This is a genomic window from Ruegeria sp. AL3 (assembly GCF_056536065.1).
Genome location: NZ_JBQFJG010000001.1, coordinates 114368 through 169641, shown reverse-complemented (window position 1 = coordinate 169641; position 55274 = coordinate 114368). Strand labels below are relative to the sequence as shown.

Here is a 55274-nt window from a genome sequence, read left to right as displayed (position 1 = left end):
ATAAAGCTCGCTGACCCGTTTGCCGATATGGGCGGATTCCGGGGGAACGGTCAGCTCGGCGATGTACTCGGCCAAGGTTTCCGATGTCTCGGCCTGCGGTCCGCGATTGGGGATCAGGCGCCAGCCTACCAGTGCGACAAAGGCAAGACCGGCGATCGCGGCCAGCCCACCGACCGGGGCAAAATCGAACATGTGAAACGGCTCGCCCAGTGTTTCGGCCCGGATCGACGCGATGATGATGTTCGGAGGTGTGCCGATCAGCGTCGCCATCCCCCCCAGAATGGTGGCAAAGCTCAGCGGCATCAGCGACAGGCCCACTGATCGTCCGGCCTTGCGTGCGGTCTGAATGTCCACGGGCATCAGCAGCGCCAGCGCCGCTACGTTGTTCATGAAGGCCGACAGAACCGCACCGATCCCACCCATCAGGGCGATATGCGCGCCCAGACCCCGCGAGGCATCCACCAGCGTGCGGGTGATCAGGAACACTGCTCCGGACCGGACCAGACCGGCAGAGACGACCAGAACCAGCGCCACGATGATGGTGGCCGGGTGGCCAAACCCGACAAAGGCGTCGTCCATTGGCACGACGCCCAGCACGACGCCGATCATCAGCGCGGCAAAGGCCACAAGGTCGTATCGAAACCGGCCCCACAGCAGCATTCCGAAGACGGTGATGAAAAGCGCAAAAAGAATGATCTGGTCTGTCGTCATGCCGTCACCATACTAGTCGGTGAAGCCGTCGCAAGCCGCTCTCTTGATCCTGCCCCCTGCAAACGTCTATATGAGCGCCGAACACGCAATCACGATGACGAGGACGCATTATGGCAGGCCACTCAAAATGGGCCAACATCCAGCACCGCAAGGGGCGTCAGGACGCCGCGCGGTCCAAACTGTTTTCCAAACTGTCGAAAGAGATCACCGTTGCCGCCAAGATGGGCGACCCCGATCCCGACAAGAACCCGCGCTTGCGTCTGGCCGTGAAAGAGGCCAAGTCGAACTCGGTTCCCAAGGATGTGATTGACCGCGCGATCAAAAAGTCCACCGCCGGTGAAGGCGACGATTACGAAGAAATCCGCTACGAGGGCTATGGCCCCAACGGCGTGGCCGTGATTGTTGAAACCATGACGGACAACCGCAACCGCACTGCGTCGACCGTGCGTTCGACCTTTTCCAAGAACGGCGGCAATCTGGGCGAGACGGGCTCGGTCGGGTTTATGTTTGAACGCAAGGGCGAAGTGATTTACCCGGCAACGGCGGGTGACGCAGACACCATTTTCGAAGCCGCCATCGAGGCCGGCGCGGAAGATGTCGAAAGTTCAGAGGATGGCCACATCATCTGGTGTGCGGATACGGATCTGAACGACGTTTCGAACGCGTTGGAAGCCGCGCTGGGTGAATCGGAATCCACCAAATTGGTCTGGAAGCCGACCACCACGACCGAGCTGGGTCTGGAAGACATGCAAAAGCTGATGAAGCTGGTGGACGCGCTGGAAGACGATGACGACGTGCAGCGTGTCACGACCAATTTCGAAGCCTCGGATGAGGTGATGGCACAGCTCTGAGTTGTTGCGGATCTTGACGGCGAAACCCGGCTCAACGGCCGGGTTTTTTCGTTTTCGGACAGTTTTGAAGAGTTGTTGGCTGAACCCTTCGAAACGCATAGGCTGGAAAAACTCGGAATTTCCGGGACAACACCACCGAAAGATCCGCGATGGATGCGACTGCTGAAAAGGCCAAGCGAAACGTGCCGGTTCTTGCTGGGCAGAGTATCGTGTCTCAGGTTGCGTGGACTCTGGGCAGCCCATCGGTGGTTTTGCCGTTTCTGGCCGTGTCATTCGAATTGCCGATGTTCGTGGCGGGCGCGCTGGTTTCGGTGCGAATGATTGGCAGCATGATTTCCGATTTCTTTCTGGCGCAATCCGTCGCGGCGAAATCGCAAAAGAAACGCGCCATTGCCCTGACCGAAGCGATCATCGGATCCTGTCTGGTTTTGGCGATGGTGGCCGCCTCGACCGGGATCGTTCCGTTGATCGCAGTGGTTTTCGTGGCGGTCTTTTTCGTGATCGGTCTTGTGGACGAGGTTCAGAACCTGATGTTCACCGATCTGCTGGGCGATCATGTCCACTCGCGTTCGCGCATGGTCCTGCATTACCTGCAACTTGGGGGCGGAGGCCTGTGTGCCATCGGTCTTGCCATGCTGGTGCATCAGATCACCAGGGAAAACCCACCTTTTTCCCGCCACTCAACCATGATCGGTGTATCGGTTGCGTTCTTCATGCTGTCAGGGCTTTTGATGCTGGCCATGACAGAGAATGCCCGCTCGGCGGAGTCGGCAAACAAGACCGGACCCACGGCAAAGCTGTCGTTCAAGGCCAATGCCCGGGGTATTCTGGGCATGTTCGAATACTCGTGGTTTCGGCGTTACATGGTCATGCGAATGCTCTTGGTGGCTGTTTCGCTCTCTGTCCCGTTCTTCGCGCTGATCGCGGCCGAGGCGCATCACAGCTCGGCCAAGGGACTGACCGCGATGATTGTTTCATCTGCTTCGGGCTATCTTGTGTCCGGGCCTTTGTGGCAGGTCGTGAACATGAAGTCTCATCGTGCCGTCATGGTGGTCGGGACACTGATGGTGGCCGCAACCGGTGGCGTTCTTCTGGCATTTCACGACTTGGGTATCGATCACGATGTGCATCTGCACGCGATCGCGCTGTTTGTCGTCACCGTTGCGGTGACCGGGATCAGCAGCGCGCGCAAGCTCTATTTCCTGGACGTCGCGCCCAAGGAACAGCGCGTTCAGGGATCAGCCGCGATCAAGTCTTTTACCCGTTTGTTGGCGGTGCTGCTTTCGGCGGCTCTGGCCGCGGTCGCCCATATGCACGAGGTTGCATTGGCCGTCGGGTTCATAGTCGCGGCCAGCCTGGTGGCCTGCGTGACATGCTATCTGACGATGTCGCCGGGCCGAAAGGACGCCTCTGGCACACAGGGCTGATGCGGCTCCGCCTAGAAAAAGGAAGAAATCTCGTCCAGGGGCTTTTTCAGCTTTGCAACGGACGGCACGGTCGCGGTTTCCGAGGGATGTCCAACTGCGATGATCATTGTCGGTTTCTCTGAAGCGGGCCGACCCAGCGCATCGGTCAGAAATCGCATCGGATTCGGGGTATGTGTCAATGTGCTGAGACCGGCGTGATGCAACGCCGCCAGCAGAAAGCCGGTGGCAATGTTCACACTTTCTGGCACATAGTAATTCTTGTACCGCGTCCCGTCTTCGAATTGCCCCCAGCGTTGGGCAAAGACCACGATCAGCCACGGGGCGATGGTCAGATGTTCCTTGACTGCGTTTGTCCCGATGGGTTCCAGAGCCTTGATCCATTCATCGCCCGCCGCTCCCGCGTAAAAGCGACGCTCTTCTTCCTCGGCTTCCTCGCGGATGCGCAGTTTCAGCTTGGGGTCCGAGATTGCAGCAAAATGCCAGGGCTGGTGGTTTGCACCTGACGGGGCTGTTCCCGCGGTGCGCAGGCAGGTTTCGATCACGTCACGAGCCACCGGGCGCGTGGAGAAGTCCCGAACGGTATGACGTCGCCGCATCTTTTCAAAAAAAGCCACTGCCGCGTCCTGCATGTCCGCATCACTGATCTCGCATCGGTCAGGCAGGGGAATGGGGTCATAACTGAGGGCGTCGCGCGAGAACATTGGTTCCTCCAATCGAATGAGTCTGACTATTTGCCTTGTGACGGTAGTAAAACCCGTTGCGCAGCATGCTGGACTGCCTGTGTAAGGGGTTTGAGCGCCGGGGCAAGAACCCGCCCGACCTGCCAGCTGAGCGCGATGTCCAGTGGCGCATCTGGAACGATCGGGCTCAGAAGTCCGCGCGCCATGGCGTCTTGCACAAGGGCTGCGGGGTTCATGCCCCAGCCAATTCCGGCGATTGCGGCATCAACGAACCCTTGCGAAGATGGCAGGAAGTGGAAAGGCGGTGACAGATGTTTGCCGGTGTGATGTGCGATCCACGCTTTTTGCAGACCGTCCTTCCTGTTGAAGACAAGGCAAGGCGCTTTGCTGAGGGTTTCCTCGGTCACGCCGTTCTTGAACCAGGTGTTGACAAATTCCGGGCTGGCGGTGGGCAGATACCTCAACACGCCCAGCTCAATCGCGTCGCAACCGCTCACGGTTTGTCCGCCGACAGTGACGGCGGCGCTGACCTCGCCGCGCCTCAGCCAGTCTGCAGAATGATCCTGATCGTCGATCACAAGGTCGAACAACAGATCGGGCACCCGCGCCATCGCGTCAATGAACCAGGTGGCCAGAATGTCGGCGGGTACCGCAACGCGAACCCTTGCGGACCCGGGTTCTTGTACCAGAGCCAATTCCCGTGCCAGCTGCGCCTCGAGCAGTCCGACATCTTCAGCGTAACGTGCGATGCGCTGCCCGGCTGGCGTTCCGGTGCAAGGGGTTCCCCGATGGATGAGCGAGGCGCCCACGCGATCCTCCAGCGCTTTTATCCGCTGGGATATCGCCGAAGGGGTTACAGCCAGTTCCGCCGCCGCCGCATCAAAGCTGCCATGGCGCAGAATGGCTGACAAGGCGGCCAATTGGTGAGGATCCAGCAGCATTAGCAAAACTTAACTGAGGGCAACATCTTTAATTTGATAGATCGCATCGCGGCCATTAGTCAACGCAAAGGCAACGCAGGAGGTACCATGCCTACATCCGTGATCGCCGGTTTCGCGCTGGGTTTCAGCCTGATCCTCGCCATCGGGGCGCAGAACGCCTTTGTTCTGAGGCAGGGCTTGCGACGCGAGCATGTGTTTTTTCTGTGCCTGACCTGCGCGGTGTCTGATGCCATCCTGATCGGAGCAGGCGTAGCAGGTTTTGGCACACTGGCACAGGCCGCACCCTGGTTCGAAACCGTGATGCGATACGGTGGGGCGGCATTCCTGACCTGGTATGGCTTGCGCAGTCTTCGGTCGTCCTGGCTGGGTGGTTCGGTGATGGAAATCGGCAATGGCAAGCGAACCAGCCTCAAGGCTGCGCTGCTGACGGTTTTCGCGTTCACCTGGCTGAATCCGCATGTATATCTGGATACGGTCGTGCTGATCGGCTCGATCTCGGCCCAATATGACGACCGGCTTGGTTTCGCCCTCGGCGCGATGACATCCAGCTTTGTATTCTTCTTTTCGCTTGGCTATGGGGCAAGCATCCTGTCGCCTGTTTTTGCGCGCCCCAGGGCGTGGCAGGTGCTGGACGCAGGGATTGGCGTGGTCATGTTGGGTATCGCGTTGAAACTTGTTACCATGTGAAGGGTTGTTCCCGGCCGGGTTTCGGTGTTCAACCTTGAACATGACTTCATCCACCGTATCGTCCCGTCCGCTTGCCGGCATGTTCTGGATGTTCGCCGCCGGCTTGTCCTTTGTTGTGATGACCGCGCTGGTGAAGTCGCTGGGCACATCGATGAATTCCATCCAGGCCGCCTTTCTGCGATATGTGCTGGGGTTGGTGTTTCTGTTGCCGGCCATGCGGTCGATCATGGCGACGCATCTGACCCCCCGCCTGCTGACGCTGTTCGGTCTGCGAGGCGTCGTGCATGCGGTTGCGGTCATGCTCTGGTTCTTTGCGATGACACAGATCCCACTGGCCGAAGTTACAGCTATGAATTACATGACTCCGGTTTACGTCACACTGGGGGCGGCCCTGTTTTTGGGCGAAAAGCTGGCCTTTCGCCGGATTGCTGCGATTTTGGTCGCTCTGGTTGGCGTCCTGATCATCCTGCGGCCCGGGTTTCGCGAAGTGTCATCAGGCCATCTGGCCATGTTGGGAACGGCCCTGACCCTTGGGGGGTCGTATTTATTGGCCAAGATTCTGGTGCGTGACGTACCACCCGCCGTCGTTGTGGCACATCTGTCGATCTGGGTGACTATTGCCTTGATACCCTTTGCGATCGCCGTTTGGACGCAGCCAAGCCTGCGGGATATCGGGGTTCTTTTTCTGGTGGCCAGCTTTGCGACCGCCGGGCACTATTTCATGACCCTGGCGCTTCAGGCGGCGCCAGTGGCCGTCACGCAGCCGGTGACGTTTCTTCAGCTGATATGGGCCACGATCCTGGGCGCCGCGGTTTTCCATGAAAGCGTTGACGTGTGGGTTGTCGCGGGCGGCACGCTGATCCTTGCCGCCGTGAGCTTTATATCGTGGCGCGAATTCATGTTGAACCGCAAGGACTTGACGCCTCCGAGTATTGCGCCGAAGCTGTAACGACATCGCTCTCTGATTTTTCATTAATTGACGAGTCAATAAAAACCCCCTAGCGTGGTCCCGTGACGCCTGCTCAAGGGGAGAACGATGCCAAAAGTCGGAATGGAGCCAATCCGCCGGGATGCGATTGTTCGCGCGACAATCGCTGAGCTGGGCGTGAAGAAATCCCTTGATGTAACCGTCAGTCAGATTGCCAAACGTGCGGGCATGTCCAGCGCGCTTGCGCATCACTATTTCGGCGGCAAGGATCAGATCTTTCTGGCCGCCATGCGCCGGATCCTGTCGGACTTCGGCGAAGAAGCAAGGGGCGAGCTGAAAGCGGCTACGCCGGACCAAAGGGCGCAGGCGATCGTCAGGGCGTGTTTTGCGCCTTCTTGTTTCACACCCGATGTGATCGCGGCATGGATGACCTTCTATGTGCTGGCTCAGACAAATGATGATGCCCTGCGCCTGTGGCAGATCTATCAGGCCCGCATCAAATCCAATCTGACCCACGCCCTGCGGCACAAGTTGGCTGACCCGCAAGAGGCGGCCGAGAACATGGTTGCCCTGATTGACGGTCTGTACATCCGCGCCGCACTCAGCGCCCCTGAAGAACCGCAACTGGCCGTGAACCACGCGATGCGTGTGCTCAACACTCTGCTCGAGGCTGAAAAATGACAAAACCGAACATTCTGATCCTGATGGTGGATCAGCTCAACGGGACTCTCTTTCCAGACGGTCCCGCTGATTGGCTTCACGCTCCGAACCTGAAGAAACTGGCAGAACGGTCAACCCGGTTTGCCAACGCTTACACGGCGTCGCCCTTGTGCGCGCCCGGGCGGGCCAGCTTCATGTCCGGTCAATTGCCGTCGCGCACCGGCGTCTATGACAACGCGGCCGAGTTTCGCAGCGATATCCCCACATACGCACATCAACTGCGCCGCGCGGGCTATTACACCTGCCTGTCGGGCAAGATGCATTTCGTCGGTCCCGATCAGCTGCACGGGTTCGAAGACCGCCTGACCACCGACATCTACCCGGCCGATTTCGGCTGGACCCCGGATTACCGCAAGCCGGGTGAACGCATCGACTGGTGGTATCACAACATGGGGTCCGTCACCGGCGCGGGTATTGCCGAGATTTCCAACCAGATGGAATATGATGACGAGGTCGCCTACAACGCCAAGGCCAAGCTTTATGATCTGGCACGCGGCAAGGATGATCGCCCGTGGTGCGTAACCGTCAGCTTCACCCATCCGCATGATCCCTATGTCGCCCGGCGCAAATACTGGGACCTTTACGAGGATTGCGCGCATCTGCTGCCCGAAATCGCTGATATCGGCTATGACAACCAGGATCCTCACGCCAAGCGGATCTTCGATGCCAACGACTGGCGTAGCTTCGACATCACCGAGGAAGACATTCGCAAGTCGCGCCGCGCCTATTTCGCCAATATTTCCTATCTGGACGACAAGATAGGCGAAATCCTCGAAGTGCTGGAAACCACCCGGCAAGAGGCGATCATCCTTTTCGTTTCGGATCACGGGGACATGTTGGGTGAACGCGGGCTGTGGTTCAAGATGAACTTCTACGAAGGTTCGGCGCGAGTGCCGCTTATGATCGCGTCGCCTGATCTGCCCGCCGGCCGGATTGATGCTCCGGTGTCAACAATTGACGTAACGCCGACCCTAGGGGCGCTGGCCGGCGTAGACATGGCCGAGATTGCCCCCTGGACCGATGGCGAAAACCTCGTGCCGTTGGCACTGGGCGAGGAACGAACCACACCGGTAGCCATGGAATACGCGGCCGAGGCATCCTACGCGCCGCTGGTCTCGTTGCGATATGGCAAGTGGAAATACAACCGCTGTGCGCTGGACCCTGATCAGTTGTTTGATCTTGAGGCCGACCCGCACGAACTGAACAATCTGGCAGACAGCCCCGAACACGCAGGTACGCTGCAAACACTGCGTGCCAAATCCGAGGCCCGTTGGGATCTGGATCGCTTCGACGCCGAAGTCCGTGCCAGCCAGGCGCGGCGTTGGGTTGTGTACGAAGCGCTGCGGCAGGGCGGATACTACCCGTGGGACTATCAGCCGCTGCAAAAAGCGTCGGAACGCTACATGCGCAATCACATGGATCTGAACATCGTCGAGGAAAACGCCCGGTTCCCACGCGGCGAATAACCTCTTCATCTTTTCGAAAAAACTCCCGCCGGAGGCATCCAACCTTCTCGGCGGGGCAGGAGTTGTGGAAATGGAAGCAGATTTTGTCATCGTCGGCGCAGGGTCCGCAGGCTGCGCAATGGCATATCGTCTGAGCGAGGCCGGGGCCTCGGTTCTGGTGATCGAACACGGCGGCACCGATATGGGGCCGTTCATTCAGATGCCGGCGGCGCTGAGCTATCCGATGAACATGTCGCGCTATGATTGGGGCTATCAGTCCGAGCCCGAGCCGCACCTGAACAACCGCCGCCTGGCCTGTCCGCGCGGCAAGGTGATCGGCGGGTCGTCCTCGATCAATGGCATGGTCTATGTTCGCGGCCACGCGCGCGATTTCGATACCTGGGCCGAGATGGGGGCTGACGGTTGGTCTTACGCGGATGTTTTGCCTTATTACAAACGGATGGAAACCTGGCACGACGGCGGCCACGGGGGCGATCCGGCATGGCGCGGCACTGACGGTCCGCTGCACGTGTCGCGCGGCCCGCGCGAGAACCCGTTGTTTCAGGCCTTTGTGGATGCCGGTCAGCAGGCCGGTTACGAAGTCACGGGCGACTACAACGGTGAAAAGCAGGAAGGCTTTGGCCCGATGGAGCAGACCGTCTGGAAAGGGCGGCGCTGGTCTGCGGCGAATGCCTATCTGAAACCCGCGCTCAAGCGCGACAATTGCGATATCGTGCGCGGTCTTGCGTCTCGGGTTGTCATGGAAAACGGCCGCGCCACAGGGGTCGAACTGATCCGTGGCGGCAGGAAAGAGGTCATCAAGGCCCGGCGCGAAGTTGTTCTGGCGGCATCGTCGATCAATTCGCCCAAGCTGCTGATGTTGTCCGGTATCGGCCCAGCGGCGCATCTGGCCGAGCATGGGATCGACGTCGTGGCGGATCGCCCGGGGGTTGGTGCTAACCTACAGGACCATCTTGAGCTGTATATCCAACAGGCGTCGCTGCAACCGATCACGCTCTACAAGCACTGGAACCTGTTCAGCAAGGGCCTGATCGGGGCGCAATGGCTGTTTACCAAAACGGGACTGGGCGCATCGAACCAGTTCGAAAGCGCTGCGTTCATCCGGTCGAAGCCGGGCGTGGAATACCCCGACGTTCAATACCACTTCCTGCCGATAGCGGTGCGCTATGATGGGCAGGCCGCTGCCGAGGGGCACGGGTTCCAGGCGCATGTCGGCCCGATGCGGTCCCCGTCACGCGGGGCGGTCACATTGCGCTCTGCCCAAGCCGCAGATGCGCCGGTGATCAAGTTCAACTACATGAGCCATGAAAAGGATTGGGAGGATTTCCGCACCTGTATCCGGCTGACCCGCGAAATCTTTGGGCAAGCCGCCTTCAAGCCCTTTGCGGGCAAGGAAATTCAGCCCGGTTCCGCTGTCCAAACGGATGAAGAGCTGAACGCCTTTATCGCGGAGCATGCGGAAAGCGCCTATCACCCCTGCGGTACGTGTCGGATGGGGCGCGCGGATGACAAGAATGCGGTAGTCGACCCCCAAGGCCGTGTCATCGGCGTGGACGGGTTGCGTGTTGCGGACAGTTCAATCTTTCCGCAGATCACCAACGGCAACCTTAATGCGCCGTCTATCATGGTGGGTGAAAAAGTGTCGGATTCGCTATTGGGCAAAGATCCGCTGCCGAAGGCCAATGATCGTCCGTGGATTCACCCCAACTGGGCAACCGCTCAACGTTAACCTTTCCAAACGGCCCCCGGTTGAATGCGCGTGAAATACCGCGCATATCGGGGGCATGTTAAGGATTTGTTTAACCTTTGTTCTTCTGCTGCCAGGTCTAACCCATGCCGCAGAGCACCTTGCGGGTCGGGTTCACGTAATCGATGCGGACACCTGGAATGTCGGTGGTGTTCGGGTGCGGCTGCACGGTATCGATGCGCCCGAACTGGATCAGACCTGTCAGGATTCCGACGGATCAAGCTGGCCGTGCGGGGCGTGGGCCACTCATATGGTTCAGAAGCAGTTTCAGGGACGGATGACCACATGTGTCCCGGTGGATCGGGATCGCTACGGTCGCATCGTTGCTCGGTGCAGCGTGGAGCGCGAAGACGTCGCCACCCAGATTGTAGAGCAGGGCTTGGCCTTTGCGTACCGCAAATATTCGGACACGTATGCAGGCGCCGAGCGGGTTGCGAAGACTGGAAACAGGGGATTGCACAAAACTCAGATTCAGGTGCCTTGGGTGCACAGGGCGCGCAAGAAACCGAAATCCTCTGATGTATGCATTATTAAAGGAAATGTTTCGTCAAAGGGCGAAAGGATCTTTCACGAACCGGGCCAGAGGTACTATTCCAAGACCCGGATCAGCGCAGCCAAGGGCGAGCGATGGTTTTGCTCTGCTGCCGAAGCACGTGCAGCGGGTTGGCGTGCTGCGCGACGCTGAATTCTGAATTTTTACTGTATGAAATTGATCCGCGTCAAAGTGGGCGGCGCGTCACGCTTCTACCACTGATATGCAACGACATATTAAGGAGCGAACAGACATGTCCCACACCCCGCATGAACTGGCCGAAGAGTTTCCGGACAAGGTTGAACTGATGAGCCAGCTCAAGCAAACGGACGCGCATTTTGCCCGTCTGGCTGATGAGTATCACGAGGTCAATCGCGTTGTGCATCGGGCTGAAACCAACGTCGAACCCATGGAAGACCTGGCCGAAGTTGATTTGCGCAAGAAGCGGGCAGCGCTGAAAGACGAAATCTGGGCGATTTTGTCCAAGGCCTGAACATTATGGCCGGGGGATACTGTCCCTGTCCTTTCCCGGCCCCGGTCGGGGCTCCCCCGGTTAATTTCTGGCCATACGAACTCAGGTGACTTCGTATGGCAGGGTGCCGCGCGTATGGGTGTCGATGCTGAGCCGACGTTCCAGCGGCGGGACCGAGCGCTGATGGCAGTTTTGCCGCTCGCAGATGCGGCAGGAAATGCCGATGGGCTCGTAAGCGCTGGCGTTGTTTATGTCGAGGTTGTCGGCATACACGAGCGCCGGGGCGTGGCGCACTTCGCACCCCAGCGCAATTGCGTACCGCCTGACCGGTGCGCCGAATGAACCACCTGATTTCGACACATCCCGAGCCAGCGAGATATAACGCACACCATCCGGCGTTTCTGCCAGTTGCCGAAGGAAATGGCCCGGCGTTTCAAAGGCCCGATGCACGTTCCAAAGGGGGCATGCGCCACCAAACCGTGCAAATTGCAGACGCGTGGCCGAGTGCCGTTTCGTGATTGTTCCGGCCTGATCCACGCGGACAAAAAAGAACGGGATACCTTTTGCACCGGGGCGTTGCAGCGTCGACAGTCTATGCGCAACCTGCTCAATCGATGCGCCGAACCGGTTGCTGAGCAGCTCCAGATCGTGGCGCTCTTCCTGAGCGGCGGTCAGGAATGCGGAATAGGGCATCAAGGAAGCGCCGGCGAAATAATTGGCGAGGCCGATCTTGGCGATGGACCGCGCCTCTTCGCTTTGGAACTTGGCAAAATCCAGTGTCGCTTCCAGCAGCTTGTCCTGACTGATCAATGCGACCTGCAACAGCAGTTGAAAAACTTGCGTTTGCGGAGTCGAGCGAGAGGAAAGGCGCAGGATTTTGCTTTCAGCGTCATAGGTGCGCAAAGGGGCGATGTCAGAGAACATCACTTGAATGCCGCGCTCAGTCAGGCTGTTCAAAGCCGCCTGCCGGATACTGCCCGGGTTTTCCGCGCGATTGGCGAACAGCTCTGCCGCCCGGTCCACGGCGTCGATATAGTTGTCGCAATAGTGGAAGAAGTCCCGCACCTCTTCCCAAGGGCTGGCCTGCATTCGGGCGTCTTCCCGCCCCAAAGCTTCGTCCAGTGACGCGAGGCGTTCATGCGTTTGCCGGTAGGTTTTGTGCAGCTCGATAAATGCGCGGGCCAATGCCGGGGCGTTTGATGCCGTCAGGCGTAAATCGGCAAGTGGCGGCAGAATATCCGCAAAAACCGGGTCGGCCAAAGCTTCGCGCATGTCCGACACCAGTCGCTCGCTGTCGCCGGTGCTGAGCTCGGTGACATCCATGCCGAATTCTTGTGCCAGAGCCAACACAACCGTGGTCGAGATCGGCCGGTTGTTGTTCTCCATCTGGTTCAGATATGGGAGTGAAACACCCAGTTTCGCCGCGAATTCGCGTTGTGTCAGGGCCAGTCGCGTGCGCATTTCACGCAGTTTCGCGCCGGCATAGAGCTTTTGGGTGGCCATGAGGTACCTTTGCAAGTTTTCTATTTTGGAAGACTAACTTTGCAAAGTTTTCGGGGCAAGTGGTCACAGCCCCAATTGACGCTCTCGCCGAATGACGGATCCAATTGCGAAAATCGCCAGAACTGCGGAGGTGAGCATCAGCCAGAGCAACGGCATGGCTCCGGTTTCCCGGGTCAGCAGGGTGCCTGCCAGCGCGCTCAGGCCCGCGCCGCCCCCCAGCATGATTGCGCCGCTCAGCCCCGAGGCGGTTGCGGCCAGATGCGGACGAACAGACAATGCGCCGGAAGTGGCATTGGGAATGGCCATGCCGTTTCCGACGCCCACAAAGGTCATCAAGCTGAAAAAGCTGAGTGCGGTGCCCAGACCTGTGAGGAACAAGGATGCTGAAAGCGCGACACCCAAAGCGTTCAGCAGGCTGCCCCACAGCACCATCCGGTTGATGCCAATCTGCATGGAAAAACGACCGCTCAGAAAGTTGCCAACAAAATAACCGACTGCCGGTGCACCGAAATATATGCCGACCTGTGCCGCGCTTAGTCCGAACAGTTCGGTTCCAATAAAGGGCGCGCCACCGAGATAGGCAAAGAAGGTGCCCGAAGACAACGCGCAGGACAGTGAATAGCCCCAGAACCGTGGCGAGGTCAGAAGTTCAGGGTATTCCTTGAACTGCTGAACAAGGGTCTTGCCGCTTTTCGCTGACGTTTCGCCAAAATCCGCAAAGGTCAAGGCAAGCGTCAATCCACCCAGGGCGAAAGGCAGCCAGAAATTCGCTTTCCAGCCAAAGCTTTCCTCCAGCAGCCCGCCGATCGCCGGGCCGATCATCGGGACCACGGCCATACCCATTGTCACATATCCGATCATCGATGCCGCCTGATCCTGATCGTACATATCCCTTACCGCGGCTCGGCTGAGAACCATGCCGACAACCACGACCGCCTGGCACATTCTGAACGCCAGAAAGATTTCAACGTTGGGGGCATAGATGCATCCAAGCGTGGCCAGCAGGAACAAGCCGATCCCCCACAGCAGAACTGGCCTGCGACCTGCCTTGTCGGCGAGCGGCCCAATCAGGATTTGCAGAACGGCATTGACCAGAAGATACAGCGCGATCGACAGCTGCATGACCTTGTAATCGGCGCCAAAATACGCGGCCATGTTCGGCAGGCTCGGCAGAAACAGGTTCATGCTCAGCGCAGACAAGCCCGCGAGCAATACCAGTGTCGCCAATGTGGGTGGTGTGCGGCGAACCGCGCGAGAGCTGAACTGCATGGTTCACATGTATAGTCATGGAATTTGGGATTGCCAGCAATCCAGCGATCTCAATAAGAGACTTTGCAAGTTTACAGTTATCCAGATTGTTGTTGCTGAATATTTGCAAATTTGCCGAAAAGGGCTTTGGATGAGAGGCGCAAAGGGGTAGGGTCCCGGCAAATTTTACAGGGGATAATCGTCATGAAAGACATCCTTTCCGAGTTGGAAAACCGCCGCAACGACGCACGACTGGGCGGCGGGCAGAGGCGGATTGATGCCCAGCATGCGCGCGGAAAACTGACGGCGCGAGAGCGGATCGAGTTGTTGCTGGATGAGGGCAGCTTTGAAGAATTCGACATGTTCGTCAGTCATCGATGCACCGAATTCGGAATGGAAAAACAAAAACCTGCAGGTGATGGCGTTGTCACCGGCTGGGGTACCATCAACGGCCGCATGGTCTATGTGTTCAGCCAGGACTTTACGGTCTTTGGTGGGTCGCTGTCCGAGACGCATGCCCAGAAGATCTGCAAGATCATGGATATGGCGGTGCAAAACGGAGCACCAATTGTCGGAATCAACGATTCGGGCGGTGCGCGAATCCAGGAAGGCGTGGCTTCGCTGGCCGGGTATGCCGAAGTGTTTCAGCGCAACATCACGGCCTCGGGTGTGGTTCCGCAGATCAGCGTAATCATGGGCCCATGTGCCGGCGGTGCGGTTTACAGCCCCGCGATGACTGACTTCATTTTTATGGTCAAGGACTCGTCTTACATGTTCGTGACGGGCCCCGACGTGGTCAAAACGGTTACCAACGAGGTTGTAACGGCTGAAGAACTGGGTGGCGCCTCGACCCACACCAAGAAGTCCTCGGTCGCCGACGCCGCGTTCGAAAACGATGTGGAAGCATTGGCAGAAGTGCGCCGTCTGGTGGATTTCCTGCCGCTCAACAACCGCGAAAAACCTCCGGTGCGCCCGTTCTTTGATGACCCTCACCGGATCGAGGATTCGCTGGACACTCTGGTTCCGGACAATCCGAACACGCCCTACGACATGAAGGAACTCATCACCAAAATAGCCGATGAAGGCGATTTCTACGAAATTCAGGAAGATTTCGCCAAGAACATCATCACCGGCTTTATCCGGCTGGAAGGTCAGACCGTAGGTGTGGTGGCGAACCAGCCGATGGTTTTGGCGGGATGTCTGGATATCGACAGTTCGCGCAAGGCGGCGCGGTTCGTGCGGTTCTGCGACTGTTTCGAAATTCCGATCCTGACGCTTGTCGATGTTCCGGGCTTTCTGCCGGGCACACAGCAGGAATATAGCGGCGTGATCAAGCACGGCGCAAAGCTGCTTTATGCATATGGCGAGGCGACCGTGCCCAAGGTCACGGTGATCACGCGCAAGGCGTATGGCGGTGCCTATGTGGTTATGGCGTCCAAACACCTGCGCGGCGATTTCAACTATGCCTGGCCGACTGCCGAAATCGCGGTGATGGGTGCCAAGGGTGCAACCGAGATCATTCACCGGGCAGATCTGCATGATGCGGAAAAGACCGCACAGCATGTCGCCGATTATGAAGATCGGTTTGCAAACCCCTTTGTCGCCGCCGAACGCGGGTTCGTCGACGAGGTCATCATGCCGCATTCTACCCGCCGGCGCGTGTCCAGAGCCTTTGCCAGTTTGCGCGGCAAACAGCTTAAGAACCCATGGAAAAAGCACGACAATATTCCGCTTTGACCCATTCGGGGCGGCGTTGTCCGCCCCGGTTGTTGGCACCGGTAGTCTGATTCTGAGCAGGAAATGCTCAAAATTGCGGCGGAATTGACAAAAAGCGACAAATAGTTGAATGATCCGACCCGTCAGACATAGAACCGCGCAGGCCAAAAGCACTGCGCGCGCGATCCCGGAAGGAGGAGCCTGCCTTCGGTGGGTCCGGGATCGTGCCATATGTCTGGTATTGTGCGCGCTCGGCGCTCCTGTTTTTGCCCAGACAGACAGTTCGTTGCCGGTACCGTCCGGTCAGCCCGTGCATCTGAGCGATGTCCTGCTGGACAACAACCCCGGTGAGCTTTGGGTGCGCTTTCGATTTGTCGCCCCGAAGATCGGAGCATCAGTGGGACGGATCGGCTATGATGTGGCGTCCAGGGATATGGAGCATCTGTGCCAGGTTCTTGCCGTTCCTTATGTGGCTCTGCACGAATTGCAGCCATCCAGAGTTGTCATTTCCCTGTCTGATCGCCCGGTGGAATTCGGCGACACCGCTCCGGACGCGACACAGTATTTTGAAGCCTACCGGCTGGAGCAGTCCCGGTGTATCTGGGAAGGGCTTTGACCATGAACTCACGCTGTCATGACGTCAAAGCTTCTCAGACCAACGGTGCGGCTTTGGAGGTGCGCAACATGATCCCATCCAAGTTCGGGTTCGAACTATTTTTGACTGCAAAACAAAGCTGTGGAGTGTCGCCATGCTGAAACATCGCGGGTTTCCAGGGCGTCTTTCAGGCACCGATTTTCAGTTCACTATTCGCCGCGCCAATCCCAAGGGTGTGACGCCGCTGACGCGGCGGGAACGGTTCCGGGATCGCAAACCGGCGGACAAACGTGCCGATGCCGCCTTCATGGAGGCCCTTTGGGCGCATTTCGGCGATCAGCCGTTCGAGAGGGGCAACCTGGATGCCGGACGTCTCAGCTGGCTTTTTGGGCGCGAAGTCATCCCGGCGGAAGATCCTTTTGATCCGGCCAGCTATGACGCGATGCTGGTGATCGATGTGGACGCCGCCCGTGCGTCCTTTCCCGACGTAATCGACGGGACAGGCTGATCGTGATCCAGGCCGCCGCATATCAGCCCTTCAAGACCGGTTTCGGGATGACCCTGCCCGAAACCGGGCAGGATCCGTGTGCGGCGTCAGAAGTTCAACTGAGCGGCCAGCTGAACGCGGCTTCCGTCAAAGGTTCTGCCGGTCGGCGCGTCGTTCCGTTCGCCATAGATGTACTCGGCGCTGAGTGTCAGATCCTCTGTTGCCTTGTAAAATGCGTTGACGTGGATCGTTTCCAGTTCGGTAAACGACAGGGTTCCGGTCGAGGTCGGCAGGTCATAGTCTTCTTTGCCGTATGCAATGCCAACATTCCATTTCGGGCTCAGATCCTGCCGGAATTCGATGGTGTATCCATCCACGTCATTGGCCTGGCCGTTCACGATGGGATCACCAAGGCCGATCAGGTACGGGCCGAGTGCCTCGCCGTTCACATAGTTGACCTGGAACAGACCGCCCTGCCATGGGCGAACCGAGCCGGATATCGTGAACCCGGTCTGATCAACTTCGACATTGCCGGATTCCGCCTTGCCATAAAGGCCGGACACACGTGCGACATAAGTCCCGTCATTGTATTCGGCGGATGCGGTCAAAACCGGATCGTCCGAGTTCGAACCGCCGACATTCTCTTCGATCGAAACGGCGAAGGACGTGTTCGTTCCGAAAGAGTTGGTATAGCGAACCTGCGGAACCCTTGCGAAAGGGATACCAACGGGGCCGTTGAATTCCACCGAGGTCGGGTAGGTGTCCAGCGGCATGAAGTTGGTCCAGGTCTGTCCGATCAGCCAGTTGTCACCGATGGTGATATTGGCGTGGCGTATACGCAATTCGGCCGTTCCGCCGGAACCGAACAGATCCAGTTCCAATTGTCCGCCGATATCGCCGATACCGCTTGGGGTGGTGGTGCGCAGACCGATCCGCGATTGGCGGACGGTGGCACCAAATGTACCATCGGTCGCGGCCGACGGTTCCCCGATGACATTCACGAACGCCGTGTCGCCCTGATCGAACTCGAAATCGTAGAAGAAGTCGGCCTTTACATAGCCATAAACGTCCAGAACGGTGTTACCGATGCGGAAGTCACCGTTGGCAGGGCTGGCACTGGCGGATTCCAGCGCCTCGACCCGGGCGCGCAAGGCGTCAAGTTCGGCTTGGGTTTGGGCATCCTGAGCAAAGGCAAGCGTGCTGGTCACACAAAGCGCAGAGGCAGCAAGCAGGAGTGCCTTTTTTCTAGTCTTCGTCATGTGGGTGTTCCTTTGAGTGCGAGTGTGCACAAGGACCGTTTCACGAGGTGCAAACCTTGGGAAATCACGAGAATGGGAAGTGAAGACTTTGATTTTTCAAGTAAATGTGTGTTTTTTACTGCGCTGAAACACGACGTCTTGAGCCGCTTGGATAACGCATTGGCGCAAGGCGGTTCTGTATGTCCAACGCTGACCGAGAGTCGTGATGCTGCAACCGCGAAACGCGCGGGAAGCGGCTTGATCTGTCACGAAACTGTGACGGTAAAGCGGCCTCAAACGCCCGAGCAGTATCGAACCGGTATAGGCGCGAAGTTGCGCGGCTTTTCCGGGTGTGGGCAGATTCCAGCCGAAATCCCGATTGGAAACAATACTGTGTTTGCCGGCAATATTGTGCTGTGCAAACTGGATGAGCCGTGCGGCTCTACTTTGCCTGCGCCGCACATGCACCTACTATTCCGTACCCCTTCCTTGCGCGGGCAGGCTTGTGTTCCCCACATAGTCCTGTCCGCGTTTTTCTTTTTGCCTGTCACGGACAAAAAGAGGCAAAATCCCGCACAAAAATCGCCGGCGCGTCCGTTGATATTGAATAACAGGGTGTGTTTCGCGCATCTGACCCGAAAAGGACCAAGAAACCAAAAAGGGCAGATACTATGCGATTCTCACGCTTCATCCTTGTTGCGACGACCTGCGCGGGTCTGGCCGCCTGCGGAGACACCACGGGCGAACAGGCAATCCTCGGCGGAGGTGCCGGGGCAGTGGGGGCGGCCGTCCTCAACGCGGACCCGTTGTTTGGCGCAGCAGTTGGCGCGGCGGGCAACGTGCTGTACTGCAAGACACAGAACACCTGTAACTAACGCATATTTTGCGGGGCGCATGTCGTCCCGCCCGTCATCGCGCATCACGCCGTCGTGGGGATTGTTCCCTGCGGCGGCGTTTTGCGTTTCCAGAACACCAAGCCAAAGGACGTTCCATGTTCAATAAGATCCTGATCGCCAACCGGGGCGAGATCGCCTGCCGGGTTATCAAGACCGCCCGCAAGATGGGTATCGGCACCGTCGCCATTTTCTCGGACGCGGACAAGAACGCGCTGCATGTGTCGATGGCGGACGAAGCCATCCATATCGGCCCGCCACCTGCAAACCAGTCCTATATCGTTATCGACAAGGTGATGGACGCCATCCGCCAGAGCGGCGCGCAGGCGGTCCATCCCGGTTATGGTTTCCTGTCCGAAAACGCCAAGTTTGCCGAGGCGCTGGAAGCCGAAGCTGTGGTTTTCGTCGGTCCTCCGAAAGGCGCGATCGAGGCGATGGGCGACAAGATCACCTCGAAGAAAATCGCGCAGGACGCGAATGTGTCGACGGTTCCCGGATACATGGGGCTGATCGAAGACGCGGAAGAGGCGGTCAAAATCTCGAACGAGATCGGCTACCCTGTCATGATCAAGGCCAGCGCCGGCGGCGGCGGCAAGGGCATGCGGATCGCGTGGAATGACGACGAGGCGCGCGAGGGCTTTCAGTCGTCAAAGAACGAAGCCGCAAGCTCGTTCGGGGATGATCGGATCTTCATCGAGAAATTCGTGACCCAACCGCGTCACATCGAAATTCAGGTTCTGTGCGACAGTCACGGAAACGGCATCTACCTTGGCGAGCGCGAATGCTCGATCCAGCGCCGGAACCAGAAAGTCGTGGAAGAGGCGCCGTCGCCGTTTCTGGACGAAGCGACACGCAAAGCCATGGGGGAACAGGCGGTGGCCCTGGCCAAGGCCGTGGGCTATTCCAGCGCGGGAACGGTAGAGTTCATCGTTGACGGTGAAAAGAACTTCTATTTCCTGGAAATGAACACGCGTTTGCAGGTTGAACACCCTGTCACCGAACTGATCACCGGCGTTGATCTGGTCGAACAGATGATCCGCGTAGCAGCGGGTGAAAAGCTGTCGATCACGCAGGACGACGTGACACTGACCGGATGGGCGATCGAAAACCGCCTGTACGCCGAGGATCCGTATCGCGGTTTCCTGCCCTCGATTGGCCGTCTGACCCGGTATCGTCCGCCGCAGGAGACGGCAGCCGGGCCGATGCTGGCCAACGGCAAATGGCAGGGGGATGCGCCCGAAGGCGATGTTGCTGTTCGAAATGACACCGGCGTCTATGAGGGCGGTGAGATTAGCATGTATTACGACCCGATGATTGCCAAACTGTGTACCTGGGCTCCGACCCGTGATCAGGCGATCGAGGCGATGCGCGTGGCGCTGGACAGTTTCGAGGTTGAAGGCATTGGCCACAACCTGCCGTTCCTGTCCGCCGTGATGGATCATCCGAAATTCATCAGCGGCGATATGACCACGGCCTTCATCGCCGAGGAATACCCCGACGGGTTCGAGGGCGTCGAACTGGCCGAGGCAGACCTGCGCCGGATTGCAGCGTCCTGTGCAGCCATGCATCGCGTCGCAGAAATTCGCCGGACCCGCGTGTCGGGCCGAATGGACAATCACGAACGCAAGGTCGGCACCGATTGGGTTGTTTCCTTCGGGCGCGAGATCCAGTGGCCCGTCAAGGTTAACGCGGATCAGGACGGGGCCACGATTAGGTTTGACGACGGTCAGGAAATGCGGGTGACGGGTGATTGGACACCGGGTGATCAACTTGCCGTCATGACGGTCGATGAAGCGCCGCTGGTCATGAAGGTGGGCAAGATCTCGGGCGGGTTCCGCATCCGTAACCGCGGCGCGGATCTCAAGGTGCAGATACGAACCCCGCGTCAGGCCGAACTGGCGCGGCTGATGCCTGAAAAACTGCCGCCGGACACTTCGAAAATGCTGCTGTGCCCGATGCCCGGCCTGGTCGTGAAGATCGACGTCGAAGTGGGGCAGGAGGTGCAGGAAGGTCAAGCGCTGTGCACCATCGAGGCGATGAAGATGGAAAACATCCTGCGCGCCGAGAAGAAGGGCATCGTTGCCAAGATCAATGCAGGCCCCGGCGACAGTCTCGCCGTGGACGAAGTGATCATCGAGTTCGAGTGATCATGACCGCGCTTTTGCCATACCCGTCAAAGCCTCCGGCATTCTGTGCCGGGGCCTTTCGGGGTGGCGAAAGCGGTCAGCCGCCTTCGCGCCGATCGCGGATTTCGCGTTCGCGCAGGGGGGTCTTGTCGATGGACCGGCCAATCTCGCGCACGCTCCACGGAGAAGGTTTGCGCAGTTTGACCACGCCGTCCTTGTCGACGAATACCATCTGGAACCCGCGCGGGCGCAGCTGTGACCGGATCGGAGACCGCGCCGATGGGTCTGTGTCGGTCAGAACCACCACGTCACGCTCACGCATTGCGGCTTCGCCCTCGACCAGCATGTCGATCTGTTGCTGGAACCGCGGGTCCGCCGGCGTGTCGGCAAAGACTACGATAGGTCGGTTGACCCAAAGAAACTCGCTGAGTTCGCTGTCACCCACCGGGCGGACAAAACTGTCATCCGTCGTCGCCGTGCCATCCGCCGCCCAGACAGACATCGGGATTAGTGCCAAGAAAACAAAGGCAAGCGTGCGTGTCATGTGGCCTCCTGTTCCTTCGAATATAGCCTCTGTGACACCGATTGCGACCGACGATTTGTACCAAACACTCAAAATGTCGCGCTTGCGGCTGAATGAAACGGCCAAGCGCAAGACCTCAATGCGGAAGCTTTCGACTGCCGCCATCCGAATTGACAAGAGGAAACCGAAATGACCGACACCAAGGATTGGAAAGCGCTGGCCGAGAAAGAGCTGCGCGGGCGTCCGCTGGACGACCTGACCAAAGAGACGCTGGAAGGCATTGCGGTCAAACCGCTCTATACGCAGGAAGACACCGCTGGTTTGCCGCATATGGGTTCGCTGCCGGGCTTTGGTCCGTTTACACGCGGTGTGAAAGCCACGATGTATGCCGGCCGTCCGTGGACGATCCGTCAATATGCGGGCTTTTCGACCGCCGAAGAATCCAACGCCTTCTATCGCCGCAACCTGGCGGCGGGCCAGCAGGGTGTGTCGGTTGCCTTCGATCTGGCCACCCACCGCGGCTATGACAGCGACCACCCGCGTGTCGTCGGTGACGTGGGCAAGGCCGGTGTGGCCATCGACAGTGTCGAGGACATGAAAATCCTGTTCGACGGCATTCCGTTGGATCAGGTCTCGGTCTCGATGACCATGAACGGCGCGGTGATCCCGATTCTGGCGAACTTCATCGTGGCAGGAGAGGAACAGGGGCACGACAAATCGGTTCTGTCCGGCACCATTCAGAACGACATTCTGAAGGAATTCATGGTGCGAAATACCTATATCTATCCGCCCGAGCCCTCGATGCGGATCATCTCGGACATCATCGAGTATACCTCGAACGAGATGCCCAAGTTCAACTCGATCTCGATCTCGGGCTATCACATGCAAGAGGCCGGCGCGAATCTGGTGCAGGAGCTGGCCTATACCCTGGCCGACGGGCGCGAATATGTCCGTGCAGCGACACAGGCCGGGATGGACGTGGACAAGTTCGCAGGCCGTTTGTCGTTCTTCTTTGCCATCGGCATGAACTTTTTCATGGAGATCGCCAAACTGCGCGCCGCGCGCACGCTGTGGCACCGGGTCATGACCGAGTTCGGCGCGAAATCCGAACGGTCAAAAATGCTGCGCACCCACTGCCAGACGTCAGGTGTTTCGTTGCAGGAACAGGATCCTTACAACAACGTGATCCGCACCGCCTATGAGGCGATGAGCGCGGTTCTGGGCGGTACCCAGTCGCTGCACACAAACGCTCTGGACGAGGCGATCGCGCTGCCCACCGACTTTTCGGCGCGTATCGCCCGAAACACGCAGCTGGTGTTGCAGGAAGAGACCGGCGTGACCGATGTGGTCGACCCGCTGGCGGGGTCTTATTACGTCGAAAGCCTGACCAATGAGCTGATCGAGAAAGCCTGGGCCCTGATGGAAGAGGTCGAGGAAATGGGCGGCATGACCAAGGCCGTGGCCAGTGGTATGCCCAAGCTGCGCATCGAGGAAAGCGCCGCGCGCCGCCAGGCCATGATCGACCGTGGCGAAGAGGTGATCGTCGGGGTCAACAAATATCGCAAGGAACAGGAAGATCCGATCGACATTCTGGACGTCGACAACGTGGCGGTTCGCGAAGCGCAGGTCGCGCGTTTGGAACGTATCCGTGCGACCCGTGACGAAGCCGCTTGCCAACAGGCGCTGGACGCTTTGACCAAGGCTGCCCAAGAGGGCGGAAACCTGCTGGCCGCCGCCGTCGAGGCCGCCCGTGCCCGCGCATCCGTAGGAGAGATCAGCATGGCAATGGAAAAGGAATTCGGCCGCCACCGCGCCGAAGTGAAAACCCTGGCCGGCGTTTATGGCGCGGCCTATGAGGGCGACGAAGGCTTTGCCGCGATCCAGAAATCCATCGAGGAGTTTGCCGAGGCCGAAGGCCGCCGCCCGCGTCTGCTGGTGGTCAAGATGGGGCAGGACGGCCATGACCGTGGGGCCAAGGTGATTGCAACTGCCTTTGCCGATATCGGGTTTGACGTGGACGTTGGCCCCTTGTTCCAGACCCCGGCCGAGGCCGCGCAGGACGCGGTGGACAATGACGTGCATGTGGTCGGCATTTCCTCGCAGGCGGCAGGGCACAAGACACTGGCTCCGCAACTGGTGGAAGAGCTGAAAAAGGCCGGGGCCGAGGACATCATCGTGATCTGCGGAGGGGTGATCCCACAACAGGATTACCAGTTCCTTTATGATCATGGGGTCAAGGCCATCTTTGGCCCGGGCACCAACATTCCCGAGGCCGCTCAGGACATCCTGCGCCTGATCAGCGAAGCGCGCGGCTGAAGAAGGTCGGGTTTTTCGTCAGATCATCTTGTGATCGTGCCTCTTTGGCGAAAACATACGGCCAGATCCGCAAGGGTCTGGCCATTAACTTGCAGGAGGTGGCACATGTTACTGGATCATCTGGCCGTCGCGGGCGAAACGCTTGAAGAAGCGTCTGCGCATATCGAACAGGCGCTTGGCGTTGCGCTGCAACCCGGTGGGAAACACGAAAAATTCGGGACACATAACAGGCTGCTGGGTCTTAGGGATGGGCTCTATCTGGAAGCGATTTCCATCGATCCGCAGGCGCACCCTTCGGGCAGGCCGCGATGGTTCGATCTGGACAGTTTTCAGGGCGGCCCGCGTTTGACGAACTGGATATGCCGGGTCGAGGATATCGAGGCCACACTGTCGATCTTCCCCGATGGCACCGGAGAGCCGATCGACCTGACCCGGGGCGCGCTGCGGTGGCGCATGGCGGTTCCACCAACCGGGCGCTTGCCGTTCGACAACCTGTTTCCCGCCCTTATCGAATGGCAGGGCGATCTTCACCCGGCCGACATGCTGCAAAACAGCGGCTGTCGGCTGCGGCGTTTGGTTGTGTACCACCCGGATGCGTTGACGCTGGCCAGACATCTTGGTGCATTGGATCAGGTGGTGTTCGACACCGGCCCGGCCGCGCTCAGGGCGGAGTTCGAGACGCCTCATGGGGTCCGGGTGCTGGAATGATCATTCGCCCGGCCATGGCGGCGGATGCGCCCGCAATCGCCAGGATTACCAATGCGATCATTCGTGAGTCCTTGATCACCTTCACGACCGATGAGCGCAGCACAACGCAAATCACCGAGGATATTACGGAGCGGGGCACTGGATTTCTGGTCGCCGAACATGATGGGCAAGTTGTTGGTTTTGCCACCTATGCCCCGTTTCGCGCGGGCCCCGGATACGCGCAAACGCGCGAACATTCGATCCAGTTGTCACCGGACGCGCGCGGAAAAGGCGTTGGGCGTGCTTTGATGCAGGCGCTTGAGGCGGCCGCAAGAACCGACGGGGTGCATGTGCTGGTCGCAGGCATTTCCTCGGCCAATTCGGGCGCCGTGGCGTTTCACGCGGCGCTGGGCTTTTCACAGGTTGGTCGCATGCCCGAAGTTGGGTTCAAATGGGGTCAATGGCTGGATCTTGTGCTGATGCAGAAAATTCTTTCACCTGAATGATCTGTCGCACCTGACAGTCCCGAATTGTGACGCTAGTGTACGCCCATGTCGATCTGGACCCGCATATCCGATGCGCTCAGCGCGCTGGCCCAAGGCGAAAGCCTGGCCGCAGTTTTTGAAAAGCTGCGAACACCTCCGGAACGATCGGTGGCGTTCACGATTGCGGTGATTGCCCTGGGCGCAAAAATGGCCAAGGCAGACGGTCAGGTGACACGAGATGAAGTCACTGCCTTCCGCGATGTGTTCCAGATCGCGCGCGAAGACGAAGAAGATGCTGCGCGGGTCTTCAACATGGCGCGCACGGATGTGGCGGGGTATCAGGACTATGCCCGCAAGATCGCCCGGATGTTCGCCGAAGACAGCACCACGCTTTGCGATCTGATGGAGGGGCTGTTTCACATCGCCATGGCCGATGGGTTCTACCACCCCAATGAGAACGCGTTCTTGGAGGAAGTGAGCAAGATATTCGGGCAGTCCGACGCTCAATTCAAAGCATTGCGGGCACGGTTCGTGCCGGATGCGCCAAAGGATCCTTACACGGTTCTGGGTGTGCCGCAGGACATGCCTTTGCCCGATATCCGCAAAGTCTGGCGAAGGCTGGTCCGCGAAACGCACCCGGACGCCATGATGGCGCGCGGTGTCCCGGAAGAGGCGATCAGACTAGCCGAGAAAAAGATGATCGACATCAACCGCGCCTGGGATGAGATCAACGGCGCGCGGGCCTGACAGGATGCGGCTGGCGACCTACAATATCGAATGGTTTGCCAATCTTTTTGATCAAAACGACCATCTGATTGTCGATGACACCTGGTCCGGTCGGCATAATGTCACCAAGGCGCAACAGGTCGAGGCGATCGCAAAAGTGCTGACCGCGATTGACGCGGATGCGGTATTGATTGTCGAGGCTCCGAACACCGGCAAACGCCAGAATACGGTGCGGGCCCTGCAAACCTTTGCCGAGGCGTTCGATCTGCGCATCTCTGACGCGGTGATGGGGTTTGCCAACGACACCCATCAAGAGCTGGCGCTGCTCTACGACAGGACCATTCTTACCGTGCGTCATGATCCCAAGGGTGACATCGACGACCCCTTGGCCCCCCGGTTCGATGGTGCGTTCAGAATCGATCTGGATATTGATGCGACCGAGGATGTGGTGCGGTTTTCCAAACCACCGATGGAACTGGCGGTGACGACGCAATCGGGCCACGACGTCCGGCTGATCGGAGCTCATTTGAAATCCAAGGCTCCGCATGGGGCCGGGTCGCGGGACGAGGCGATCCGGATCTCGATTGCCAACCGCCGCAAGCAACTGGCGCAGGCGGTCTGGCTTGCCAGGCGGGTCGAGATGCACGTTGCCAGCCAGGAACCCGTCATTCTGCTGGGAGACCTGAACGACGGTCCCGGGCTGGATGAGTTCGAGCATCTGTTCGGCCGCTCTTCGGTCGAGATTTTGCTGGAAACTGGGTTGTTCGACCCGCACGCGGTGACGGCTCATGGTTTTCGGCCGGGATCGATACCCTCCACGGCGCGCTTTGCCCGCCCGGAAGAAGGCAGGTTTCTCGAGGCTCTTCTGGATTACATAATGATTACACAGGATCTGCGTGCATACCGCCAGGCCTGGCGCATTTGGCATCCGTTTCGCGACGCGGCCTGTTGGTCCGCACCGGACCTGCGACAGGCACTGCTGACGGCGTCGGATCATTTCCCGGTCACACTGGACATCGACCTGTGACCTTTCACGCCTTCGGCTGGGGCGCTATATACTAGGTATGAAACACGTTTTGCTGATCAGCATAATCACTGCCGGCATCGCCGCGCCCGCCCTTTCGCAGGAAGACAACAGCAAATCCCTGATGGAGCAGGGGGCCGAGCTGTTTTTCGAAGGTCTGCGCAAGGAGATGGAACCGGCGCTGGATGATCTGCTGGGCCTTGCGGATGAGTTTGGCCCGGCAATGCAGTCGTTCTTGCGGGAAATGGGCCCCGCACTGGCCGAGCTGGGGGCCGAGATCAAGGATTGGAGCGCTTATGAAGCGCCCGAGGTCTTGCCCAATGGCGATATCATCATCCGAAGGAAACAGGCCGAGGATCCGCCAGAGCCTGAAAATGAAAGTGAAGAATTGCCCGAAGGGGCAACTGATATCTGATCGGATCGATGGTCAGCCCTTGATGATCACGCGCGTATCGGATTTCAGGGCGTTCGCCAGTGAATTCAGGCGCGCTTCGGCAACTTCGCTGAACAGGGGGGCTGCTGCTTCGGGCAGGTATAGCTCCAACTCCCGCTTTTTGGGATAGAATTTCAGGCGCCCCATATTGGCGTCCTTGTGCATCCACAGCATCGCGCCAAAGCGCATGGCCTTGCCCAGAATTTCGGCCTGTTTCTGGCTTTTCTCATCCAGCAATTCATAAAGCCGAGAGAACCGGTTGCCTTCCCGTTTGTTGCGATAGCGGTGTTGCAGTGCCAATCCGATGAAAACACGCTCGGAGTGCTTCAGGCCCCCCAGATTGGCGCGCGTTACATTGTCGAAACACACCTCGGCCCGATAATCGGGATGTGCGCGCCAGCTTACATCGTGCAGCAGGCAGGCCGCCTTGATCAGGCGCACCCTGCTGGGCGGTGCGGATCTGAACAGCGGGATGACAAAATCATAGAGATTGCTACCAAATCCGGGCAGGCGCGCGTCCTTGGCTTCCGAGAACCGGCTGGCTTCGATCAGCGGGTCGCGGTCGCGCACTTCCTGCGGCATCTGCTCATACAGCAACCCCTCGCGGATACCATAGCTCGATATGGCGATATCTTTGGGTTTGAACGTGCGGATCAGCCGCGCCAGAACATCCATCGCATAAGGGATAAGCGCCATGCGCGAACTGGACACGCCGGCCTGAGTACGCAGCTTTTCATGATCGTGTTTCTCGATGTATTTGATTGTCTCGCGCACCTGCTTGGTGGTCATGCGGTATTCATGCAGAACGTTCAGCGGATAGCCTCGCCGCAGCATGTCCAGCCGCGCAAAGGCACGCCAGCTGCCGCCGACCAAAAACAAACGATCCCGCTGCTGGCCCATCTGATTGCGCAGATCCTCCATCGTTTCCTTGATATGCGCTTTTCGCGCGCGCCGCCCGCCTTTGATGTCACGCAGTTTCAGCGGCCCAAGCGGCGAGGTCACGCGGCGGCCGACCTGACCACCGCCGATTTCGGCCAATTCCATCGACGATCCGCCAATGTCGCAGATCAGCCCATAAGCTCCGGGCCATCCCAACAGGACACCCTGTGCCGACAGGCGGGCTTCTTCGTCACCGTCAATGATGGCCACTTGCAAACCTGTTTCAGCCTGCACCTGATCGCAGAACTCGGGCCCATCCGAGGCTTCGCGCACAGCAGCGGTGGCGACAACATGCAAACCGGGCAAATCCAGATCCATTGCCAGGTGCTGGAAGCGCCGCAATGCCGCCAGGGCACGTTTGCGGCCTCGCGGGTTCAGCCGTCCGGTTTCGGACAGGCCCGCCCCCAGTTCGCACATGACCTTTTCATTGTAGAAATAAGCCGGTGATCGGGCCGCCCCGTCGAAAATGACCATCCGGACCGAGTTCGACCCGACATCGACAACCCCGACGCGCGACAGCGCCCGTGCGTCCGGTTTGTCAAACAGAGGCTTTCCGATTGTTCCCCAATCCGGGATATCGGTTTCGACGGTCTGATCCATGTGCCTTCCAGATTGTTCTGTTTGAGGATGCGAAATTGACGTCAGCGGGTCAATCATTGGTCTCGATCTCGTCCGGGCTCATGTTCAGAACCCGCACGGCCAAGGAACGGGTGATGTCGCGCTTTTCCATAAGGGCCAATTGATCCAGCTGCGCCACCACGTCGGCCGCAGTTTCAAATCGACGATCCATGTGTTTGACCAGATAGGCGATTACCTCGGGGCCGGGGTTCAGCTGCCGATCTACGAACAGTTTGGCCAGAACCGCACCCAGCAACGCATCGTCGGGCGGATCCAGCGCCACGTGATGGGCGCCTTCGACCCGGCTTTGCAGATCGGCCAGTGGCAATTCCCAGAACTTCGGGGCCAGCCGACCCGTCATCAGCAGGGCGTTCCCTTCGGCCAGAACCAGATTGTGCAGGTGAAACAGCGTTTTCTGCTGGTCGGCATCGTCGGCGATCATGGGCACGTCTTCGACGGCAATCGGCCTGCGTGCCAGATCCGGCACGTCGTCATACCGCAAATCGGCGGCCTGAATGATGCGCCCGCCGGTTTCCGCGGCCCAGACATGTGCCAGATGGGTTTTACCAGCGCCAGCCGGACCGGTCAGAACAAGCTTGTTTCCCGGCCAGGATGTGGCCGAGATCATCGCCACGGCCAAGGCATTGGCAGGCGACACAAAAAAGTCCTCTCGCCCGAGCGCAGTTTTGGCGGGCAGATCAAAGCTGAGTTGTCGGGCCATTTACTCGGTTTCCTGATCCTGACGTTCAAGACCGGTATAAAGTCGGCTGTCCAGGTACAGCGATGTGGCAAATCGGGCCAGCACGCCCAATGCTGCGGCCACGGGCACGGCGATCAGCATGCCGACAAAGCCGAACAAGGCCCCAAAGACCGACAGCGCCAGCAGCAGCCAGACCGGGTGCAGCCCGACAGAGCTGCCTACCAGTTTGGGTGTCAGGAAATTCCCCTCGGTGACCTGTCCGATGGCAAAGATCCCCGCGATCAGTCCGACATGTGCCCAATCACCCCAAAACTGAAACAGCGCCAGCCCGATGGCCAATGAGCCTCCGATCAGGGCACCCAGATAGGGGATGAACGTGACCAGCCCCGCGATGAACCCCACGATCAGGCCGAATTGCAGACCGGCAAGCATCAGCGCGACGGCATAGTAGGTACCTAGGATCAGGCAGACCGTTCCCATCCCGCGCACGAAAGAGGCCAGCACGGCGTCAATCTCACCGGCCAGCCGCCTGATGGTGGGGGCATGATCACGCGGCAGGAGTTCTCCGATGCGAGCGACCATGCGATCCCAGTCCAGCAGCAGGTAAACGGCCACAACGGGCACGATCACCAGAAGGACAACAATGTTTATCGCAGACCCAAGTGAGGCAAGAACCGTTTGCAGAACATCACCAGTCTTGGATTTCAGCATGTCGCCGAAGGACACCAGCATCTGATGAGTGTTTGATTCCCGGTCCAGCAGCGACGGGAATTGTTTTTCAATGAACCCGCGCAATTGCTTGAACAGGTCTGGCAGAACGTCGATCAGATCCAGCAACTGGGTAATCAGGGCGGGCACGACCATCAGGATCGCCAATATAAACCCCAAAATCCCGATGACGGTGATGACGGCTGTGGCTGCGATGCGCGACAGGCCCAACCTCTCCAGCCGATCCGCAACGGGATCAAGGAAATACGCAATTGCTCCGCCTATGACGAAGGGCAGCAGGACATCCCCCAAAGCCCAGAGGATCAAAACAAAAACCGCCGCGGCGACGCCCCAGTATCTCAGCTGATCCTTTACCGGCAAAGCCATCGTGATCCCCTTGTTCAGGCACTTGCAGGCGTTCTTGGCGCATCAAAGCCCATGATGCAAGCGCTTCATGGGCAGGGGCTTTGCCCGCTTCAATCGTGCAACGTCCCCAGTTCAGGGGTGTCTTCTTCTGCGGCTTCATCGGGCCAGTTGGTGCGCCAGATTTCTGCCGACCAGTGGCCGCAATGAACCGCCGGACGGTCGAAACCGGGCAGGGCGGGCAACAATGGTTCAACAATGACGTCATGGCGGGGTACGGCGAAATAAGGGAAAGAATACCGTTCCTTGCCCGACCGGTTGACCACCCGATGTGGCGTGGATTTCAATCGCCCGCCTGACCAAAGTTCCAGCATGTCGCCGATATTCACCACGAAACCACCGAGTGGGCAGTCTGGTGAAATCCACTTGCCGCTGCGGGTCTGCACCTCGAGCCCGCCCACCGGATCGGGCGCGATGATGGTCAGTGCGTCCGTATCCTTGTGCGGATGGATGCCATAGCCCGCTTCTTCCGCGGCCTGCGGGGGATAGTGCAGCAATGTCATATTGGTCATCGGATTGCGGAACGCGTCGCGCAAAATGCCAGAGGTCAAGTTCAGGCCGGATTCCAACGCGCCCAACAACACATCAGTGACCTGATCCAATTGACGCCAATAATCCAGGATGACCTCTTTGGCGCTGGGAACTTCGGCGGGCCACAGGTTTGGGCCGTACAGGGCACATTCAGAGCGCACAGGGTCGGTGGCGGCAACCTCGTGGTGCAGCTTGTAACCCTCGTATTTGTCGGCCTTGCCGGATCCGTCATTCGGTGTGAATAAACCCATCGGGATATAACCGCGATAATTCTTGCGCGTGATGGCCTGATCCCATTTGCGGGATTCATTGATGGCAAAGATCTCTCTTGTGGTTTGACGGACGTGATTCACTGTCTGCTGGGACACACCTGTCCCGGTGATGGACAGAAACCCGATTCCTGTGCAGGCCTCAATTATGCCTTGTACCGTTGCGGCAAAGGCTGCGCTGCCGGGATCGGAAAGCGGCGAGATGTCTATGGTCGGAATTCTGTCCATCAGTGAATCCTGACCCCCTGACGTTGCAGTTCCGCGTGAACAGGTGCCAGATTCAGCTGGTCCAGCTCCTGATTGCTTTTCAATGATACCGCTGCGGCGATTCCCGCGCCCTGGCCCATGACGGCGCAGCAGGCCATGTTGCGCGTGGCGGCATGGGCCACCCGGTCCGCGCCATGCGACCGCCCGGCGACCAGCAGGCCCTTGACGCCCCTGGGCAGCATCGAGCGGTAGGGGACCTGCATGTACCGCCCCGTGGTCGGCAGGATCAGAATGCCATAGCCGTCGATGAATTCGGGATAGATGCCGATCGTGTCCTCGAACCGGCCCTGATGGCGGGCGTCGTTTTCGGTCATGTTGTAGACCGCATCGATCTTGCGGGTGTCGCGGATACCGATGGTCATCCCGAAATTCCGAAGCCGCGCGTTTTCGCATCCCGGCATGAACCGGCGCAGCGCCTCGATGGCCAGCATGGTCTGACGGCGGCCTTCGATCTCGCCACGTGTCAGGCTGTCGGGGTCGGTCCCATCAATCTCGGCCAGATGGATGAGGTTCATGTAGGTCAGCTCGCCCGTGTCATGCATCGCGCCCCAGGTGCCGGCAATGGTATTCAGATGCGGCGGGATCAGCCCCTGATCGATGGCCTGCTGGAAGGGCTTGTGCACGAAGGGCGAGAACATGTCGTCCTCTTTGCCGCTGGTTTCGATGTTCCACTCACCACCGCCGCCCCAGTCCTTGTAGGTCTGCGGGTCGGCCTTGACGCCCTCGATAAAGGCGCGCTTGTCCACCCCGGCCAGATGGAACATGACAGACGCCGCCATCATGTCCTCCCGAGCGGTTTTGTGCGTCGGGGCCCCCGCCCGATGGGCCACATCGGCGTCACCGGTGGCATCGATTACCACCTTGGCCAGTATCGCCTCGCGCCCGGCCTTGGACTCGGTAATGATACCAGTGATCCGGTCCCCTTCCATGATGGGGGCGACGAATTGCCGGTGCAGCATCGGGTGAACTCCCGCCTCTTCGACCAACTTGTCCGCCACCAGCTTGAACCCTTCGCTGTCCAGTTCATAACTGAGCGACTGGCTTTCGGGCACCGCCGCGCCCATTTCTTTGGCGCGGGTTTCGAACTCCATCCCGATGCCGCCGGCCTCGACGGTTTGCTCGTGCCGGTACCAGGCGAATCCTTCGACGCCGACGGCAGTGATGTTGCCGCCCATACAGCCGAACCGGTCAACCAGCGACACGTCTGCGCCTACACGGGCCGCTGCCAGCGCTGCTGCCAACCCGGCCGGGCCAGAGCCCACGACCAGAATATCGGTCTGGTGGATGACAGGTATCTGCCGGGCGGGTTCCTGAATTGTCTGCAACAGTGCCTCCTGGGGTTGGTGTTCCCGTCACAATTGAAATTCCCAATTGGCGGGTCAATCAAAAACCCGACTGACCTTGGGTCGCAAACGCGCCATTGCCGGGCGTCGCATTCACAGCCCGCCAGCGCAGAGAGCCGACGTACCGGGCCGAAACGTGCTATACTGACGCCCTGCCTTGGGGGACGAAGCAATGCCCGACATCTATCAGAGCCTGGATCAACAGGGGGAAGACACGGTTCGCGTCGTTGCGGACCGTCTGGAATTTCGCGGCGAAATGCCGGATTTCATAAAAATGCGCGAACGCTATTTCGACCGGCTCGACTGGGCCTCGTGCCGCCGCATCGTCGATCTGGGCTGTGGCACGGGCGTCGTGACGCGGGCGCTGGCCGACCGGGTCGGCCCGGAGTGCGAGATTGTCGGGTCGGATCTGGCGGCGGAACTGATCAAGGTCGCAATGGAAAAGACGGACGCTGCGGGGTTGGCGGGGCGCATACGGTACGAGGTTGCGGATTCCCGGAACACCGGTGACGGCGAAGGTAGCTTTGATATCGTCATCGCGCATACGGTGATCAGCCATGTGGTGGACCCGGCGGCGATGCTGGAGGAAGCCGCGCGACTGACGCGGCCCGGCGGCACGATCGCCATTTTCGATGGCGACTATGCGTCGTTGACGATCGGCGCTGGCGACCCTGACGCCAACGCGATGGCGGTGAACGCGATCTTGCAGACGGTGGTCGGCAATCCGTTCGTTCTGCGGCATCTTCCGTTCCTGGCCCGGCAGACGGGGCTGGAAGTTTCCGGTTTCATCCCGGAATTGCTGGCCGAGGCTGGCCAGACCTCGTTTTTCGGAAACATGATCGACGCCTATGTCGGCCCCTGCATTCAGGCAGGCGCAATCGACGCCGAGACCGCCTTGAAATGGGCCGAAGGTCAGAAAACAGCCGCGCGGGAAGGCACGTTCTTTGGTTCGTGCAACTATTACACTTATTTGCTGCGCAAGCCTGAATGATGCGGCGCCTTGCCTAGCCTTTGTGGATCGCGTAGAGCATTCGGGCTTTCGCTAGACAAATAGGATCGTTCATGCGCCTCAGCCGTTACTTTCTGCCCGTTCTCAAGGAAAACCCGTCCGAGGCCCAGATCGTTAGCCACCGGCTGATGCTGCGTGCCGGGATGATCAAGCAGGCTTCTGCGGGGATTTATTCCTGGCTGCCGCTGGGCTTCAAAGTGCTGCGCAAGCTGGAAAACATCGTCCACGAGGAACAGGCCCGGGCTGGTCACATCGCGATCCAGATGCCCATCATCCAATCGGCGGATCTGTGGCGCGAATCCGGCCGCTATGACGATTACGGGCAGGAAATGCTGCGCATGAAGGACCGGCATGACCGGGACATGCTTTTCACGCCCACGGCCGAAGAACTGGTGACCGATATTTTCCGCGGTCACGTGAACAGCTACAAAGACCTTCCGCTGACCCTCTATCAGATCCAGTGGAAGTTCCGCGACGAAATCCGCCCGCGTTTCGGTGTGATGCGAGGGCGCGAGTTCTATATGAAGGACGGCTACAACTTCGACCTCACCAAGGAAGATGCGCTGCACGCCTATAACCGCCATCTTGTCAGCTATCTGCGCACCTACGAGCGTATGGGCCTTCAGGCGATCCCGATGCGCGCGGATTCGGGGCCCATCGGCGGCGATGACACCCATGAGTTCCTGGTGTTGGCTGACACTGGTGAATCCGAGGTCTTCTATGACAGCGCCGTCACCGATCTGACCTTTGGTGATCGTGAGATTGACTATGACAGCCGCGAACAGTGTCAGGCGATCCTGGAAGAGTTCACCTCGAAATACGCGCGCACGGATGAAACGCATGACGAGGCGCTGTTCAATCAGATCCCCGAAGAACGCCGCCGCGTGGCGCGTGGTATCGAAGTTGGGCAGATCTTCTATTTCGGCACGAAGTATTCCGAGCCGCTGGGCGCCACCGTGCAGGGCCCGGATGGAAAACCGGTTCCGGTGCATATGGGCAGCCACGGGATCGGCGTCAGCCGTCTGGTCGGCGCAATCATCGAGGCCAGCCATGACGACAAAGGCATTATCTGGCCCGAGGGCGTGACCCCGTTCCATTGCGGCATCGTGAACCTGAAGCAGGGCGATGAAGAAGCGGATGCGGCCTGTGACAAAATCTACAATGCTCTGACTGCCTTGGGGCTGGAGCCGCTTTATGATGACCGCAATGAACGGGCAGGGGGCAAGTTTGCGACCATGGATCTGATTGGTCTGCCCTGGCGGATCACGGTCGGGCCGCGTGGCCTGAAGAATGGTGTCGTTGAACTGACTTGCCGCCGGACCGGTGAAAGCGAGGAACTGAGCCCCGAGGCGGCCGTTACCAAAGTTGCTGAAATCTACCAGCAGATTGCCTGAGCACCGTCACCGGTGACGGGTCTTGCTGTCACGCAACACAGATCCATTTCGCGAAGGTGGCCATGCGATTGGCTTGGCCACCAAATGTGAACTGACCAATTTGATTGGTTCAGACGTCAGTCTTGGTCTGCCGTCGGGCGCGTTGCAAGGATGTCGCCGTTGGCGCCATCGCCGCGTGCGACCACGATCGGACGGCCCAGCCGGTTGACCAGGTCGCGAAACTCAAGACCCAGAAATCGCAACCCGCAAACCCGCGCGTCCGTAATGCGATCTGTGATACACAGACGTCCTTGCCGGAAAACCAGACGGTACCCTTTGTCTTTCAGGATATCAGTCAAGTTGCCCCAGCTTGCCGCGCTGGCAAAGATCGGCCGAATGGCCGCACGCAGCAGCGCCGCTGTTTCACAATCCAGTTCTTTTGATGCTTGGCGAGACGGAATAACCCCCGCACCGTTGGTTGAAATTTGAAAATTCATTGAGCGACCCCCGCTCCTTAAATGTGTTCCCCCACATACAGGGTGACAAAGTTTCTGAAAATAATCAAAAAGAGTAATAAAATTTCGCGCCCATTGTTGCCTTTTCGATTCAGGAGCTCACAAAGCGCGACGATTAACTTCATACATGAAACAATACCAGTTTGTCTGTGATGCGCTTCACAACTCATGGTGTAGCGCCAGAATTCCAAGTCATCCGTTTGGCCCAGCCACAGTGCTGGGCAACCGGATTGATTCGGCTCGTTCAGGCTGAGGAACGGGTTCGGAATGACAACCGGCTTGACCATCGGGTGAAATGTCGAAACTGTCCCCGCGAACATGAACACCCCGGAGCAGGCATGGCCAAGACACCCCCGCCCTTTGCCCCTTTTGAATGGAAAATCGCATGGCGTTATCTGCGGGCCCGCAGGGCCGAGGGCGGCGTCAGTGTGATGACCTGGATTTCTCTGATCGGAATCACATTGGCAGTGTTTGCCCTGATCGCGACATTGGCGGTCCGGTCCGGCTTCCGTTCGGAATTTGTTGGCACCATTCTGGGCGCCAACGCGCATGTGACGGTCTATTCGTCAGGCGAGATTGATGCGCAGGGGCGGGTGGATCGCACAATCGCTGACTTTGAGGAACGCGCGGCCCGGGTCGCGCAAGTGCCCGGTGTTCAACGCGCGGCTCCCTTGGTAAAGGGGCAGGTACTGATCACCAACCGCGACCGCAGCAGCGGGGTCGAGGTGTTTGGAATCCGACCCGACGATCTGCGTGATCTGCCTGGAATTGCCCAGGCAGAGCAGGCTGTGGGGGACTTGTCTGAATTCCAGGCGGGTGAGGATGTCATCGCAATTGGTTCAGGCGTGGCGCGCAGCATCGGGGCAACGGTCGGGGATGTCGTCAAGTTGACGTCGCCCAACGGCGTCAAAACCGCCTTTGGTACGTCGCCCCGCGTGAATGCCTATCGCGTTGTCTATGTGTTCTCGGCCGGGCGCTATGACATCGACCGCACCCGCGTCTACATGCCGTTTTCGCAGGCGCAGGGCTTTTTCAATCGCGAAGGTGTGGCCGATGAAATAGAAGTGATGGTGGACAACCCCGAAGACCTGGGCCCGATCCTGATTTCGATTCTCGAAGCATCGGGCGAGCGCAGCCAGATCTGGACCTGGCAGGATGCATCCGGAGGCTTTCTGCGGGCATTGGAAGTTGAAGACAACGTGATGTTCATCATCCTTTCAATCCTCGTTCTGATCGCCGCGATGAATATCGTTTCGGGCCTGATCATGCTGGTCAAGAACAAGGGGCGCGACATCGGCATCCTGCGCACCATTGGCCTGAGCGAAGGATCGGTTCTGCGTGTCTTTTTCATCTGCGGCGCTTTTACCGGCCTGATCGGAACGGCAATGGGGGTCATCCTGGGATGCCTTTTTGCGATCTATATCGATCCGATCTTTTCCTTCGTGAATTACGTGATGGGCGGCGGCGTCTGGGATCCGTCGATCCGGGGCATCTATGCCTTGCCCGCCGAGCTGCATCTGAGCGACGTGCTCAAGGCGATCGGCCTGTCGCTTGGCCTGTCCTTTGTCGTCACCTATTTCCCTGCCCGTCGAGCGGCGCGGCTGAACCCGGTCGAGGCGTTGCGCTATGAATGATGTCACATTGCGTCTGAAAGGTCTGACCAAGACCTATCTGAAAGGCAAACCGGGCGAGGTGCAGGTTCTACGCGGAGTTGATCTGGATCTGCGCGCGGGTGAGGCCGTAGCGATGGTTGCGCCCTCTGGGGCAGGTAAATCAACGCTTCTGCATATTGCTGGTCTGCTGGACATGCCCGACGAAGGAACCGTTGAAATCGGCGGGCAGAACGTATCGGGCAAGGGCGACCGGACCAGAACCGCACTGCGTCGGCAGGATATCGGGTTCGTGTATCAATTCCACCACTTGCTGCCGGAATTCACGGCCTTAGAAAACATCACCCTGCCGCAACTGGCCAATGGTGTACCGGACAAGGCCGCACAGGCCCGAGCGCTGGATCTGCTGGACCGTGTCGGTGTGGCCGCACGCGCCAGCCATCGCCCCGCCGCACTCTCTGGTGGGGAACAGCAGCGGGTGGCGTTTTGCCGGGCCTTGGCGAATGCGCCCCGTGTTTTGTTGGCGGATGAACCGACGGGTAATCTGGACCCCGAAACCTCGGATCAGGTCTTTGATACACTGATGGAGCTGGTGCGGGACGAAGGGTTGTCGGCGTTGATAGCAACGCACAATCTTGACCTGGCAGCGCGCATGGACCGGATGGTCCGGCTTGAGGGCGGGGTGCTCAGGCCAGTTGAGTGATCGCAACGCCAATGGCCATGACGGCGATCCCGCTCATCCGCATAAGCGTAAGCGGTTCGACCTGTGCGCCGAACAGGCCGAAATGGTCGATGGCCGCAGCGCTGATCAATTGCCCGAGCAGCACAAAGAACACTGCATTGCCCACCCCGAAATGTGGTGCGACATGGGTGATCGACAGGACATAGAAAGCAATCAGGACACCTGCAAGCAACAGGTGTTTCGGCGCATTGGCAACCTTGGACAAGGCCGCAAATCCGGGAAACAGCGCCATGACCAAGGCGGAGGCGGCGAAGGCAATGGCAAACAGCACAACAGCTGCCGCAGTTGGCGACCCGATGACTTTTCCCAGCGCCGCGTTGAGCGCGGCCAGGATCGGAATTCCAAATCCGGCGGCCAGCATGATGGCGGCGTATTGTGTCATTGCCCGAAACCTCTGTACCTTATTCGTTGATCTGGATCATTGCGCCAAGACGGTCATCGGGCAACCCTGCAAATGCCAATCCAGGCAGGAGGATACGATGTTCAAGGCAACAATCAGTGTAATGGTTCTTGGGGTTTCGGCTGCTGCCTCGCAGGCCGCCTGGGCTCAGGACGCGAAGACCGGAGAGGAACTCTATATGCACCATTGCGCGACCTGCCACGGAATCGATGCGATGGGTCAGGGTCCGATGGCAGCCGTGCTGGTGGTTCAACCAAGTGATCTGACCGCTTTGTCCAACGAAGAGGGCGTGTTCCCGACTGCCCGCGTTGTCGCCCGCATTGATGGTCGGGATCCGCTGGTCAGCCATGGTAGCCCTATGCCGGTTTATGGTCCTTATTTTGACGGGCAGGACACATCCATGAAAACGCCGCAGGGTCAGCCAATTCTGACGAGCCAGCCCATCGTGGATCTGGTGGCCTATCTGGAAACACTTCAGAAGAATTAGGTTCCGCTGCAAATCCCGTCGATCTCGGCCTCGCTCCAGGGAAGCAAGATCGCGCGCTCACGCCCTTTTTGCGGAAGCGGGGACAGATCAAAATGCGCACTCAGCATCCTGTGCAGCCGTTTGGTTCGGGTGGCCTGAGGGTCCAGCGCACGGCAGCAAACGTATTCCTCAACGATGGCGCCCTGCTGTTCAAACCCGTAGGACAGGAAGTCCGGCGAGGTTTCGAGGTCAAAAAGATACGGGTCGCTGCGCCCACCATGTTCCGCCGCTGCTCGCAACGGGTGGTAACCGGTGGTCCGGCGATTCTGCCACTGCCAGACATGCGTCAGTTCATGGGCCAGCAGCATCGCGGCCACCAGGTTCATCTGATCCGGAAAATCGGACATGTAGTCTTCCAGATACCAGTCGCGCGCAAAATAGACCTTGTTGAACAGGGCCACGGCTGCGGGCCTGCCGGTCACCGGCCCGGGTTCTACCGGAGGAAGGATGCGCTCGCGGCAGGCCAGACGTGGCCGCTCTTCGCGGAAATACGTCACATTGGTAACCGGCGCGCCTTGGACCAATCGCACGCTGTCCAGATTCAGGGTCTCGCCCTGAATGGCATCCGCAAAGTCGCGCTCTTGCTTTGTCAACGGACGGCCGCAAGAGGACAGCAATAAAAGAGCACACAGGAATACGCGCAGAACCATGAGGTGAATCCTAGTCCTCTGCTTGCGATCCGCAAACGGTTTTCACAGGCTCATGGCCAGAACCCGGCTGATTTCCGTCAAAGACCGCCCGGATTGATCCATCCAGGAATTGAAGGCCCGTTGTACCGCCGCCATGGCTTTTTTCGACGTAGCGGGTTTGTCGATCACGCCCTCGGCGATCAGACGGGCGGTGACGTCCTGCGATAGAATGAAACTGTCGCGGCCCGCAAAACGCATTGCATATTGCGCCGAAGCCCCGCCAAGACGAGACCCGCGTTTGGCCAGCATGGCTAGAAGGTTGACATAGTCATCAGAGGGCCAGCCCCCCAGAACCTGGCCCGCGCCGCCTTCGTTGCGCAGTTCCAAAAGGAACGCCGCGTTGTCCCGCACTGCTGCGATCTTGGTTCCATTGCGGACAATGCGTGTGTCTTGCAGCAGGGAATCGAACTTTTCATCATCCATGAACGCACACCGGCCCACATCGAAGCCGTCAAAGGCGGCCTCGAATCCATCCCATTTGTTTTCGATGACCTTCCAGTTGAAACCGGCCTGAAAGACGCATTTCGTGATGATCGATAGCCACCGGTCGTCGGGCATCGCCGCCAGTTCTTCGTGGCTTTTGGGCTTGTTCAGCTGTGCTTCAAAGGCTTCGATCCCACCGTGGCGAGAGGCGGCAATATCAAAGATCTCGTCAAATGAACGCATGAACCCAACCTCAAAGCTGTCTTAGGAAGAGTGTTTTGTTTTGCCTTCCTTTTGCAATGGGAATTTTCGGTGTTCGAAAGCCACTTGACCGGAAATGAAACTCGGCCCGAACAAGAAAAACACTGAACTGTCAAAGAAATGCTCGACAAACGGGTTTAAAACGGTTTGTGATTGACTCGTCAGTCAACATTCCGTGCCCCGGGGCGGGGGATAATGGCGGGTTGGGCTGGGGTCCTTGCGGCGCCTGCGGGAAAAAATCAACGCTTCAGCGGCAAGAAAGCCGCGCTGTTACAAACTGATCACTTTCCTTTTCCGACCAAATTTGTGCATGTTGCGGCATGGTATTGTCATCAGACAAAGACACCGGCGGGAAACCCCTGCCGGGGTGGGCAAAACAAATAAGACAGGGAGAAAATCCATGAAAAAACTGAGTGTAAGCCTTATGGCCCTGACCGTTGCCGGTGCGGCGCATGCGGCGGATATGGGGGCCGTGGACGAGCCGATCAAACTGGCGATCAACGAATGGACCGGTCAGCACGTGACCACGCATGTGGCGGGTGAAATGCTCAAGGCCGCCGGTTATAACGTGGAATATGTGACCGCCGGCATGATGAACCAGTTTCAGGCGCTGGCCGATGGAGACATCGACGCGACGCTTGAAATCTGGTCGTCCAATGTTTCGGATGAATATGCAAAGAAGATCGAGGAAGGCACGGTTGTCGAAATCGGCGATCTTGGCCTGGATGCCAAGGAAGGTATCGCATACCCGGCGCATGTCGCTGATCTGTGCCCCGGCTTGCCTGCGTGGGAAGCGCTGAAAGACTGCGCGCAGGTGTTCGCCACGGCGGAAACTCTGCCCGGTGGCCGTCTGGTCGACTATCCGGCCGACTGGGGCACGCCTGGTGCGGATCGCATGACTGGCCTTGAGCTGCCGTTCAAGGCTGTCCCCGCCGGTTCCGAAGGTGCCCTGATCGCTGAACTTCGCGCATCGACCGAGCGTAAATCGCCGCTGCTGATCACATTCTGGCAGCCGCACTGGGCGATGTCTGCCTATGACGTGCAGTTCGTTGAACTGCCCGCAGGTGAAGAGGCATGTTTTAACGATCCGGCGTGGGGTCCGAACCCGAACGCGGTAAACGATTGCGACTTTTCGCCATCGCGCATCTTCAAAGCCGGCTGGAGCGGCCTGGAAGAAAAGTGGCCGGCCGCCTATGAGATCCTGTCCAACTATCAACTGGCGGTCGAAGACCAGCAGCCGATGATGGGCGCGATCGATGTCGACGGCGGTCAGGTCGAAGAAGTTGTCGCCGCATGGATGGCCGAGAACGAAGACAAATGGCGTCCTGTTGTCGACGCGGCGACCAAGTGAGCCACTTAGGTGACTGACACGACTGTGCCAGCCATCGCCTGCCGGAATCTCTGGCAGGTGTTTGGCCCGGGCGCTGACAAAGCCCTGACCGACGCGCTGTCTCGGTCAGGGAATGACGCCGACAAGGCTGCCGTCGCCCTTCGCGAACAGGGGCTGATCCCCGCCGTTCAGGATGCCAATTTCGAAGTTCAGGAAGGTGAACTTTTCGTCATCATGGGCCTGTCGGGCTCGGGCAAATCCACGCTGATCCGCTGTATCTCGCAACTGCTGCCGGGCACCGGTGGTGAAATTCGGGTGGATGGCGAGAATGTCATAGGCGCCTCAAAAAAGGCCCTGACCGAGCTGCGCCGGAAAAAACTGGGCATGGTGTTCCAGCATTTCGGCCTGTTCCCCCACATGACCGTTGCTGAAAACGTCGCATATCCTCTGCGCGTTCAGGGCGTGGGCAAAAAGGAACGGCTGGACCGCGCGCAGGAAGTGATTTCGCTGGTCGGTCTGGAAGGGCGCGAAGACAGCTTCCCGCGACAACTTTCCGGCGGGCAGCGGCAGCGGGTGGGTATCGCCCGCAGTCTTGCCGTAAACCCTGACATCTGGTTTCTGGACGAACCGTTCTCGGCGCTTGATCCACTGATCCGTCGCCAGTTGCAGGATGAATTCCTGCGCATTCAAGCGACGTTGAAGAAGTCGATCGTCTTCATCACCCACGATATTCAGGAAGCGCTTAAGCTGGCTGACCGTATTGCCATCATGCGGGACGGCAAGATCGTGCAGATCGGCACGCCCACGGATATCGTCCTGCGACCCGTCGATGACTATGTGCGCGAATTCTCGAAGGACGTCGCCAAGGGGCAGCATGCCAAGGTCGCCTCGGTCATGCGAAACGAGGCAGAGTGCGGCCCGGACGATCCCGGCCTGACCACATCGATGACACTGGACGCGGCCCTGGCCCATTGCATGGAACTTTATGAACCCGTGCCGGTGCGGGATGCCGATGGCAATGTCGTTGGCACGGTGCACCCTTCCGATCTGGCTGCCGCGCTTCAGGTGGACGAAACATGACCGCCGTAGCTGAGTTTCCGACGCAGCACGGCGCGCGGCTGACGGCAGGCGCCAAGGCCGCCCTGATCACGGTTGTCGTCGGTGCGGTTTGCCTTGCACTCGAGGGCATCGCCCCATGGCTGGTCAAATGGCCCGCCGCGTGGGAACTGCCTGCAACCCAATGGGTGGGCACGTTTCTGGACTGGTTTCTGAACCTGATCAAACCGGCGATGCGGTTGTTCTCGGATTTGATGACCTATCCGATGAACTGGGCGAATTTCGTTCTTGGCAACACACCATGGCCCATTCTGATCGGGATCGTGACCGCGCTGGGCTGGTATCTGGGCGGTTTGCCCATGGCCGCGCTGGGCTTTCTGGGCCTCAGCTTTGTTCTGGCGTCGGGTTACTGGGCTGAGAGCATGAACACGCTGGCCTTGGTCGCAGTATCCGTTCCGGTGGCGTTGATACTGGGTGGTGGCATCGGCATCCTCGCCAACGAGGTACCGCGGGTGAAATCCTTCGTTCAGGCGGTTCTGGATGTCATGCAGACGGTGCCGACCTTCGCATATCTGACACCACTGTTGCTGCTCTTTGGCTTTGGCCCGGTTGTCGGTCTGATCGCCTCGGCCATCTATGCTGCGCCGCCCATGGCGCGCAACGTGATGCTGGGGCTGGAACGGGTGGAGCCCGAGATCAAAGAGGCCGCCATCATGTCCGGTGGCACGCGTTTTCAGCAACTGTTTCAGGTCGAAATTCCCGCCGCCACGACGCAGATCATGGTCGGTGTGAACCAGTGTCTGATGGCGGCCTTGTCCATGGTCATCATTGCCGCCGTCATCGGTGGGTTCAACGATATCGGCTGGGAGGTTCTGCTGACCATGCGCAAGGCGCAGTTCGGGGAGTCTCTGATGGCGGGTCTGGTCATCGTGGTCTTTGCCGTCGTCATAGATCGCATGAGCGGCACCTTGGCGACCGAGCGCAAACGTTATGACAGCCGGGTTGTCTGGGCGATGTTGGGTTTCGCCGTGGTCTTCACGGCCGCCTTCTGGGCGTGGTTGCCGAACCCATCCGAACTGACCTTGCTGGATCCGATGGCCGAGGCCGTGGACAGCGGCCTGACCGCGTTCACTCAGGCCAATGGCCCATGGTTGGATGCGCTCAAGAACAACTCACTTTTCTATGTGCTGCTGCCTTTGCGGATCGGTCTGGATCAGGCGGTGCTGCCCTTCACCTGGGGCTTCCAGTGGACGCCGGGCATGAGCTTTGGCCTGTTTGCCGCAGGTGCCGGGATCGCGCTGTTGATGGCATGGCGTGGGCGGCTGACGGGTGGTCTGATCGTCATGATTCTGATTGGAATGCTGGAAACCGGCATTGCCAACCTGCCGTGGCCCTTTGTCCTGACCGGCGCCGCTGCTCTGGGCTGGGTCGCGGGGGGCTGGCGTCTGGCGGCGCTGTGCGTGGGGCTGCTTTGCACTATCCTCGTTTCGGGCCTGTGGGAGAGAGCGCTCTTGTCGCTTTACCTCAGCGGTGCGGCGGTGTTTTCCTGTGCCGTGGTCGGCGGCCTGATCGGCCTTGCCAGCGCGGTCTGGGAACCGGTGTGGAAAGTGGTCCGTCCGATCTGCGACATGTTGCAGACAATCCCTCTGTTCGTGTTCCTGATCCCGGTTCTCATGGTGTTCCAGATCGGCGAGTTCTCGGCCTTTTTGGCAATCTGCGCCTATGCGATCGTGCCCATGATCCGCTACACGCGGCACGGGTTGGTCAACACGCCGGACGAGATGATGGAGGCCGCGATCTCAAGCGGTGCGACCGAGTGGCAGATCATGCGCGACGTGCGCGCGCCCTATGCCGCGCCCACGATCCTGCTGGGGTTGAACCAGACCATCCTTTATGCCTTTGCGATGCTGGTGATCGCCGCCCTTATTGGCACCACGGGTCTGGGGCAGTCGATCTATCTGGCGCTGGGTCAGGCAGATGTGGGGCTTGGCATTTCGGCCGGGGCCGCGATGGCGATTCTGGCGCTGATTGCCGACCGCATCGTGCAGGGGTTTGCCGAAGAACGCCGCGCGGCGCTTGGATTGTAAACAGGGCAGGGGCGATGCACCGCCCCTGCGCCGAACTTGATTTTGGACAAGGATACCAGTGCCGTCCTGATCTAGACCGATCCCAATAACGCGGAGATCACCATGACCGGTTGGGTCCTATTCCTTGCAGCGCTCGTCACATTCCTTCTCAGCCACGCGATTCCGGTGCGACCCGCCATACGCGGATGGCTGATCGATACACTCGGACGCCGGGGGTATTTCACGGCCTATTCGGTTCTGTCGCTGGCCGTCCTGGCGTGGTTGATCATCGCCGCTGCCAACGCTCCTTATGTCGAGGTCATTCCGCCATTTGCGGTTTTGCGCTGGGCGCCGGTCCTGATCATGCCGGTGGTCTGCTGGCTGGCTGTTGCGGGGCTGATCATTCAGAACCCGTTCTCATTCGGAGGGCTGGGCTATCGGCCCTTTGACCCAGAACAGCCCGGTATCCTGCGCACCACCCGACACCCGATCCTTGCCGCGCTGATGCTGTGGGCGGTGGCACATCTCCTTGCCAATGGCAGCCTGTCACATGTGATTCTGTTCGGCCTGTTTGCCGGTTTTGCAGCCATGGGCATGGCCCTTGTCGACCGGCGCAAGTCGCGGGAAATGGGCTTTGAATGGGTCCGCTTGTCCCGCAACACGGCGCGGTTCTCACTGAGCGCACCGCGGCCCTGGCCGCGTCCCGGGGTGTGGCTGGCCGCACTTGCCGCCTATGCGGTTCTGCTTCACCTGCACGCTCCCGTGATTGGCCTGTCCCCGCTTCCGTGAACGAGGGAGTGGCCGGGCGGTGTGATGCGTGCTATTTGAAACGTCACAAACGAATTACAAGAGATCCAAGATGCATCTGGCCTATGTCACCACCACCGATCGCGGCGCGACGGACCGCCTGCTGAGCGCCGTTGCGGACCGCCTGCTGGCCTCCGGAGCAAAACTGGCCGGTGTCGTGCAAACAAACACGGAATGCGCCGACAGCAGCAAATGCGATATGGACTTGCGCGTGCTTCCCGACGGTGAAACCATCCGCATTTCGCAGTCGCTGGGCACCCAGTCGCGCGGCTGCCGTCTGGACCCGGCAGCGCTGGAACAGGCGGTGGGATATGTGACTGCCTCGCTGGCGGGCGCGCCCCAATTGCTGATCATCAACAAATTCGGCAAGCATGAATCCGATGGGCGTGGATTCCGCCCCGTGATCGGCGAAGCCCTGGCGATGGATATCCCGGTGCTGGTCGGCGTGAACGGTTTGAACGAAGAGAAATTCCAGACTTTCGCGGATGGCGCAGCGGAAGCCCTTCCGGCGGATCTGGATGCAATCGAGGCGTGGTTCAACAAGGTATCGGAACTGCGCCCGGCGGCAGAATAGAACCTTCCAAACCCTTGGTTAAGAAACAAAAAACGGCGCTGACCAACAATCAGCGCCGTTTTTTTGATGTTGGGTGCAACTAGGTTGTCTTAAGCCTGCGGTACCCGAACAGGCCCAGAACGGCCCCGATCAAAAGCAGCCCGCTTGCGGGCAGGGGGACCGGTGCAACCTGCAGGTTATCCACGTTAAATTCGCCACACCATTGGTCGCACCAAACGGTGTTTGACCCAAGGCCAAAGGGGAATTTGACTGCGTTGGGGACGTTCAGCGTGATCAAAAGTTGATCAATGGCCGTGAACCCACTTGAAAAACTAAAAGTGTTCAAAGCCGAAGGTCCGAACGTCTGCGTCGCAACTGTGGCACCGTTCAGAAGCCCCGAAAATGTCAGGGTTGGAACTGTTGCAGTACCCGCCTTGAGCCACTGGTTGTAGGCCTGCGTTCCAAGTGCGGGTGCAGGGCCGGATCCAGTCTTGAACACACGTGACAACCCCCAAAGATCGACGGACTGCACAGTAAATTTCGTCCCGTTTACGGCCTGCACGACGGTTGACAGCACACCGTTGTCATCATGGAAATTAATCTGATTTCCAAAATTGTAGACCGCACCATAGTCAAAGGTGAAACCTTGGCTGGTTCCCTGATATGTTGTCAGGCCGCTTTGGGGATCATTTGGAAAATTATTATCAAACGTAATCGTCAGCGCATTCGCCGCGCCTGCGACACACACGGCAATAGCCGCCAGTATCAATCTCATAACAAATCCCTCGCAAATACGTGAACAGACTAGCGGGCGGTGCCCTGTTTCGCAACTTTTACGAGTCTTTGCAGCCATCATTGCGCACAAGCATGCACATAAGCTCGCGCGGGCAATGCGTTCTGGCCATCTTTGAATTCTACGGGAAAGATGGTGGGCGACCCTGGAATCGAACCAGGCGTGCGTCTCCGCGAGGGAGTTACAGTCCCCTGCCACACCTTGCGGCCTGTCGCCCACTGTCAGGCGTTGCACCTGACGTGGAGGCGTGATTACTAGCGCACCAAAGGAGCGTCAACAGGAAAATTTCGCTTTGGCGCAGGAAACCGAATTCCCGGCCCGGAGGCCCGCAAAATGAAGAAACCCAAATGGGTCGTTGAGAAGGAACAGGCGCGCAAGGCCGCGGCTGCTGAAACCGTTTGGCTGTTCGGTCTGCATGCAGTTCGCGACGCTTTGATGAACCCCAATCGGCAGAAATTGCGCCTGATCGTAACGCGCAATGCGCGGGACAAACTGGCGGAAGCGATTGAATTCTCTGGTATCGAGCCCGAGATGGCTGATCCGCGCAAGTTCTCGGCGCCCATCGATGCAGGCTCGGTGCACCAGGGTGCCGCGTTGGAGGTGAAGCCGTTGGATTGGGGCGGACTGGCCGAAAATTGCATCGGTCGGGAAAATCCACGCGTTATCCTTCTGGACCGCGTTACGGACCCGCACAATGTCGGGGCGATTCTGCGCTCGGCCGAAGTTCTGGGTGCCAGTGCCGTCATAGGCACCCGCCACCATTCCGCGCCCGAGACCGGGGCCCTGGCAAAAACCGCCAGCGGCGCGCTGGAGCGTCAACCCTATCTGCGGATGCGCAACTTGGCCGACGCAATTGTTGAACTACAGAATATGGGATTTCTGGTCCTTGGGTTGGATGGTGAAGCAGAGGTAACGATCGAAGGCGCGCTGAGCGACGGTCGGGACCGCCCCGTCGCACTTGTTCTGGGGGCGGAAGGCCCGGGATTGCGCCAAAAGACGAAGGAAACCGTGGATCAATTGGTGAAAATTGACGCAGCCGGGGGATTCGGATCGCTGAATGTCTCAAATGCGGCGGCAATCGCCTTATATGCATCCCGGCCCTGACAAAAAAAGGAGAGCGCTATTTCCGGTCCATCCAAAATTGCGACCTGCTGCTATTGCGGGACCCGGGCTGCGCTGGTCCTGAGGGGCAAAGAACGGCACGAGCTGAGCTGTTCCAGTTGTGGCGCACCTTTGCACGATCTGAAGATGCTGCCTAAGCGGAAGGCCGCGCCTGCCAAAACAGTGCGATCTGCGGTTTCTCATGCCCCTCCGCGGAAGGCCAAGCGAAAAAAGAAGAAAAAGAGCATGTTCTCGCGCGTGTTCGATGAAGCCTGGGATGTGATCGAAGACATTTTCGATTGAACGTTTTTGGGTGAAGATCGTTCACATCCACGTCAACAGGGGTTCCGCATGCAGTAAAAAATTGCATCTTGATACCCCAGTGATTTCAGATTCTGACATGGCAATGCTGACCCGACGTTTCACACTTGGCGCGCTGTGCGCTTTTTTTCTGGCGCCTGCCACGTATGCGCAGGAAAGGCCCGTTTACTACGCCACCGAAGGGGTGGCGTTGGCCGGGTATGACGCCGTGTCCTATTTCGACGGTTCTACGCCGATCATGGGCATGCCCGAGAATTCCGTGATGTGGAAAGGGGCGCGGTGGCATTTCACCTCGCAGGAGAACCGCGAGCTGTTCGAAAGCAATCCCCGTGCTTTCGCGCCGCAGTTCGGCGGGTATTGTTCATATGCAATGGCGATGGGCGTTCTGAAGAGCTCGGACCCCAAGGCCTGGAAAGTCGTGGATGGTCGTCTGTACCTGACACACTCGATCGAGATCGAAGAAATCTGGAAGCAGGATCAGGCAGAATACATTGAGTTGGCTGAAGAAAACTGGCCGGCAATCCTCTATCACGAATGAGCGGGAATCAGCTAATTGTGAAGAGTCATCACAAAAATGCGCCGCCCCTCTTTTTTTTAACAAATATATGCCTAAATGTCACAGTGACCGCGGAATGGAACTGCCGCGGGTCATTTCACTGTCCCTCGTTCCAACAACTGGCGCCCAAGGTTTCTTGGGCGCTTTTTTCTTTTTGGAACCCTGCTAAGGATAGGGTATGCCAGACTATTCCGATCAGCACCTGAGAACCATTCTGCAACGCACCAAGTCCGTTGCCGTTGTCGGGGTGTCCATGAACCCGGTGCGGCCCAGCTACTACGTCGCCCGCTACCTGTCGTTGAAAGGGTTCAACGTGATCCCGGTCAATCCGGGCCATGCCGGGAACGACCTGTTTGGCCAGACGGTACGCGGCAGCCTTTCGGAGATATCCGAACCCGTGGACATGGTAGACATCTTCCGACGGTCCGAATCCGTGCCGCCCATCGTGGACGAAGCGTTGGAGGGGTTCCCGTCCCTCGGAACGATCTGGATGCAGATCGGGGTTGAACACCCTGAAGCGGCAGCCAAGGCCGAGGCCCGCGGTGTGGACGTCGTGATGAACCGCTGTCCGAAGATCGAGTATCAGCGCCTGTTTGGCGAGCTGCGCATGGGTGGGTTTTCCACCGGGATCATCTCGTCCAAGCTTTAGGGCGTTGCTGGCTGATAGGGTTTCAGGCGGGCAACCTGTTCCTGTCGTCGTTTTTCCAGCACCACGTCCCGAGGGACCCAATCATATCGGGTATCCTCGACCAGAGGTGACCAGAACAAAACCCCGCCATAGCGCCACGGATCCAGCACGACGCCCTCATACAGCGATTCACCCTTGCGACTGATAATCGCGGTGCTGTGGTCGATCCTCAACGGATTGTCGGCGTTGGCGATGGCGCGGTGCAATTCCAGCGTCTGGAAGTTTTCCTGTTTCAGACGACGCTCGATATCCTCGGCCCAATGCCAGCACAGACCACGCGGGCGCAATCCCTTGTTGACCTTCGCATTGTGGATCAGCGGCGGGTCGGTGATCTGGTATTCGTCCACCAGCTGCGCGGTATAGGAATAGGCGACTTGCGCCGCCCGGCGGGCTTCTTCCGGATCGATATCCGGGCCAAGACGCTGAATCTCGGCTGTCAGGCGTTGCACCTCATCCCCGGTCGAAGGGGGAGGCGCCGCACATGCCGCAACGATGGCAAGCGTTGCCACAAGCATCAAAATTCGGATCATGTCGCGCCCTCGGCCTGTCATTCTGACGCCCGAGTATAGCGGGCGTTGCGGCGGCGCGGAACCCGGCCGTTACCCTTTGGGGCGGGCGGCTTTTTCGGCAATGCCGCTGATGCCCTGACGGCGCGCAAGTTCGGCCAGAACATCCTCCAGCGCCACGTCCCGGGCGGCCAGCATGACCAGCAGGTGATACAGCACGTCTGCGGCTTCGGCGGTCAGCTTGGCCTGATCGCCCTTTGTGGCTTCGATGATGGCTTCGATGGCTTCTTCACCAAACTTCTCGGCGCATTTCTCGGGACCCTTTGCAAGCAGCTTGGCTGTCCAGCTTGAATCGGGATCAGCCCCTTTACGCGCCTTAATCGTGGCAGCAAGGTCGTGCAGAATGCTCATGTCAGCCTCATCGGAATGCCTGCGGCGGCCATATGCTCTTTGGCTTCGCGGATCGTGTATTCTCCGAAATGGAAGATCGAGGCTGCAAGCACCGCACTTGCGCCACCTTGGGTGACGCCTTCGACCAGATGGTCCAAATTACCGACACCGCCGCTTGCGATCACGGGCACATCCACGGAATCGGAAATCGCGCGGGTCAGGGGCAGGTTGAAGCCAGCCTTGGTGCCGTCGCGGTCCATCGAGGTCAGCAGAATTTCCCCGGCGCCTTTGGCGACAACAGTTTTTGCGAACTCGACCGCATCAATGCCCGTTGGCTTGCGGCCGCCATGCGTGAAAATCTCCCACTTTCCGGGGCTGACCGTCTTGGCGTCGATGGCGCAGACGATGCACTGGCTGCCGAATTGATCTGCTGATTCCGCGATCACGTCGGGATTGGCGACGGCTGCCGAGTTGAAGCTGACCTTGTCTGCCCCCGCCAGCAACAGGGCGCGGACATCATCCCTGGTGCGAACCCCGCCGCCGACTGTCAGAGGTACAAAGCACTGCTCGGCGGTGCGCTGTACCACATCGAACATGGTGCCGCGGTTTTCGTGGGTTGCGTGGATATCAAGAAAACAGATTTCGTCCGCGCCTGCGGCGTCATACGCCTTGGCCGATTCCACGGGATCGCCCGCATCGCGCAGACCGACGAAATTCACGCCTTTGACCACGCGGCCATCGGCAACATCAAGGCAGGGAATGATCCGGGTCTTCAGCATCTGATCGTCCTTCGTTGCCGGACCTTTACCGACAAAGCGCCGCCGATGCCACAGACGTTTTGCCACCCATGGCCCTGGTAGCACGGGCCATGGGCGGAGCGGGGGGCTTAGTGATCCCGGTTCTTCAGCAGTTTCAGTGCCGAAAGCAGGTTTGCCTTACCATCGGTCCATGGCAGCGCTCCGTCGGTTTCGACGATTTGCCAGTTTCCATCCTGCGCAAAACTCTCAATTCGGGATTTGTCGGGGCTCAGGATCACAACGCTGCTGGTGGCGGCTCCGGTTTCAACCTGCTCTTTACCCACGGCCAGCTGCTGATGCGCAGCGGTCAGGTTCAGGCTGTCGGCAATTCGGGCCAAAGGCTGGACCAGATCGTAGAACCGGTTTGTGATGTGGAACACCAAAACCCCATCATCGGCCAGGCGGCTGGTGTACATCTCTACCGCCTCGCGTGTGATCAGGTGAAGCGGAATCGCGTCCGAGCTGTACGCATCCAAAACCAGGATATCGAAGGCAAAAGGCTTTTGCTTCAGAACGATCCGGGCGTCACCCAGATGGGTCTCGGAATCGGGCGTGCATTCCGACAGATAGGTGAACAGCGAAGGGTCGCGTGCGATCTGGTCAACGGTCGCGTCGATCTCGAAGAAGTCCCAGTTTTGAGCAGGCTGCCGATAGCAGGCCAGTGCACCTGTTCCAAGACCGACAATTCCGATGCTGTTGGATTGCTTGCCGAAGTCCGACGTGATGACCTGCGCCATCGGTCCTTCGGGGTGATAATAGGACAGCGGCGTGGGTCGAGTGCCATATTCGGATTCGCGTTGCCAGCCATGCACCGTGGTGCCGTTCTTGCAAAGACGGTAGCCCTTGCTTGAATACACGGAATGCACGCCGAAAAAGCTGCGATCTTCGAACACCGGATTGTTCTTTACCGCAAATGCGGGAAGCAGAACGACGGTAAGAACCACAGGGATACGCATGGCCTGCGCCCGGAACAGGTACAGCACTGCGAATATCAGCACGAACAGCGCGCCTGCACGCGGGATATCCGCGCTCAGCGCCGCGACGCCGCGTGTCGCGCCTGCGATGACGAGGATGAAAACACTTGCCGCGATGCCCATGATGACATGGCGAAGGGCAAATCCCGGGGCGCGGACAAGAAACAAGCCTCCGGCCAGAATCATGGTGATTGGCGCCTCCAACTCACGTGTGAAGGCAATCGGCGCAACGATCGAGTTGAACAGCCCGCCAATTGCTCCGCCCATGGAAAGGGCGATGTAGAACACGGTCAATTGCTCGGCGGATGGGCGCATGTCGTACAGCAGGCGGTGCGCAAAAAGGGCGATGATGAACAACACCGGGACATAGAGCAGAATAACCACCGGCGCGTCATGCTCGCTGACCACCTTGGACACCAGTAAGACACCCGCCGCCAGCGCCGCCAGCATGGGCAGGTTAAAGGCGTCAAGCGTCAGGTGTTTCCATTTGGCAAACGCGATGATGAAGGACAGGATATAGACCGCCAGCGGAACAACCCAGATCAACGGGAGAGCACCCAGATCCGTGCTAACCCGCGTTGTGAAGGACAGCATCAAGGAAGAGGGGATGAAGGCGACGAACACCCAGACAGCGATCTGCCGCAGGGTCGGGAAACTGGCCTTGAGCGCCGTTTGAACCGACGGCTTCGTGTGCCGTGATCCCCGCAAGGCGATCATGCCACTGCCAAGCAAAAGCGCGCCGAGCAGCACGAAGCCGACCAGCCAGGCACGGCTGATCTCGGCTGCGCCAAAAAAAGGATCCGCAACCAGGGGGAAGGCCAACAACGCCAGCAAGGATCCGACATTGCTGGCGCTGTAGAGGAAATACGGATCATCCGCCGAAGGCCCGCCCGACCTGGCGTACCAGGCCTGCAACAGGGGCGCATTTGCCGACAATACCGCAAAAGGTACACCCACACCTACGGCGAACAGGCCAAGCGTTTGCAGCGCGGTCGAGGTCGAGGCGTCATAGCTCCAGCTTTCGCTGGTGGACAGCGGTAGGAAAGTCAGCGCCGCCACCCAAAAGGCAAAATGGGCGATGATCTGCCAGCGCAAGGGCAGAAACTTGGTCAACAGGTGCGCGTAAACATACCCGAATATCAGCACCACTTGGAAAAACAGCATAGCCGTCGTCCAGACCGCCGGGGCGCCGCCGATTTTTGGAAGAACCAGTTTGGCAAAAAGCGGCTGGACAAAGAACAGAAGACTGGCGCTCGTGAAAATCGCCGCACAGAAGATCGCAATGGTTGCCGATCCGAAGCTGGACGTTTTGGGAACGTCTAGGTTGGAAACACTCACGTTTGCCACCCGGGTTGTTGTGTTTGACGAAGGAGTGAAGCGGGGATTCCGCCCGAATTATGGCTCAACCCAGTGAAATGTTTGGCTTCTGGTCGGATTGTTCTTCAAAGCCAGGATAAAATGGGCGTCATCAATTCTGGCAAAGCTTTGCTGATGCCAGACTTGTGATTGTCAGATTTCCAAAACCTGTGAGAATTGGAGTGAATATTACAGAAGGAATACCGACATGCGTAGCTTGATACTTGCTGCAATTTTTTCGCTCGGAGGGGCTTTGGCCGCCATGGCTGACGACATCATCAAAGTTCAAACGAACAAATCCGTAGCCGAGGCGCTGGATGCGCTGGAAGCAGCGGTTGGCAACGCAGGGGCCACTGTCTTCGCCCGTATCGACCACGCGGCCGGGGCGGAAAAGGTCGGTACGCCCATTCCGGCCAATCAAGTGCTGATTTTCGGCAATCCTGCGCTGGGCACGCCGGCCATGCAGATCGATCCGCGTGCAGGATTGTTCCTGCCGCTCAAGGTGCAGGCGTATGAGGATGGGAACGGTCAGGTCTGGTTGGCCTATGAAGACCCCAAGGAAACGATGGACGAGCTGGATGACGTCGAAAAGTCACCTGTAGTCGAGAAGATGCGCGGTGCGCTCGCCAAGTTGACCGCTGCGGCCGCGGGTTAGACCTTTTGGGTCATGTGCTTGCGCTTTTCAAACGCGCAAGCGCGTTTCGCGCGATCAGGATGTGAAATGGCAGGATCGCAGCCAGGTACAGGCGCCCGCCAAGGTTATGGCGTCGGACCCATGTGGCCAGCGAGATGCGGCCGTTTTCCGACAGGACGGACACCCGGAAATCCAGGTGGCGATCGTTGAAACCTGCGATCACCTCGGTCCTGCCATCATGTTCAACCGGGAAGATCCCCAGCTTGTCGTCAGCATCCGGGCCGGTCGTGCTGAGGCCAAAGGGTGTCACCAACAGGCCGCGCAGCCGAACCAATGCCAGCGCCCATCCGGGGAACGCGGTGATGATTTCCGCGGCCCGGCGCGGCGGAAGATTGGATTCAACACTGAAGCAGTCCAGAAAGTCGCCGGTTTTAAACCGTTCGTTCAGCAGGCTGTGCGCGGACAGTTCGGAACGCTTTACCGGCGAATGAAACATAAAGCTATCCTCTGAGCGCGGTCAGAGCCTCTTTCAGATCAATCGCTCCATCATAAAGCGCGCGGCCGGAAATGGCACCGTTCAAAGCTGCGCCACAATCGCGCAGGGCGATCAGATCGGCGATCGAGGACACGCCGCCAGATGCGATGACCGGAATATCGACCGATTTGGCAAGCTCTGCGGTGGCCTCGACATTGGGGCCCTGCATCGCGCCGTCCCGGTTGATGTCGGTGTATATGATCGCAGCGACGCCCGCGTCTTCGAAGCTGCGGGCCAGATCGGTTACCTGAACGTCGGTTTCTTCGGCCCAACCCTTGGTGGCAACCAGACCGTTGCGCGCGT

At 59.0% G+C, this 55274-nt stretch carries 59 protein-coding genes and 1 tRNA gene (2 of these 60 running past the window's edge); 35 read left to right on the top strand and 25 right to left on the bottom strand.

Annotated features, from left to right (window positions below):
- Positions 1-711, bottom strand: the beginning of a protein-coding gene (locus tag ACR3E6_RS00835) for an SLC13 family permease (protein WP_480485341.1). It extends 1062 nt beyond the left edge of the window; only the first 711 of its 1773 coding nucleotides appear in the window; its start codon is at positions 709-711; the stop codon falls past the left edge of the window.
- A 110-nt stretch (positions 712-821) separates the two neighbouring features.
- On the opposite strand from ACR3E6_RS00835, the gene ACR3E6_RS00830 reads away from it, so the two are divergent.
- Together ACR3E6_RS00830 and ACR3E6_RS00825 are read left to right on the top strand one after the other, a co-directional pair.
- Positions 822-1562, top strand: coding sequence for a YebC/PmpR family DNA-binding transcriptional regulator (locus tag ACR3E6_RS00830; RefSeq protein ID WP_152458737.1), 741 nt, complete (start codon positions 822-824; stop codon positions 1560-1562).
- 149 nt (positions 1563-1711) lie between these two features.
- Positions 1712-2989, top strand: a complete 1278-nt coding sequence (locus ACR3E6_RS00825; RefSeq protein ID WP_480485339.1) for a permease — start codon at positions 1712-1714, stop codon at positions 2987-2989.
- A gap of 11 nt (positions 2990-3000) precedes the next feature.
- On the opposite strand, the gene ACR3E6_RS00820 is transcribed toward ACR3E6_RS00825, so the two are convergent.
- The gene (locus tag ACR3E6_RS00820; RefSeq protein ID WP_171722874.1) at positions 3001-3690 is read right to left on the bottom strand and encodes a nitroreductase family protein; all 690 of its coding nucleotides are present in this window, start codon (positions 3688-3690) and stop codon (positions 3001-3003) included.
- A 26-nt stretch (positions 3691-3716) separates the two neighbouring features.
- Positions 3717-4610, bottom strand: a complete 894-nt coding sequence (locus tag ACR3E6_RS00815; protein ID WP_171722875.1) for a LysR family transcriptional regulator ArgP — start codon at positions 4608-4610, stop codon at positions 3717-3719.
- Positions 4611-4697: 87 nt separating this feature from the next.
- Here ACR3E6_RS00815 and ACR3E6_RS00810 point away from each other — a divergent pair, with 87 nt between their 5' ends.
- The 7 genes from ACR3E6_RS00810 (at position 4698) to ACR3E6_RS00780 (ending at position 11183) form a co-directional block, all read left to right on the top strand.
- Positions 4698-5297: a LysE/ArgO family amino acid transporter gene (locus ACR3E6_RS00810; protein WP_171630864.1), complete on the top strand. Its 600-nt coding sequence runs from the start codon at positions 4698-4700 to the stop codon at positions 5295-5297.
- Positions 5298-5337: 40 nt separating this feature from the next.
- On the top strand, positions 5338-6246 hold the full coding sequence (locus tag ACR3E6_RS00805; protein WP_171633757.1) for a DMT family transporter: 909 nt from the start codon (positions 5338-5340) through the stop codon (positions 6244-6246).
- An 87-nt stretch (positions 6247-6333) separates the two neighbouring features.
- The gene (gene betI / locus ACR3E6_RS00800) at positions 6334-6906 is read left to right on the top strand and encodes a choline-binding transcriptional repressor BetI (RefSeq protein ID WP_171630867.1); all 573 of its coding nucleotides are present in this window, start codon (positions 6334-6336) and stop codon (positions 6904-6906) included.
- Positions 6903-8411, top strand: a complete 1509-nt coding sequence (betC, locus tag ACR3E6_RS00795; RefSeq protein ID WP_480485336.1) for a choline-sulfatase — start codon at positions 6903-6905, stop codon at positions 8409-8411. The genes betI and betC overlap by 4 nt, the downstream gene beginning before the upstream one ends.
- Before the next feature lie 70 nt (positions 8412-8481).
- Positions 8482-10140, top strand: coding sequence for a choline dehydrogenase (gene betA / locus ACR3E6_RS00790; RefSeq protein ID WP_480485334.1), 1659 nt, complete (start codon positions 8482-8484; stop codon positions 10138-10140).
- Positions 10141-10195: 55 nt separating this feature from the next.
- Complete coding sequence (locus tag ACR3E6_RS00785) at positions 10196-10843, top strand: thermonuclease family protein (protein WP_171630873.1); 648 nt, start codon at positions 10196-10198, stop codon at positions 10841-10843.
- A gap of 100 nt (positions 10844-10943) precedes the next feature.
- Positions 10944-11183 (top strand): HP1242/YdcH family protein, encoded by a 240-nt coding sequence (locus tag ACR3E6_RS00780; protein WP_152458727.1) that lies wholly within the window; start codon positions 10944-10946, stop codon positions 11181-11183.
- Positions 11184-11264: 81 nt separating this feature from the next.
- Here ACR3E6_RS00780 and ACR3E6_RS00775 read toward each other — a convergent pair whose 3' ends face one another.
- Positions 11265-12665, bottom strand: a complete 1401-nt coding sequence (locus tag ACR3E6_RS00775; protein WP_152458726.1) for a helix-turn-helix domain-containing protein — start codon at positions 12663-12665, stop codon at positions 11265-11267.
- Positions 12666-12728: 63 nt separating this feature from the next.
- Positions 12729-13934 carry a multidrug effflux MFS transporter gene (locus tag ACR3E6_RS00770; protein WP_171722879.1) on the bottom strand — a complete coding sequence of 402 codons (1206 nt, stop codon included), beginning with the start codon at positions 13932-13934 and terminating at the stop codon, positions 12729-12731.
- Between the two features lie 183 nt (positions 13935-14117).
- Between ACR3E6_RS00770 and ACR3E6_RS00765 the strand changes: the two genes are divergently transcribed.
- The 3 genes from ACR3E6_RS00765 to ACR3E6_RS00755 all read left to right on the top strand — a co-directional run bounded on the left by ACR3E6_RS00765 (position 14118) and on the right by ACR3E6_RS00755 (position 16732).
- Positions 14118-15650, top strand: a complete 1533-nt coding sequence (locus ACR3E6_RS00765) for an acyl-CoA carboxylase subunit beta (protein ID WP_171630880.1) — start codon at positions 14118-14120, stop codon at positions 15648-15650.
- A 109-nt stretch (positions 15651-15759) separates the two neighbouring features.
- Positions 15760-16245 (top strand): DUF6497 family protein, encoded by a 486-nt coding sequence (locus ACR3E6_RS00760; RefSeq protein ID WP_209832465.1) that lies wholly within the window; start codon positions 15760-15762, stop codon positions 16243-16245.
- Positions 16246-16378: 133 nt separating this feature from the next.
- Complete coding sequence (locus ACR3E6_RS00755) at positions 16379-16732, top strand: hypothetical protein (RefSeq protein ID WP_152458722.1); 354 nt, start codon at positions 16379-16381, stop codon at positions 16730-16732.
- A gap of 86 nt (positions 16733-16818) precedes the next feature.
- Here the strand turns inward: ACR3E6_RS00755 and ACR3E6_RS00750 are convergent, their stop codons facing one another.
- The gene (locus tag ACR3E6_RS00750) at positions 16819-17970 is read right to left on the bottom strand and encodes a DcaP family trimeric outer membrane transporter (protein ID WP_171630886.1); all 1152 of its coding nucleotides are present in this window, start codon (positions 17968-17970) and stop codon (positions 16819-16821) included.
- 650 nt (positions 17971-18620) lie between these two features.
- Here ACR3E6_RS00750 and ACR3E6_RS00745 point away from each other — a divergent pair.
- Positions 18621-18824, top strand: coding sequence for a hypothetical protein (locus ACR3E6_RS00745; RefSeq protein ID WP_152458720.1), 204 nt, complete (start codon positions 18621-18623; stop codon positions 18822-18824).
- 116 nt (positions 18825-18940) lie between these two features.
- Positions 18941-20989 carry an acetyl-CoA carboxylase biotin carboxylase subunit gene (locus ACR3E6_RS00740; RefSeq protein WP_480485330.1) on the top strand — a complete coding sequence of 683 codons (2049 nt, stop codon included), beginning with the start codon at positions 18941-18943 and terminating at the stop codon, positions 20987-20989.
- Positions 20990-21065: 76 nt separating this feature from the next.
- On the opposite strand, the gene ACR3E6_RS00735 is transcribed toward ACR3E6_RS00740, so the two are convergent.
- Positions 21066-21512 (bottom strand): DUF4174 domain-containing protein, encoded by a 447-nt coding sequence (locus tag ACR3E6_RS00735; protein ID WP_171362466.1) that lies wholly within the window; start codon positions 21510-21512, stop codon positions 21066-21068.
- Positions 21513-21680: 168 nt separating this feature from the next.
- Here ACR3E6_RS00735 and scpA point away from each other — a divergent pair, with 168 nt between their 5' ends.
- The 6 genes from scpA to ACR3E6_RS00705 all read left to right on the top strand — a co-directional run bounded on the left by scpA (position 21681) and on the right by ACR3E6_RS00705 (position 27144).
- A complete protein-coding gene (scpA, locus tag ACR3E6_RS00730) occupies positions 21681-23807 on the top strand; it encodes a methylmalonyl-CoA mutase (protein ID WP_171630890.1) in 2127 nt (708 codons plus the stop codon).
- 105 nt (positions 23808-23912) lie between these two features.
- Positions 23913-24515 carry a VOC family protein gene (locus ACR3E6_RS00725; RefSeq protein WP_480485328.1) on the top strand — a complete coding sequence of 201 codons (603 nt, stop codon included), beginning with the start codon at positions 23913-23915 and terminating at the stop codon, positions 24513-24515.
- A complete protein-coding gene (locus ACR3E6_RS00720) occupies positions 24512-25000 on the top strand; it encodes an N-acetyltransferase family protein (protein ID WP_480485326.1) in 489 nt (162 codons plus the stop codon). Before ACR3E6_RS00725 ends, ACR3E6_RS00720 begins: the two co-directional genes overlap by 4 nt.
- A 45-nt stretch (positions 25001-25045) precedes the next feature.
- The gene (locus ACR3E6_RS00715) at positions 25046-25726 is read left to right on the top strand and encodes a molecular chaperone DjiA (RefSeq protein WP_171114829.1); all 681 of its coding nucleotides are present in this window, start codon (positions 25046-25048) and stop codon (positions 25724-25726) included.
- Positions 25727-25730: 4 nt separating this feature from the next.
- Positions 25731-26732: an endonuclease/exonuclease/phosphatase family protein gene (locus ACR3E6_RS00710; RefSeq protein WP_480488072.1), complete on the top strand. Its 1002-nt coding sequence runs from the start codon at positions 25731-25733 to the stop codon at positions 26730-26732.
- Between the two features lie 37 nt (positions 26733-26769).
- Positions 26770-27144: a hypothetical protein gene (locus ACR3E6_RS00705; protein WP_480485324.1), complete on the top strand. Its 375-nt coding sequence runs from the start codon at positions 26770-26772 to the stop codon at positions 27142-27144.
- A gap of 12 nt (positions 27145-27156) precedes the next feature.
- On the opposite strand, the gene ACR3E6_RS00700 is transcribed toward ACR3E6_RS00705, so the two are convergent.
- From ACR3E6_RS00700 to ACR3E6_RS00680, 5 genes are all read right to left on the bottom strand, one after another.
- Positions 27157-28701, bottom strand: a complete 1545-nt coding sequence (locus ACR3E6_RS00700; RefSeq protein ID WP_171630901.1) for a Ppx/GppA family phosphatase — start codon at positions 28699-28701, stop codon at positions 27157-27159.
- Between the two features lie 49 nt (positions 28702-28750).
- Positions 28751-29440: a P-loop NTPase family protein gene (locus tag ACR3E6_RS00695; RefSeq protein WP_171722886.1), complete on the bottom strand. Its 690-nt coding sequence runs from the start codon at positions 29438-29440 to the stop codon at positions 28751-28753.
- The gene (locus ACR3E6_RS00690; RefSeq protein WP_171722887.1) at positions 29441-30514 is read right to left on the bottom strand and encodes an AI-2E family transporter; all 1074 of its coding nucleotides are present in this window, start codon (positions 30512-30514) and stop codon (positions 29441-29443) included.
- An 89-nt stretch (positions 30515-30603) separates the two neighbouring features.
- Complete coding sequence (locus ACR3E6_RS00685; protein ID WP_171722888.1) at positions 30604-31578, bottom strand: isopenicillin N synthase family dioxygenase; 975 nt, start codon at positions 31576-31578, stop codon at positions 30604-30606.
- The gene (locus ACR3E6_RS00680) at positions 31578-32942 is read right to left on the bottom strand and encodes an FAD-dependent oxidoreductase (RefSeq protein ID WP_480485321.1); all 1365 of its coding nucleotides are present in this window, start codon (positions 32940-32942) and stop codon (positions 31578-31580) included. The genes ACR3E6_RS00685 and ACR3E6_RS00680 overlap by 1 nt, the downstream gene beginning before the upstream one ends.
- Positions 32943-33132: 190 nt before the next feature.
- Here ACR3E6_RS00680 and ACR3E6_RS00675 point away from each other — a divergent pair, with 190 nt between their 5' ends.
- Positions 33133-33951: a methyltransferase domain-containing protein gene (locus ACR3E6_RS00675; protein ID WP_209832475.1), complete on the top strand. Its 819-nt coding sequence runs from the start codon at positions 33133-33135 to the stop codon at positions 33949-33951.
- A 71-nt stretch (positions 33952-34022) separates the two neighbouring features.
- Positions 34023-35363 carry a proline--tRNA ligase gene (proS, locus tag ACR3E6_RS00670; protein ID WP_152458706.1) on the top strand — a complete coding sequence of 447 codons (1341 nt, stop codon included), beginning with the start codon at positions 34023-34025 and terminating at the stop codon, positions 35361-35363.
- Positions 35364-35479: 116 nt separating this feature from the next.
- Here the strand turns inward: proS and ACR3E6_RS00665 are convergent, their stop codons facing one another.
- Together ACR3E6_RS00665 and ACR3E6_RS00660 are read right to left on the bottom strand one after the other, a co-directional pair.
- Positions 35480-35839, bottom strand: a complete 360-nt coding sequence (locus ACR3E6_RS00665) for a hypothetical protein (RefSeq protein WP_480485319.1) — start codon at positions 35837-35839, stop codon at positions 35480-35482.
- 17 nt (positions 35840-35856) lie between these two features.
- Positions 35857-36144, bottom strand: a complete 288-nt coding sequence (locus tag ACR3E6_RS00660; RefSeq protein WP_480485317.1) for a hypothetical protein — start codon at positions 36142-36144, stop codon at positions 35857-35859.
- Between the two features lie 51 nt (positions 36145-36195).
- Between ACR3E6_RS00660 and ACR3E6_RS00655 the strand changes: the two genes are divergently transcribed.
- Both ACR3E6_RS00655 and ACR3E6_RS00650 read left to right on the top strand, forming a co-directional pair.
- Positions 36196-37491 carry a lipoprotein-releasing ABC transporter permease subunit gene (locus tag ACR3E6_RS00655; protein WP_171722891.1) on the top strand — a complete coding sequence of 432 codons (1296 nt, stop codon included), beginning with the start codon at positions 36196-36198 and terminating at the stop codon, positions 37489-37491.
- Positions 37484-38170, top strand: a complete 687-nt coding sequence (locus ACR3E6_RS00650) for an ABC transporter ATP-binding protein (protein WP_480485315.1) — start codon at positions 37484-37486, stop codon at positions 38168-38170. The genes ACR3E6_RS00655 and ACR3E6_RS00650 overlap by 8 nt, the downstream gene beginning before the upstream one ends.
- Here ACR3E6_RS00650 and ACR3E6_RS00645 read toward each other — a convergent pair.
- On the bottom strand, positions 38154-38591 hold the full coding sequence (locus ACR3E6_RS00645; protein WP_480485313.1) for a DMT family transporter: 438 nt from the start codon (positions 38589-38591) through the stop codon (positions 38154-38156). The two genes, ACR3E6_RS00650 and ACR3E6_RS00645, sit on opposite strands and share 17 nt — an antisense overlap.
- Positions 38592-38688: 97 nt before the next feature.
- Here ACR3E6_RS00645 and ACR3E6_RS00640 point away from each other — a divergent pair, with 97 nt between their 5' ends.
- Complete coding sequence (locus ACR3E6_RS00640; RefSeq protein WP_171630919.1) at positions 38689-39096, top strand: c-type cytochrome; 408 nt, start codon at positions 38689-38691, stop codon at positions 39094-39096.
- On the opposite strand, the gene ACR3E6_RS00635 is transcribed toward ACR3E6_RS00640, so the two are convergent.
- Positions 39093-39785, bottom strand: a complete 693-nt coding sequence (locus ACR3E6_RS00635) for a hypothetical protein (RefSeq protein WP_480485311.1) — start codon at positions 39783-39785, stop codon at positions 39093-39095. The genes ACR3E6_RS00640 and ACR3E6_RS00635 overlap by 4 nt on opposite strands.
- A gap of 42 nt (positions 39786-39827) precedes the next feature.
- Positions 39828-40490, bottom strand: a complete 663-nt coding sequence (locus tag ACR3E6_RS00630; protein WP_209832490.1) for a DNA-3-methyladenine glycosylase I — start codon at positions 40488-40490, stop codon at positions 39828-39830.
- Between the two features lie 418 nt (positions 40491-40908).
- Here ACR3E6_RS00630 and ACR3E6_RS00625 point away from each other — a divergent pair, with 418 nt between their 5' ends.
- The 5 genes from ACR3E6_RS00625 (at position 40909) to ACR3E6_RS00605 (ending at position 46341) form a co-directional block, all read left to right on the top strand.
- Positions 40909-41859: an ABC transporter substrate-binding protein gene (locus tag ACR3E6_RS00625; RefSeq protein ID WP_171630927.1), complete on the top strand. Its 951-nt coding sequence runs from the start codon at positions 40909-40911 to the stop codon at positions 41857-41859.
- A 9-nt stretch (positions 41860-41868) separates the two neighbouring features.
- Positions 41869-42918, top strand: coding sequence for a quaternary amine ABC transporter ATP-binding protein (locus ACR3E6_RS00620; RefSeq protein ID WP_171630931.1), 1050 nt, complete (start codon positions 41869-41871; stop codon positions 42916-42918).
- Positions 42915-44981 carry an ABC transporter permease gene (locus ACR3E6_RS00615; protein WP_480485308.1) on the top strand — a complete coding sequence of 689 codons (2067 nt, stop codon included), beginning with the start codon at positions 42915-42917 and terminating at the stop codon, positions 44979-44981. Before ACR3E6_RS00620 ends, ACR3E6_RS00615 begins: the two co-directional genes overlap by 4 nt.
- 102 nt (positions 44982-45083) lie before the next feature.
- Positions 45084-45749 carry an NnrU family protein gene (locus ACR3E6_RS00610; protein ID WP_480485306.1) on the top strand — a complete coding sequence of 222 codons (666 nt, stop codon included), beginning with the start codon at positions 45084-45086 and terminating at the stop codon, positions 45747-45749.
- 70 nt (positions 45750-45819) lie between these two features.
- On the top strand, positions 45820-46341 hold the full coding sequence (locus ACR3E6_RS00605) for a DUF2478 domain-containing protein (protein WP_480485304.1): 522 nt from the start codon (positions 45820-45822) through the stop codon (positions 46339-46341).
- Positions 46342-46420: 79 nt separating this feature from the next.
- Here ACR3E6_RS00605 and ACR3E6_RS00600 read toward each other — a convergent pair whose 3' ends face one another.
- Both ACR3E6_RS00600 and ACR3E6_RS00595 read right to left on the bottom strand, forming a co-directional pair.
- Complete coding sequence (locus tag ACR3E6_RS00600; RefSeq protein ID WP_480485303.1) at positions 46421-47173, bottom strand: hypothetical protein; 753 nt, start codon at positions 47171-47173, stop codon at positions 46421-46423.
- 73 nt (positions 47174-47246) lie between these two features.
- Positions 47247-47330, bottom strand: a tRNA-Tyr gene (locus ACR3E6_RS00595).
- Between the two features lie 116 nt (positions 47331-47446).
- Between ACR3E6_RS00595 and rlmB the strand changes: the two genes are divergently transcribed.
- The 4 genes from rlmB to ACR3E6_RS00575 all read left to right on the top strand — a co-directional run bounded on the left by rlmB (position 47447) and on the right by ACR3E6_RS00575 (position 49740).
- Positions 47447-48217 (top strand): 23S rRNA (guanosine(2251)-2'-O)-methyltransferase RlmB, encoded by a 771-nt coding sequence (gene rlmB, locus ACR3E6_RS00590; RefSeq protein WP_480485301.1) that lies wholly within the window; start codon positions 47447-47449, stop codon positions 48215-48217.
- 18 nt (positions 48218-48235) lie between these two features.
- On the top strand, positions 48236-48517 hold the full coding sequence (locus ACR3E6_RS00585; RefSeq protein WP_371732231.1) for a hypothetical protein: 282 nt from the start codon (positions 48236-48238) through the stop codon (positions 48515-48517).
- 79 nt (positions 48518-48596) lie between these two features.
- Positions 48597-49073 (top strand): YHS domain-containing (seleno)protein, encoded by a 477-nt coding sequence (locus tag ACR3E6_RS00580; protein ID WP_480485299.1) that lies wholly within the window; start codon positions 48597-48599, stop codon positions 49071-49073.
- A 196-nt stretch (positions 49074-49269) separates the two neighbouring features.
- Positions 49270-49740, top strand: a complete 471-nt coding sequence (locus ACR3E6_RS00575) for a CoA-binding protein (protein WP_171630948.1) — start codon at positions 49270-49272, stop codon at positions 49738-49740.
- Here ACR3E6_RS00575 and ACR3E6_RS00570 read toward each other — a convergent pair.
- The 4 genes from ACR3E6_RS00570 to ACR3E6_RS00555 form a co-directional block, all read right to left on the bottom strand.
- Positions 49737-50309, bottom strand: coding sequence for a hypothetical protein (locus ACR3E6_RS00570; RefSeq protein WP_171114881.1), 573 nt, complete (start codon positions 50307-50309; stop codon positions 49737-49739). The genes ACR3E6_RS00575 and ACR3E6_RS00570 overlap by 4 nt on opposite strands.
- Before the next feature lie 69 nt (positions 50310-50378).
- Positions 50379-50696: a phosphoribosyl-ATP diphosphatase gene (locus ACR3E6_RS00565; RefSeq protein WP_171630951.1), complete on the bottom strand. Its 318-nt coding sequence runs from the start codon at positions 50694-50696 to the stop codon at positions 50379-50381.
- Positions 50693-51454 carry an imidazole glycerol phosphate synthase subunit HisF gene (hisF, locus tag ACR3E6_RS00560; protein ID WP_480485296.1) on the bottom strand — a complete coding sequence of 254 codons (762 nt, stop codon included), beginning with the start codon at positions 51452-51454 and terminating at the stop codon, positions 50693-50695. The genes ACR3E6_RS00565 and hisF overlap by 4 nt, the downstream gene beginning before the upstream one ends.
- A gap of 107 nt (positions 51455-51561) precedes the next feature.
- On the bottom strand, positions 51562-53784 hold the full coding sequence (locus ACR3E6_RS00555) for a spermidine synthase (protein ID WP_480485294.1): 2223 nt from the start codon (positions 53782-53784) through the stop codon (positions 51562-51564).
- A 226-nt stretch (positions 53785-54010) separates the two neighbouring features.
- Here ACR3E6_RS00555 and ACR3E6_RS00550 point away from each other — a divergent pair, with 226 nt between their 5' ends.
- Positions 54011-54457, top strand: coding sequence for a DUF302 domain-containing protein (locus ACR3E6_RS00550; RefSeq protein ID WP_253284940.1), 447 nt, complete (start codon positions 54011-54013; stop codon positions 54455-54457).
- Between the two features lie 10 nt (positions 54458-54467).
- On the opposite strand, the gene ACR3E6_RS00545 is transcribed toward ACR3E6_RS00550, so the two are convergent.
- Together ACR3E6_RS00545 and hisA are read right to left on the bottom strand one after the other, a co-directional pair.
- A complete protein-coding gene (locus ACR3E6_RS00545) occupies positions 54468-54932 on the bottom strand; it encodes a DUF2867 domain-containing protein (protein WP_209832496.1) in 465 nt (154 codons plus the stop codon).
- Between the two features lie 4 nt (positions 54933-54936).
- Positions 54937-55274 carry the end of a 1-(5-phosphoribosyl)-5-[(5-phosphoribosylamino)methylideneamino]imidazole-4-carboxamide isomerase gene (hisA, locus tag ACR3E6_RS00540; RefSeq protein WP_171630959.1) on the bottom strand. It continues 385 nt past the right edge of the window, so only the last 338 of its 723 coding nucleotides appear in the window; the start codon falls outside the window, past its right edge; the stop codon is at positions 54937-54939.

Bases quoted from the DNA above. Each gene is read 5' to 3' on its own strand.
- ACR3E6_RS00780 (WP_152458727.1), top strand. From the start codon at position 10,944: ATGTCCCACACCCCGCATGAACTGGCCGAAGAGTTTCCGGACAAGGTT.
- betI (WP_171630867.1), top strand. From the start codon at position 6,334: ATGCCAAAAGTCGGAATGGAGCCAATCCGCCGGGATGCGATTGTTCGC.
- ACR3E6_RS00785 (WP_171630873.1), top strand. From the start codon at position 10,196: ATGTTAAGGATTTGTTTAACCTTTGTTCTTCTGCTGCCAGGTCTAACC.
- ACR3E6_RS00775 (WP_152458726.1), bottom strand. From the start codon at position 12,665: ATGGCCACCCAAAAGCTCTATGCCGGCGCGAAACTGCGTGAAATGCGC.
- ACR3E6_RS00660 (WP_480485317.1), bottom strand. From the start codon at position 36,144: ATGGTCAAGCCGGTTGTCATTCCGAACCCGTTCCTCAGCCTGAACGAG.
- ACR3E6_RS00630 (WP_209832490.1), bottom strand. From the start codon at position 40,490: ATGCGTTCATTTGACGAGATCTTTGATATTGCCGCCTCTCGCCACGGT.
- ACR3E6_RS00725 (WP_480485328.1), top strand. From the start codon at position 23,913: ATGTTACTGGATCATCTGGCCGTCGCGGGCGAAACGCTTGAAGAAGCG.
- ACR3E6_RS00625 (WP_171630927.1), top strand. From the start codon at position 40,909: ATGAAAAAACTGAGTGTAAGCCTTATGGCCCTGACCGTTGCCGGTGCG.
- ACR3E6_RS00650 (WP_480485315.1), top strand. From the start codon at position 37,484: ATGAATGATGTCACATTGCGTCTGAAAGGTCTGACCAAGACCTATCTG.
- ACR3E6_RS00610 (WP_480485306.1), top strand. From the start codon at position 45,084: ATGACCGGTTGGGTCCTATTCCTTGCAGCGCTCGTCACATTCCTTCTC.
- ACR3E6_RS00615 (WP_480485308.1), top strand. From the start codon at position 42,915: ATGACCGCCGTAGCTGAGTTTCCGACGCAGCACGGCGCGCGGCTGACG.
- ACR3E6_RS00820 (WP_171722874.1), bottom strand. From the start codon at position 3,690: ATGTTCTCGCGCGACGCCCTCAGTTATGACCCCATTCCCCTGCCTGAC.
- ACR3E6_RS00640 (WP_171630919.1), top strand. From the start codon at position 38,689: ATGTTCAAGGCAACAATCAGTGTAATGGTTCTTGGGGTTTCGGCTGCT.
- ACR3E6_RS00565 (WP_171630951.1), bottom strand. From the start codon at position 50,696: ATGAGCATTCTGCACGACCTTGCTGCCACGATTAAGGCGCGTAAAGGG.
- ACR3E6_RS00715 (WP_171114829.1), top strand. From the start codon at position 25,046: ATGTCGATCTGGACCCGCATATCCGATGCGCTCAGCGCGCTGGCCCAA.
- rlmB (WP_480485301.1), top strand. From the start codon at position 47,447: ATGAAGAAACCCAAATGGGTCGTTGAGAAGGAACAGGCGCGCAAGGCC.
- scpA (WP_171630890.1), top strand. From the start codon at position 21,681: ATGACCGACACCAAGGATTGGAAAGCGCTGGCCGAGAAAGAGCTGCGC.
- ACR3E6_RS00665 (WP_480485319.1), bottom strand. From the start codon at position 35,839: ATGAATTTTCAAATTTCAACCAACGGTGCGGGGGTTATTCCGTCTCGC.
- ACR3E6_RS00705 (WP_480485324.1), top strand. From the start codon at position 26,770: ATGAAACACGTTTTGCTGATCAGCATAATCACTGCCGGCATCGCCGCG.
- ACR3E6_RS00745 (WP_152458720.1), top strand. From the start codon at position 18,621: ATGCGATTCTCACGCTTCATCCTTGTTGCGACGACCTGCGCGGGTCTG.
- ACR3E6_RS00675 (WP_209832475.1), top strand. From the start codon at position 33,133: ATGCCCGACATCTATCAGAGCCTGGATCAACAGGGGGAAGACACGGTT.
- ACR3E6_RS00755 (WP_152458722.1), top strand. From the start codon at position 16,379: ATGCTGAAACATCGCGGGTTTCCAGGGCGTCTTTCAGGCACCGATTTT.
- ACR3E6_RS00655 (WP_171722891.1), top strand. From the start codon at position 36,196: ATGGCCAAGACACCCCCGCCCTTTGCCCCTTTTGAATGGAAAATCGCA.
- ACR3E6_RS00685 (WP_171722888.1), bottom strand. From the start codon at position 31,578: ATGGACAGAATTCCGACCATAGACATCTCGCCGCTTTCCGATCCCGGC.
- ACR3E6_RS00770 (WP_171722879.1), bottom strand. From the start codon at position 13,934: ATGCAGTTCAGCTCTCGCGCGGTTCGCCGCACACCACCCACATTGGCG.
- ACR3E6_RS00635 (WP_480485311.1), bottom strand. From the start codon at position 39,785: ATGGTTCTGCGCGTATTCCTGTGTGCTCTTTTATTGCTGTCCTCTTGC.
- ACR3E6_RS00700 (WP_171630901.1), bottom strand. From the start codon at position 28,701: ATGGATCAGACCGTCGAAACCGATATCCCGGATTGGGGAACAATCGGA.
- ACR3E6_RS00570 (WP_171114881.1), bottom strand. From the start codon at position 50,309: ATGATCCGAATTTTGATGCTTGTGGCAACGCTTGCCATCGTTGCGGCA.
- ACR3E6_RS00760 (WP_209832465.1), top strand. From the start codon at position 15,760: ATGATCCGACCCGTCAGACATAGAACCGCGCAGGCCAAAAGCACTGCG.
- ACR3E6_RS00750 (WP_171630886.1), bottom strand. From the start codon at position 17,970: ATGACGAAGACTAGAAAAAAGGCACTCCTGCTTGCTGCCTCTGCGCTT.
- ACR3E6_RS00815 (WP_171722875.1), bottom strand. From the start codon at position 4,610: ATGCTGCTGGATCCTCACCAATTGGCCGCCTTGTCAGCCATTCTGCGC.
- ACR3E6_RS00710 (WP_480488072.1), top strand. From the start codon at position 25,731: ATGCGGCTGGCGACCTACAATATCGAATGGTTTGCCAATCTTTTTGAT.
- ACR3E6_RS00765 (WP_171630880.1), top strand. From the start codon at position 14,118: ATGAAAGACATCCTTTCCGAGTTGGAAAACCGCCGCAACGACGCACGA.
- ACR3E6_RS00690 (WP_171722887.1), bottom strand. From the start codon at position 30,514: ATGGCTTTGCCGGTAAAGGATCAGCTGAGATACTGGGGCGTCGCCGCG.
- ACR3E6_RS00830 (WP_152458737.1), top strand. From the start codon at position 822: ATGGCAGGCCACTCAAAATGGGCCAACATCCAGCACCGCAAGGGGCGT.
- ACR3E6_RS00720 (WP_480485326.1), top strand. From the start codon at position 24,512: ATGATCATTCGCCCGGCCATGGCGGCGGATGCGCCCGCAATCGCCAGG.
- ACR3E6_RS00740 (WP_480485330.1), top strand. From the start codon at position 18,941: ATGTTCAATAAGATCCTGATCGCCAACCGGGGCGAGATCGCCTGCCGG.
- proS (WP_152458706.1), top strand. From the start codon at position 34,023: ATGCGCCTCAGCCGTTACTTTCTGCCCGTTCTCAAGGAAAACCCGTCC.
- ACR3E6_RS00735 (WP_171362466.1), bottom strand. From the start codon at position 21,512: ATGACACGCACGCTTGCCTTTGTTTTCTTGGCACTAATCCCGATGTCT.
- ACR3E6_RS00645 (WP_480485313.1), bottom strand. From the start codon at position 38,591: ATGACACAATACGCCGCCATCATGCTGGCCGCCGGATTTGGAATTCCG.
- ACR3E6_RS00600 (WP_480485303.1), bottom strand. From the start codon at position 47,173: ATGGCTGCAAAGACTCGTAAAAGTTGCGAAACAGGGCACCGCCCGCTA.
- ACR3E6_RS00810 (WP_171630864.1), top strand. From the start codon at position 4,698: ATGCCTACATCCGTGATCGCCGGTTTCGCGCTGGGTTTCAGCCTGATC.
- ACR3E6_RS00605 (WP_480485304.1), top strand. From the start codon at position 45,820: ATGCATCTGGCCTATGTCACCACCACCGATCGCGGCGCGACGGACCGC.
- ACR3E6_RS00695 (WP_171722886.1), bottom strand. From the start codon at position 29,440: ATGGCCCGACAACTCAGCTTTGATCTGCCCGCCAAAACTGCGCTCGGG.
- ACR3E6_RS00825 (WP_480485339.1), top strand. From the start codon at position 1,712: ATGGATGCGACTGCTGAAAAGGCCAAGCGAAACGTGCCGGTTCTTGCT.
- ACR3E6_RS00575 (WP_171630948.1), top strand. From the start codon at position 49,270: ATGCCAGACTATTCCGATCAGCACCTGAGAACCATTCTGCAACGCACC.
- ACR3E6_RS00550 (WP_253284940.1), top strand. From the start codon at position 54,011: ATGCGTAGCTTGATACTTGCTGCAATTTTTTCGCTCGGAGGGGCTTTG.
- hisF (WP_480485296.1), bottom strand. From the start codon at position 51,454: ATGCTGAAGACCCGGATCATTCCCTGCCTTGATGTTGCCGATGGCCGC.
- ACR3E6_RS00805 (WP_171633757.1), top strand. From the start codon at position 5,338: ATGACTTCATCCACCGTATCGTCCCGTCCGCTTGCCGGCATGTTCTGG.
- betC (WP_480485336.1), top strand. From the start codon at position 6,903: ATGACAAAACCGAACATTCTGATCCTGATGGTGGATCAGCTCAACGGG.
- betA (WP_480485334.1), top strand. From the start codon at position 8,482: ATGGAAGCAGATTTTGTCATCGTCGGCGCAGGGTCCGCAGGCTGCGCA.
- ACR3E6_RS00545 (WP_209832496.1), bottom strand. From the start codon at position 54,932: ATGTTTCATTCGCCGGTAAAGCGTTCCGAACTGTCCGCGCACAGCCTG.